Origin of the sequence: Shinella sp. G-2, assembly GCF_050172695.1 — a bacterium.
Taxonomy (GTDB): domain Bacteria; phylum Pseudomonadota; class Alphaproteobacteria; order Rhizobiales; family Rhizobiaceae; genus Shinella.
The window spans coordinates 226,298-280,871 of record NZ_JBBEYH010000003.1; the positions used below are offsets into that span (position 1 = coordinate 226,298).

60 protein-coding genes and 1 tRNA gene (2 of these 61 cut by a window edge) are annotated in these 54,574 nt (G+C 63.8%); 43 read left to right on the plus strand and 18 right to left on the minus strand.

The window, feature by feature from the left end; translation table 11 throughout:
- Window positions 1-24: the 5' end (the start) of a hypothetical protein gene (locus V8U06_RS07585; protein ID WP_427140145.1), read on the minus strand. It extends 201 nt beyond the left edge of the window; the window shows 24 of its 225 coding nt (coding positions 1-24); the start codon lies at window positions 22-24; its stop codon lies off the left edge, out of view.
- Between the two features lie 187 nt (window positions 25-211).
- Here V8U06_RS07585 and V8U06_RS07590 point away from each other — a divergent pair, with 187 nt between their 5' ends.
- Window positions 212-796, plus strand: coding sequence for a 5-formyltetrahydrofolate cyclo-ligase (locus V8U06_RS07590; RefSeq protein ID WP_427140146.1), 585 nt, complete (start codon window positions 212-214; stop codon window positions 794-796).
- 9 nt (window positions 797-805) lie between these two features.
- On the plus strand, window positions 806-1,630 hold the full coding sequence (locus V8U06_RS07595; RefSeq protein ID WP_427140147.1) for a TIGR00282 family metallophosphoesterase: 825 nt from the start codon (window positions 806-808) through the stop codon (window positions 1,628-1,630).
- 21 nt (window positions 1,631-1,651) lie between these two features.
- Here the strand turns inward: V8U06_RS07595 and V8U06_RS07600 are convergent, their stop codons facing one another.
- On the minus strand, window positions 1,652-2,188 hold the full coding sequence (locus V8U06_RS07600) for a pyridoxamine 5'-phosphate oxidase family protein (RefSeq protein WP_427140148.1): 537 nt from the start codon (window positions 2,186-2,188) through the stop codon (window positions 1,652-1,654).
- 168 nt (window positions 2,189-2,356) lie between these two features.
- Between V8U06_RS07600 and V8U06_RS07605 the strand changes: the two genes are divergently transcribed.
- From V8U06_RS07605 to V8U06_RS07615, 3 genes are all read left to right on the plus strand, one after another.
- Window positions 2,357-3,193: an MBL fold metallo-hydrolase gene (locus tag V8U06_RS07605; RefSeq protein WP_427140149.1), complete on the plus strand. Its 837-nt coding sequence runs from the start codon at window positions 2,357-2,359 to the stop codon at window positions 3,191-3,193.
- 15 nt (window positions 3,194-3,208) lie between these two features.
- Window positions 3,209-3,703 carry a hypothetical protein gene (locus V8U06_RS07610; RefSeq protein WP_427140150.1) on the plus strand — a complete coding sequence of 165 codons (495 nt, stop codon included), beginning with the start codon at window positions 3,209-3,211 and terminating at the stop codon, window positions 3,701-3,703.
- 155 nt (window positions 3,704-3,858) lie between these two features.
- A complete protein-coding gene (locus V8U06_RS07615) occupies window positions 3,859-4,605 on the plus strand; it encodes a YebC/PmpR family DNA-binding transcriptional regulator (protein ID WP_226917955.1) in 747 nt (248 codons plus the stop codon).
- Window positions 4,606-4,663: 58 nt separating this feature from the next.
- Here the strand turns inward: V8U06_RS07615 and V8U06_RS07620 are convergent, their stop codons facing one another.
- The gene (locus V8U06_RS07620; RefSeq protein ID WP_427140151.1) at window positions 4,664-5,665 is read right to left on the minus strand and encodes an LLM class flavin-dependent oxidoreductase; all 1,002 of its coding nucleotides are present in this window, start codon (window positions 5,663-5,665) and stop codon (window positions 4,664-4,666) included.
- Between the two features lie 159 nt (window positions 5,666-5,824).
- Between V8U06_RS07620 and ruvC the strand changes: the two genes are divergently transcribed.
- The 20 genes from ruvC to serA all read left to right on the plus strand — a co-directional run bounded on the left by ruvC (window position 5,825) and on the right by serA (window position 25,812).
- On the plus strand, window positions 5,825-6,337 hold the full coding sequence (ruvC, locus tag V8U06_RS07625; protein ID WP_226917957.1) for a crossover junction endodeoxyribonuclease RuvC: 513 nt from the start codon (window positions 5,825-5,827) through the stop codon (window positions 6,335-6,337).
- Between the two features lie 55 nt (window positions 6,338-6,392).
- Entirely contained in the window at window positions 6,393-6,656 is a 264-nt protein-coding gene (locus V8U06_RS07630; protein ID WP_427140152.1) for an AbrB/MazE/SpoVT family DNA-binding domain-containing protein, read from the plus strand.
- Window positions 6,637-7,053 carry a type II toxin-antitoxin system VapC family toxin gene (locus tag V8U06_RS07635; protein WP_427140153.1) on the plus strand — a complete coding sequence of 139 codons (417 nt, stop codon included), beginning with the start codon at window positions 6,637-6,639 and terminating at the stop codon, window positions 7,051-7,053. The genes V8U06_RS07630 and V8U06_RS07635 overlap by 20 nt, the downstream gene beginning before the upstream one ends.
- Before the next feature lie 12 nt (window positions 7,054-7,065).
- Complete coding sequence (ruvA, locus tag V8U06_RS07640; RefSeq protein WP_226917960.1) at window positions 7,066-7,683, plus strand: Holliday junction branch migration protein RuvA; 618 nt, start codon at window positions 7,066-7,068, stop codon at window positions 7,681-7,683.
- Window positions 7,684-7,723: 40 nt separating this feature from the next.
- A complete protein-coding gene (gene ruvB / locus V8U06_RS07645) occupies window positions 7,724-8,764 on the plus strand; it encodes a Holliday junction branch migration DNA helicase RuvB (protein ID WP_427140154.1) in 1,041 nt (346 codons plus the stop codon).
- Window positions 8,757-9,263, plus strand: coding sequence for an NUDIX hydrolase (locus V8U06_RS07650; RefSeq protein ID WP_226917962.1), 507 nt, complete (start codon window positions 8,757-8,759; stop codon window positions 9,261-9,263). The genes ruvB and V8U06_RS07650 overlap by 8 nt, the downstream gene beginning before the upstream one ends.
- Complete coding sequence (gene ybgC / locus V8U06_RS07655; RefSeq protein ID WP_427140155.1) at window positions 9,260-9,736, plus strand: tol-pal system-associated acyl-CoA thioesterase; 477 nt, start codon at window positions 9,260-9,262, stop codon at window positions 9,734-9,736. Before V8U06_RS07650 ends, ybgC begins: the two co-directional genes overlap by 4 nt.
- Before the next feature lie 306 nt (window positions 9,737-10,042).
- Complete coding sequence (gene tolQ / locus V8U06_RS07660) at window positions 10,043-10,759, plus strand: protein TolQ (protein ID WP_226917964.1); 717 nt, start codon at window positions 10,043-10,045, stop codon at window positions 10,757-10,759.
- A 33-nt stretch (window positions 10,760-10,792) separates the two neighbouring features.
- Complete coding sequence (tolR, locus tag V8U06_RS07665; protein ID WP_427140156.1) at window positions 10,793-11,245, plus strand: protein TolR; 453 nt, start codon at window positions 10,793-10,795, stop codon at window positions 11,243-11,245.
- A gap of 9 nt (window positions 11,246-11,254) precedes the next feature.
- A complete protein-coding gene (locus tag V8U06_RS07670) occupies window positions 11,255-12,367 on the plus strand; it encodes a hypothetical protein (protein WP_427140157.1) in 1,113 nt (370 codons plus the stop codon).
- 22 nt (window positions 12,368-12,389) lie between these two features.
- Window positions 12,390-13,694, plus strand: coding sequence for a Tol-Pal system beta propeller repeat protein TolB (gene tolB, locus V8U06_RS07675; protein WP_226917967.1), 1,305 nt, complete (start codon window positions 12,390-12,392; stop codon window positions 13,692-13,694).
- A gap of 239 nt (window positions 13,695-13,933) precedes the next feature.
- A complete protein-coding gene (pal, locus tag V8U06_RS07680; protein ID WP_226917968.1) occupies window positions 13,934-14,470 on the plus strand; it encodes a peptidoglycan-associated lipoprotein Pal in 537 nt (178 codons plus the stop codon).
- Window positions 14,471-14,622: 152 nt separating this feature from the next.
- On the plus strand, window positions 14,623-15,630 hold the full coding sequence (gene ybgF / locus V8U06_RS07685) for a tol-pal system protein YbgF (protein WP_427140158.1): 1,008 nt from the start codon (window positions 14,623-14,625) through the stop codon (window positions 15,628-15,630).
- A 20-nt stretch (window positions 15,631-15,650) separates the two neighbouring features.
- Window positions 15,651-16,928, plus strand: a complete 1,278-nt coding sequence (gene tilS / locus V8U06_RS07690) for a tRNA lysidine(34) synthetase TilS (protein ID WP_427140159.1) — start codon at window positions 15,651-15,653, stop codon at window positions 16,926-16,928.
- A 196-nt stretch (window positions 16,929-17,124) separates the two neighbouring features.
- The gene (gene ftsH / locus V8U06_RS07695) at window positions 17,125-19,047 is read left to right on the plus strand and encodes an ATP-dependent zinc metalloprotease FtsH (RefSeq protein ID WP_427140160.1); all 1,923 of its coding nucleotides are present in this window, start codon (window positions 17,125-17,127) and stop codon (window positions 19,045-19,047) included.
- 284 nt (window positions 19,048-19,331) lie between these two features.
- Complete coding sequence (gene glmM, locus V8U06_RS07700) at window positions 19,332-20,684, plus strand: phosphoglucosamine mutase (RefSeq protein WP_427140161.1); 1,353 nt, start codon at window positions 19,332-19,334, stop codon at window positions 20,682-20,684.
- Between the two features lie 242 nt (window positions 20,685-20,926).
- Entirely contained in the window at window positions 20,927-21,760 is an 834-nt protein-coding gene (locus tag V8U06_RS07705) for an outer membrane protein (protein ID WP_427140162.1), read from the plus strand.
- A 179-nt stretch (window positions 21,761-21,939) separates the two neighbouring features.
- On the plus strand, window positions 21,940-22,779 hold the full coding sequence (locus V8U06_RS07710) for an outer membrane protein (protein WP_427140163.1): 840 nt from the start codon (window positions 21,940-21,942) through the stop codon (window positions 22,777-22,779).
- Window positions 22,780-22,958: 179 nt separating this feature from the next.
- On the plus strand, window positions 22,959-24,140 hold the full coding sequence (locus V8U06_RS07715; protein ID WP_427140164.1) for a phosphoserine transaminase: 1,182 nt from the start codon (window positions 22,959-22,961) through the stop codon (window positions 24,138-24,140).
- A 76-nt stretch (window positions 24,141-24,216) separates the two neighbouring features.
- Window positions 24,217-25,812, plus strand: a complete 1,596-nt coding sequence (serA, locus tag V8U06_RS07720; protein WP_427140165.1) for a phosphoglycerate dehydrogenase — start codon at window positions 24,217-24,219, stop codon at window positions 25,810-25,812.
- A 60-nt stretch (window positions 25,813-25,872) separates the two neighbouring features.
- On the opposite strand, the gene V8U06_RS07725 is transcribed toward serA, so the two are convergent.
- Entirely contained in the window at window positions 25,873-26,766 is an 894-nt protein-coding gene (locus V8U06_RS07725; RefSeq protein WP_427140166.1) for a DMT family transporter, read from the minus strand.
- Between the two features lie 227 nt (window positions 26,767-26,993).
- Here V8U06_RS07725 and V8U06_RS07730 point away from each other — a divergent pair, with 227 nt between their 5' ends.
- On the plus strand, window positions 26,994-28,298 hold the full coding sequence (locus V8U06_RS07730) for an adenylosuccinate synthase (protein WP_226917978.1): 1,305 nt from the start codon (window positions 26,994-26,996) through the stop codon (window positions 28,296-28,298).
- A 69-nt stretch (window positions 28,299-28,367) separates the two neighbouring features.
- Window positions 28,368-30,596 carry a hypothetical protein gene (locus V8U06_RS07735; protein WP_427140167.1) on the plus strand — a complete coding sequence of 743 codons (2,229 nt, stop codon included), beginning with the start codon at window positions 28,368-28,370 and terminating at the stop codon, window positions 30,594-30,596.
- Window positions 30,597-30,670: 74 nt separating this feature from the next.
- Here the strand turns inward: V8U06_RS07735 and rpoH are convergent, their stop codons facing one another.
- Window positions 30,671-31,576: an RNA polymerase sigma factor RpoH gene (gene rpoH / locus V8U06_RS07740; RefSeq protein ID WP_226917980.1), complete on the minus strand. Its 906-nt coding sequence runs from the start codon at window positions 31,574-31,576 to the stop codon at window positions 30,671-30,673.
- Window positions 31,577-31,816: 240 nt separating this feature from the next.
- Window positions 31,817-32,860 carry an RluA family pseudouridine synthase gene (locus V8U06_RS07745; protein WP_226917981.1) on the minus strand — a complete coding sequence of 348 codons (1,044 nt, stop codon included), beginning with the start codon at window positions 32,858-32,860 and terminating at the stop codon, window positions 31,817-31,819.
- 35 nt (window positions 32,861-32,895) lie between these two features.
- On the opposite strand from V8U06_RS07745, the gene V8U06_RS07750 reads away from it, so the two are divergent.
- A complete protein-coding gene (locus V8U06_RS07750) occupies window positions 32,896-33,288 on the plus strand; it encodes a hypothetical protein (RefSeq protein ID WP_226917982.1) in 393 nt (130 codons plus the stop codon).
- A gap of 4 nt (window positions 33,289-33,292) precedes the next feature.
- On the plus strand, window positions 33,293-34,123 hold the full coding sequence (locus tag V8U06_RS07755; RefSeq protein WP_427140168.1) for a TrmH family RNA methyltransferase: 831 nt from the start codon (window positions 33,293-33,295) through the stop codon (window positions 34,121-34,123).
- Between the two features lie 6 nt (window positions 34,124-34,129).
- Here the strand turns inward: V8U06_RS07755 and V8U06_RS07760 are convergent, their stop codons facing one another.
- The 3 genes from V8U06_RS07760 to V8U06_RS07770 all read right to left on the minus strand — a co-directional run bounded on the left by V8U06_RS07760 (window position 34,130) and on the right by V8U06_RS07770 (window position 36,404).
- On the minus strand, window positions 34,130-34,516 hold the full coding sequence (locus V8U06_RS07760) for a hypothetical protein (protein WP_427140169.1): 387 nt from the start codon (window positions 34,514-34,516) through the stop codon (window positions 34,130-34,132).
- Window positions 34,517-34,530: 14 nt separating this feature from the next.
- The gene (locus V8U06_RS07765; RefSeq protein ID WP_427140170.1) at window positions 34,531-35,682 is read right to left on the minus strand and encodes a hypothetical protein; all 1,152 of its coding nucleotides are present in this window, start codon (window positions 35,680-35,682) and stop codon (window positions 34,531-34,533) included.
- Window positions 35,683-35,819: 137 nt separating this feature from the next.
- Entirely contained in the window at window positions 35,820-36,404 is a 585-nt protein-coding gene (locus V8U06_RS07770; protein WP_226917986.1) for a DUF1134 domain-containing protein, read from the minus strand.
- Window positions 36,405-36,621: 217 nt separating this feature from the next.
- Here V8U06_RS07770 and chpT point away from each other — a divergent pair, with 217 nt between their 5' ends.
- Together chpT and V8U06_RS07780 are read left to right on the plus strand one after the other, a co-directional pair.
- Window positions 36,622-37,275: a histidine phosphotransferase ChpT gene (gene chpT / locus V8U06_RS07775; protein ID WP_427140171.1), complete on the plus strand. Its 654-nt coding sequence runs from the start codon at window positions 36,622-36,624 to the stop codon at window positions 37,273-37,275.
- 241 nt (window positions 37,276-37,516) lie between these two features.
- Complete coding sequence (locus V8U06_RS07780) at window positions 37,517-37,879, plus strand: response regulator (RefSeq protein ID WP_203315997.1); 363 nt, start codon at window positions 37,517-37,519, stop codon at window positions 37,877-37,879.
- Window positions 37,880-38,018: 139 nt separating this feature from the next.
- On the opposite strand, the gene ctrA is transcribed toward V8U06_RS07780, so the two are convergent.
- On the minus strand, window positions 38,019-38,717 hold the full coding sequence (gene ctrA / locus V8U06_RS07785; RefSeq protein WP_203424414.1) for a response regulator transcription factor CtrA: 699 nt from the start codon (window positions 38,715-38,717) through the stop codon (window positions 38,019-38,021).
- A 528-nt stretch (window positions 38,718-39,245) separates the two neighbouring features.
- Between ctrA and V8U06_RS07790 the strand changes: the two genes are divergently transcribed.
- Window positions 39,246-39,596: a flagellar export protein FliJ gene (locus tag V8U06_RS07790; protein WP_160785324.1), complete on the plus strand. Its 351-nt coding sequence runs from the start codon at window positions 39,246-39,248 to the stop codon at window positions 39,594-39,596.
- A gap of 108 nt (window positions 39,597-39,704) precedes the next feature.
- Here V8U06_RS07790 and V8U06_RS07795 read toward each other — a convergent pair whose 3' ends face one another.
- On the minus strand, window positions 39,705-39,986 hold the full coding sequence (locus tag V8U06_RS07795) for a GNAT family N-acetyltransferase (protein ID WP_427140172.1): 282 nt from the start codon (window positions 39,984-39,986) through the stop codon (window positions 39,705-39,707).
- Between the two features lie 142 nt (window positions 39,987-40,128).
- Between V8U06_RS07795 and V8U06_RS07800 the strand changes: the two genes are divergently transcribed.
- Entirely contained in the window at window positions 40,129-40,578 is a 450-nt protein-coding gene (locus V8U06_RS07800; RefSeq protein WP_427140173.1) for a paraquat-inducible protein A, read from the plus strand.
- A 34-nt stretch (window positions 40,579-40,612) separates the two neighbouring features.
- On the opposite strand, the gene V8U06_RS07805 is transcribed toward V8U06_RS07800, so the two are convergent.
- Entirely contained in the window at window positions 40,613-40,888 is a 276-nt protein-coding gene (locus V8U06_RS07805; RefSeq protein WP_023515011.1) for a DUF1153 domain-containing protein, read from the minus strand.
- A 434-nt stretch (window positions 40,889-41,322) separates the two neighbouring features.
- Between V8U06_RS07805 and V8U06_RS07810 the strand changes: the two genes are divergently transcribed.
- The 3 genes from V8U06_RS07810 (at window position 41,323) to V8U06_RS07820 (ending at window position 43,756) form a co-directional block, all read left to right on the plus strand.
- Window positions 41,323-42,072, plus strand: coding sequence for a response regulator transcription factor (locus tag V8U06_RS07810; protein ID WP_427140174.1), 750 nt, complete (start codon window positions 41,323-41,325; stop codon window positions 42,070-42,072).
- 277 nt (window positions 42,073-42,349) lie between these two features.
- Entirely contained in the window at window positions 42,350-43,546 is a 1,197-nt protein-coding gene (mnmA, locus tag V8U06_RS07815) for a tRNA 2-thiouridine(34) synthase MnmA (RefSeq protein ID WP_226917991.1), read from the plus strand.
- A 133-nt stretch (window positions 43,547-43,679) separates the two neighbouring features.
- Window positions 43,680-43,756, plus strand: a tRNA-Met gene (locus V8U06_RS07820).
- Between the two features lie 129 nt (window positions 43,757-43,885).
- On the opposite strand, the gene xth is transcribed toward V8U06_RS07820, so the two are convergent.
- From xth to V8U06_RS07840, 4 genes are all read right to left on the minus strand, one after another.
- Window positions 43,886-44,674 carry an exodeoxyribonuclease III gene (gene xth / locus V8U06_RS07825; protein WP_427140175.1) on the minus strand — a complete coding sequence of 263 codons (789 nt, stop codon included), beginning with the start codon at window positions 44,672-44,674 and terminating at the stop codon, window positions 43,886-43,888.
- Between the two features lie 33 nt (window positions 44,675-44,707).
- Window positions 44,708-44,965, minus strand: a complete 258-nt coding sequence (locus V8U06_RS07830) for a hypothetical protein (RefSeq protein ID WP_427140176.1) — start codon at window positions 44,963-44,965, stop codon at window positions 44,708-44,710.
- Between the two features lie 214 nt (window positions 44,966-45,179).
- A complete protein-coding gene (gene arr / locus V8U06_RS07835; protein WP_427140177.1) occupies window positions 45,180-45,593 on the minus strand; it encodes an NAD(+)--rifampin ADP-ribosyltransferase in 414 nt (137 codons plus the stop codon).
- Window positions 45,594-45,957: 364 nt separating this feature from the next.
- On the minus strand, window positions 45,958-46,140 hold the full coding sequence (locus V8U06_RS07840; protein WP_427140178.1) for a helix-turn-helix domain-containing protein: 183 nt from the start codon (window positions 46,138-46,140) through the stop codon (window positions 45,958-45,960).
- Window positions 46,141-46,274: 134 nt separating this feature from the next.
- On the opposite strand from V8U06_RS07840, the gene V8U06_RS07845 reads away from it, so the two are divergent.
- Window positions 46,275-46,478: a CsbD family protein gene (locus V8U06_RS07845; RefSeq protein WP_427140179.1), complete on the plus strand. Its 204-nt coding sequence runs from the start codon at window positions 46,275-46,277 to the stop codon at window positions 46,476-46,478.
- Between the two features lie 38 nt (window positions 46,479-46,516).
- On the opposite strand, the gene V8U06_RS07850 is transcribed toward V8U06_RS07845, so the two are convergent.
- Both V8U06_RS07850 and V8U06_RS07855 read right to left on the minus strand, forming a co-directional pair.
- Window positions 46,517-46,702, minus strand: a complete 186-nt coding sequence (locus V8U06_RS07850; RefSeq protein ID WP_226917998.1) for a hypothetical protein — start codon at window positions 46,700-46,702, stop codon at window positions 46,517-46,519.
- Window positions 46,703-46,793: 91 nt separating this feature from the next.
- On the minus strand, window positions 46,794-47,648 hold the full coding sequence (locus V8U06_RS07855; protein ID WP_427140180.1) for a tetratricopeptide repeat protein: 855 nt from the start codon (window positions 47,646-47,648) through the stop codon (window positions 46,794-46,796).
- A gap of 345 nt (window positions 47,649-47,993) precedes the next feature.
- On the opposite strand from V8U06_RS07855, the gene V8U06_RS07860 reads away from it, so the two are divergent.
- From V8U06_RS07860 to V8U06_RS07885, 6 genes are all read left to right on the plus strand, one after another.
- Window positions 47,994-49,541: an ABC transporter substrate-binding protein gene (locus tag V8U06_RS07860; RefSeq protein WP_427140181.1), complete on the plus strand. Its 1,548-nt coding sequence runs from the start codon at window positions 47,994-47,996 to the stop codon at window positions 49,539-49,541.
- Window positions 49,542-49,602: 61 nt separating this feature from the next.
- Window positions 49,603-50,541, plus strand: coding sequence for an ABC transporter permease (locus tag V8U06_RS07865; protein ID WP_427140182.1), 939 nt, complete (start codon window positions 49,603-49,605; stop codon window positions 50,539-50,541).
- Window positions 50,542-50,552: 11 nt separating this feature from the next.
- Window positions 50,553-51,404 carry an ABC transporter permease gene (locus V8U06_RS07870; RefSeq protein ID WP_427140183.1) on the plus strand — a complete coding sequence of 284 codons (852 nt, stop codon included), beginning with the start codon at window positions 50,553-50,555 and terminating at the stop codon, window positions 51,402-51,404.
- Window positions 51,401-53,065, plus strand: a complete 1,665-nt coding sequence (locus tag V8U06_RS07875; protein WP_427140184.1) for a dipeptide ABC transporter ATP-binding protein — start codon at window positions 51,401-51,403, stop codon at window positions 53,063-53,065. The genes V8U06_RS07870 and V8U06_RS07875 overlap by 4 nt, the downstream gene beginning before the upstream one ends.
- Window positions 53,055-54,506, plus strand: coding sequence for an amidase (locus V8U06_RS07880; RefSeq protein WP_427140185.1), 1,452 nt, complete (start codon window positions 53,055-53,057; stop codon window positions 54,504-54,506). The genes V8U06_RS07875 and V8U06_RS07880 overlap by 11 nt, the downstream gene beginning before the upstream one ends.
- 12 nt (window positions 54,507-54,518) lie before the next feature.
- On the plus strand, window positions 54,519-54,574 hold the 5' end (the start) of the coding sequence (locus tag V8U06_RS07885; protein ID WP_427140186.1) for a MurR/RpiR family transcriptional regulator. It continues 874 nt past the right edge of the window; 56 of the gene's 930 nt are visible here — the first part of the coding sequence; the start codon lies at window positions 54,519-54,521; the stop codon falls past the right edge of the window.

Below are 54,574 nucleotides of genomic sequence, written 5' to 3' on the forward strand. Positions count from 1 at the left end.
AAGATCATTTTCCGGGGGTGTCATGCCGCCCGGCTTAAAGGCTCGGCGGGGATGCGCAAAGCGCAAGCTGTTCCAATGCTTAACGGCGCGCGGCCGTTTTTCGCCACTTTGTCCCATTGTGGAACGGTGCGCGTACTGTCGCAAAGGGAGCGGCATTTGCCTTTGGCCGCTGCTAGCTGGTAAGCCACGCGCGAACAGGCTGGAGACGTCAGTGACACCGAAGGAACAGAAGGCGGCGATCCGCAACGAGCGGCTGGCATTGCGCGACGCGATGGCGCCGGAGGCCCGCATCGAGGGCAGTCTCGCGATGGTCGAGCAGGCCGGCGACCGCATCGCCTTCGATCCCGGCGCGGTGATTTCCGGCTTCTGGCCGATCCGCTCGGAAGCGGATATCCGCCCGCTGCTGGCCCATCTGCGCACGCGCGGCGCGCGGCTCTGCCTGCCGGTGGTGCTCGATCGCGAAACCATCGTCTTCCGCGAACTGGTCGTCGGGGCACCAATCGTCAAGACCGGCTTCGGCACGACCGGCCCGGGACCAGAGGCCGCCGTGCTCGATCCGGATATCCTTCTGGTGCCGCTTTCGGCCTTCGACCGGAGCGGCCACCGTATCGGCTACGGTGCCGGCCATTACGACCGGGCGATCGATCGCCTCAAGGCGAAAGGCCGCACGCCGACACTCATCGGCATTGCCTTCGACTGCCAGGAAGTGGCATCAGTACCGGCCGAGCCGCATGACGTGCCTCTCGACGGCATTCTCACCGAAAGCGGCCTCCGCATGTTCCAACGGGTTTCATAAGGCAATCAGATGCGTTTTCTCTTTCTCGGCGACATGGTGGGCAAGACCGGACGGACAGCCGTCTGGGAGCGCCTGCCGGGCCTGATCAGCGATTTCAAGCTGGATTTCGTCGTCGTCAACGGGGAGAACGCGGCCGGCGGCTTCGGCATCACGGAAGACATCTTCCAGGAGACGATCAACGCCGGCGCCGACGTCGTGACGACCGGCAACCATGTCTGGGACCAGAAGGAGGCCGTCGGCTTCGCCGGCCGGCATGACCAGTTCCTGCGGCCTGCCAACTATCCCGCCGGCACGCCGGGGCGCGGCGCGAACCTCTTCATCGCCCGCAACGGCGCGCGCGTGCTCGTCGCCAACATCATGGGCCGCGTCTTCATGCATCCCGAGCTGGACGATCCTTTCACGGCGGGTGAAGCGATCCTGGCCTCCTGCCCGCTCGGCGAGCAGGCCGACGCCATCATCTTCGATTTCCACGCCGAGGCGACGAGCGAGAAGCAGTGCTTCGGCCATTTCGTCGACGGGCGCGCCAGCGTCGTCGTCGGCACGCACACCCATGTGCCGACCGCCGACTGCCAGATCCTCAACGGCGGCACCGCCTATATGTCGGATGCAGGCATGTGCGGCGATTACGATTCCTCGCTCGGCATGGACAAGGAAGAGCCGCTCAACCGGTTCATCTCGAAAATGCCGAAGGGCCGCTTCGAGGCGGCCTCCGGCCCCGCGACGATCTGCGGCCTGGCGGTCGAGATCTCCGACCGCACAGGCCTTGCCGAAAAGGTGGCGCCGCTCCGCCTCGGGCCGCGCCTCGCCGAGGCGGTGCCGGATTTCTGGCGCTGAGCGCCTTCGCCGAACCCTGCGTCAGATCATGTGGCGCAGGTGATCGGCCGAGCCGCTGTTGAAGACGAGATGGGCCTTCACGCCGACGTCGGGTTCTTCCTCGGGGTTGAGGTTCGCCTTGGCGATCTCCCAGCCGAATTTCAGCTTGCTGCCGGTCGAAGCCCAGATTTCCACGTCCTCGATCTCGAGGGCGAGCATGGTGAGCGTCGGGTCGTCCTTGCCGTGGTCGAACCAGGCCTCGACCACCGAACTCCAGTATTCATCGACCTTGGCGGCATCCTTGCGCACGGAAATGCGGCCGGCGACGCAGGCATGATAGTCATGGTCCTTGCCGACCACGCAGAAATGCGCCCGCGAAGCCGGTGAAATGGTTTCGACGATTTCCGCGTCCGTCTTGGTGAAGAACCAGATGGTCGCCGTCTGTCGGTCGAGCTGCGGCGCCATCGGCTGCATGTGCATATGGCTACCCTCGATGCCGAGCATGCCGGCATGGATGCGGTCGATCTCGTCGAAAAGCTGCTCCTTCGGATTTTCACGCGCTCGGGTGAGATTGGACATGGCTGTTCCTCGCAATCGTTGGGAATGGATGCCCGGGGAAACGTGAGGGGCGGGGCAAGGTTCCGGGGCCGCATGCTCAAGGGATTGTGATCGTGCCGGCCGCCGGTCCGCCTCGACCCGCCCGGCCGGCGGGCGCATAGTCGCGGCGACCGATGAACGGAGCCGCCCATGCCGCATTTCCTGCTCATGTTCCTGGCAACCGTCGCCCTTGCGGCTTTTGCCGTAGCGCGGCCGGTGTCCGCCCAGTCCGAAACGCCGGTCAGCCAATGCCAGATGATCGCCCGATCCCTGCCTTCCGTCACCTTCGCCAGCCTCGCTGCCGAAACCGCGCTTCAGGTGCAGACGACGGCCAACGAGGAGGTGCGCATCACCTATGTCGGCCATTCGACCTTCTTCCTCGAAACGCCTGGTGGCGTGAGGATCGCCACCGACTATAACGGCTGGTTCAAACCGCCGGCGCTGCCGACCGTCGTGACGATGAACAAGGCGCATTCCAGCCACTATACGCTGAACCCGGACCCTGGAATCGACCATGTTCTGCATGGCTGGGACGACGCTTCGGACAGGGGCGCGGATCACGATGTCGTGGTGGGCGATGCCTATGTCCGCAACGTGCCGACCGACATTCGTGGCTGGGGCGGCGCGATGGAACCGAATGGCAATTCCATCTTCATCTTCGAGGTCGCCGGCCTGTGCATCGGCCATCTCGGCCACCTGCATCACGAGCTGACCGAAAAGCAGTATGCCGAGATCGGTCGGCTCGATGTGGTGATGGTGCCTGTCGACGGCGGGCTCACCATGGGGGCCGAGAGCATGAGCCGCGTCGTGCAGCGCCTGCGCTCCGCGCTGATCCTGCCCATGCACCGGCGCGGGCCGCGCATCGGCCAGTTCCTGGCGATGTTCGGCGAAGGGTTCGATGTGGTGACGGACGACAGCGCGACGATGACGGTTTCCGTCCGCAGCTTGCCGAAGCGCCCGACGATTCATATTCTCTCCGGCGTTTGATGCCGGAGTCTTGTCATGCGTGCCCTCCTTGCCCTGCCGATCGTCCTCCTCTGCTCTGCTCCCGCGCTTGCCGGCGGCGCCCCGACCCCGGGCGGCCCGGCGGCGGAATCCGGCCAGCCGCGCGAAACGGCCAAACAGCCGGTCGAGGCGGCGCCGACGCGGACGCTTGGCGAGGCCGAGCATTTCGTCATGCCGTCGGGCAATATCGGCTGCACCTATATCCCGGAGGGCGGAACCGCGGTCTACCAGCCGGCGGATGGCGGCCCGGAACTTGCCTGCGACCGCATCGAGCCGAAATATCTGCGGGCCACCCTTGGCCGCGCGGGCAAGGCGGTGGTGCTGTCCAATGTCGGCGACCAGGGCTGCTGCGGCGCGGAGAAGACGCTCGACTATGGCGAGGTCTGGCGCGGCGGTCCGTTCACCTGCTACTCGGAGCGGACGGGGCTGACCTGCGAACGCGGCGACGGCCACTCCTTCCTTCTCAGCCGCGCCCGCGTCAGGGCCGACTGAGCTTTGTTCGCCGGGATGCTGGACGCGCGGCGACAATGAAATTATAAGGCGGCATTCCAAAAATCGGGGCGGCAGGCTGGTGTGTTATCGCGGCATGTGCTCCGGCACAGAGACCGGCGACCGAAGAAAAGGGCGCCAAACGAGACAGGGGTGCCATGGCTGGCCATTCACAGTTCAAGAATATCATGCACCGCAAGGGTCGGCAGGATGCCGTGCGGTCGAAAATGTTCTCCAAGCTTGCCCGTGAAATCACGGTCGCGGCGAAGACGGGCATGCCCGACCCGGCAATGAACCCGCGCCTGCGCCTGGCGATCCAGAACGCCAAGGCACAGTCCATGCCGAAGGACAATATCGAGCGTGCGATCAAGAAGGCCGCCGGCGGCGATGCGGAGAACTATGAGGAAGTCCGCTACGAGGGCTACGGCCCGGGCGGCGTCGCCGTCATCGTCGAGGCGCTGACCGACAACCGCAACCGCACCGCCTCTTCCGTCCGTTCGACCTTTTCCAAGGCCGGCGGCGCGCTCGGTGAAACCGGTTCGGTGTCCTTCTCCTTCGATCGCGTTGGCGAGATCACCTACAAGCTTTCCGTGGGCGACGCCGACAGCGTCATGGAAGCCGCCATCGAGGCTGGCGCCGAGGACGTGACGACGGACGAAGACGGCCACACCATCATCTGCGGTTTCGAGGATATCGGCGACGTTTCCAAGGCGCTGGAAGACACGCTCGGCGAAGCCGAGACGGTCAAGGCGATCTGGAAGGCGCAGAACACCGTGCCGGTCGACGAGGAAAAGGCGCAGTCGCTGATGAAGCTCATCGACACGCTGGAAGACGACGACGACGTGCAGAACGTCTACTCGAACTTCGAGGTCTCCGACGAAGTCATGGCCAAGCTTTCGGCCTGATCGACCGCACATCCATTTCAGAAAAGGCCGGACGCCGCAAGGCTCCGGCCTTTTTTCGTCATGCGGCCCTGGCAAGCGCCTGCTGTGCCTCGGCGAAGAGCCGCAGCGATTGCAGCCGTGCCTCCATGTCGTAGACCGGCATGGAGACGATCAGTTCGTCGGCCTTGGTCAATGCGAGGAAGTCGGCGATGCGGCGCTGGATCGTCTGAGGCCCGCCGACCACGGCATATTGCAGCGTGTGCTCGACCATGATGCGCTCCTGCTCGCTCCACAGGCCCTCCATGCTGTCGACCGGCGGCGGGAACGCATCCGGCGCGCCGCGGCGCAGGCGCACGAAGGATTGCTGCATGGAGGTGAAGATGTGCTGTGCCTCGGCATCCGTATCGGCCGCCGCTCCCATCACGCCCACCATGACATGGGGCCGGTCGAGATATTGCGAGGGCTCGAAGCGTTCGCGGTAGATTTCCAGCGCGCTCAGCAGCATGTCCGGCGCGAAATGCGATGCGAAGGCAAAGGGCAGGCCGAGCATGCCGGCCAGATGTGCCGAATAATGGCTGGAGCCGAGCAGCCAGACAGGCACGTTGCTGTTCGCGCCGGGGACCGCGAGAACCTTCTGGTCCGGGTTCGGCGGCCCCATGAACTGCATCAGTTCGATGACGTCCTGCGGGAAATTGTTGGCGGCGCTGTCGAGGTTGCGGCGCAGCGCCTGCGCTGTGCGCATGTCCGTGCCCGGGGCGCGGCCGAGGCCGAGGTCGACGCGGCCGGGAAAGAGCGCGGCGAGCGTGCCGAACTGTTCGGCGATGACGAGCGGCGAATGGTTCGGCAGCATGATGCCGCCGGAACCGACGCGGATCTTTTCCGTGCCCGCGGCGACATGCTGGATGACGAGGGCGGTGGCGGCGCTGGCGATGCCGCGCATGCCGTGATGCTCGGCGAGCCAGAAGCGCTTGTAGCCATGGGCTTCCGCCTCCTGCGCAAGGCGGCGGGAATTGGCGAGCGACTGGGCGACGGTGCCGCCTTCGATGACCGGGGACAGGTCGAGAATGGAAAAGGGCACCATGAGCGCGGCCTCGTGTAAGGGAATTTGATCGTGCTCCCATGTAGGTTCAGTTTCATGAAATCCAAGCGATGGCGGGCGCGATTTCGCGCGGCGGCGCTATGTTTTTGTTTTGTTCACATTTCGCTGGCAGGGTCCGGCCGACGGGACTAGGGTTTTGACATGCAGGAAACGATTCGCATCATCGGCATCGATCCGGGGCTTCGGCGCACCGGCTGGGGTATCATCGAGACGCTCGGCAATTCGCTGCGCTTCGTCGCCTCCGGCACGGTGACCTCCGATGGCGACATGGACCTCGCTTCCCGCCTCTGCCAGTTGCATGACGGTCTTGCCGAGATCGTGCACGGCTACAAGCCGGACGAGGCGGCCGTGGAGCAGACCTTCGTCAACAAGGATGCGACCGCGACGCTGAAGCTCGGTCAGGCGCGCGGCATCGCCATGCTGGTGCCGGCGCGCGCGGGCCTGCGCGTTGCCGAATATGCGCCGAATGCCGTCAAGAAGGCGGTCATCGGCGTCGGCCACGGCGAGAAGCAGCAGATCCACATGATGCTGAAGGTGCTGATGCCCAAGGCCACGTTCGTCGGCAACGACGCCGCCGACGCGCTCGCCATCGCCATCTGCCACGCCCACAATCGCCAGGGCCTTTCCGGCCGCCTCGCCAAGCTCGCAGGCTGATTTGTTCTTGACTTGTTCCTGTCGTGGCATTAGGTAATACCTCAGAGGTATTACCATGCGTTTGACGGAAAAGGGCCAGGTGACGATCCCGAAGGATATCCGCGACCGGTTGAACATCGGTCCGGGTTCCGAAGTGGATTTCGTCGCCGACGAGAAGGGCGCACGGCTGATCGTTGTTGCCGGCGGCAAGGCGGCGGAGCCCGACGATTTCGCGGCCTGGCTGAAAAGCCGGACCGGTACCTTCGACACCGGCGGCATGACGGCGGACGAATATATGGACTGGCTTCGGGGATCGCGTGATGACCTCGGTTCTGATTGATACCGATATCCTCATCGACGTCTTCGGGCCGCAAACGCCGTTCAAGGCCTGGTCCTCCGACGTCATTCTCGCGCTGAAGGCGGATGCGCAGTTCATTCTGTCGCCGATCGTCTGGTCGGAGCTGGCAGGCACGATGCCGAGCGAGGACGCGCTGGCCCAGGCGCTCGCGCGTCTCAATCCGGTTCGCGAAGCCCTGCCTTTTACCGCCACCTACCAGGCCGGGCTGGCGCACCAGCGCTATCGACGCGCCGGCGGGCAGCGCGAGCGGACCCTGCCGGACTTCCTCATCGGCGCGCACGCGGCCGTGCGCGCCCATCGCCTTCTCACGCGGGACCCGGCGCGCTATCGCCCCTATTTTCCCACGCTCGACATCATCTCTCCCGAAATCCATCCCTGACGGACCTCAACCATGATCGGCAAACTCAAAGGCACCATCGACGAGATCGGCGAAGACCACGTGGTGCTCGACGTGCACGGGGTCGGCTATGTCGCCCATTGTTCGGCGCGCACGCTTGGCAAGCTCGGCTCGGCAGGCGAGGCGGCGGTGCTGTTCATCGAGACCTATGTGCGCGAGGACCAGTTCAAGCTGTTCGGCTTCCTGACGGCGCTGGAGCGGGAATGGTTCCGGCTGCTGCAGAGCGTGCAGGGCGTCGGCTCCAAGGTCGCGCTGGCGGTGCTGTCCACGCTGACGCCGGGGGAACTGGCGAACGCCATCGCATTGCAGGACAAGACGGCGGTGTCGCGTGCGCCCGGCGTCGGGCCGAAAGTGGCGGTGCGCATCATCACGGAACTGCGCAACAAGGCGCCGGCCTTTGCCGGAGAGGCCGCAGCTTCCATCGGTCTCAAGCAGGAGATCGGCGAGGGCGTCGCCGCCGCGCCTGTCGCCGATGCCGTTTCGGCGCTCACCAATCTCGGCTATTCGCGCGACCAGGCGGCCAATGCCGTCGCGGCGGCGCTGAAGAACGGCGGGGAGGGGGCCGACAGCGCCAAGCTCATCCGCCTCGGCCTCAAGGAATTGTCGCGGTGATGCGGTTGCTTTGCGCCGTGGACAATGGGAATAGGGCTGCATGAGCGACGAGACCAGACTGCTTTCGCCGGAAAAGCGCGGCGAGGACATCGACACGGCCCTGCGCCCGCAGACGCTGGACGATTTCACCGGCCAGGCGGAGGCGCGCGCCAACCTGAAGATCTTCATCGAGGCGGCGAAGAACCGCGGCGAGGCGCTCGACCACGTGCTCTTCGTCGGCCCGCCCGGCCTCGGCAAGACGACGCTGGCGCAGATCATGGCGAAGGAGCTCGGCGTCAACTTCCGCTCGACCTCCGGCCCGGTCATCGCCAAGGCCGGCGACCTTGCGGCGCTCCTGACCAATCTCGAAGAGCGCGACGTGCTCTTCATCGACGAAATCCACCGCCTCAACCCGGCCGTCGAGGAAATCCTCTATCCGGCCATGGAGGATTTCCAGCTCGACCTCATCATCGGCGAAGGCCCGGCCGCGCGCTCGGTGAAGATCGACCTGTCGAAGTTCACCCTCGTCGCCGCCACAACGCGCCTCGGCCTGCTGACGACACCCTTGCGCGACCGCTTCGGCATTCCGGTGCGGCTCAACTTCTACACCGTCGAGGAACTGGAACTCATCGTGCGGCGCGGGGCGCGGCTGATGGGTCTCGGCATGACCGACGAGGGTGCGCGCGAGATCGCCCGCCGCGCGCGCGGCACGCCGCGTATCGCGGGCCGGCTGCTGCGCCGCGTCCGCGACTTCGCAGAAGTGGCGCGGGCGGAAGCGGTGACGCAGAAGATCGCGGACGAGGCGCTGACGCGGCTTCTGGTCGACAATATGGGCCTCGACCAGCTCGACCGGCGCTATCTGTCGATGATCGCCCATAATTTCGGTGGCGGTCCGGTCGGTATCGAGACCATTGCGGCGGGGCTTTCCGAACCGCGCGATGCCATCGAGGACATCATCGAGCCCTACATGATCCAGCAGGGCTTCATTCAGCGCACGCCGCGCGGCCGTGTTCTCACCGCCAATGCCTGGAAACATCTCGGCCTGACGCCGCCGAAGGATATCGAGGCGACGCAGTTCCGGCTGGGGCTCGAGGATGAGTGAGACCACCCGCCACATGATCCGGATCGACCGCAAGCCGCAGCTATTCAGCTTCCGGGTGGCGGGCCTGATCTTTCATGACGGGTATGTCCTGGCGCAGCGCGGCGCGAAGGACGACTACTGGGCGCTGCCCGGCGGCCGGGCGGAGATCGGCGAGGATTCGCAGGAAACGATCGTCCGCGAAATGCGCGAGGAGCTTCATCGCGATGCGCGTGTCGAGCGTCTGCTGTGGACCGTCGAGAACTTCTTCTCCTACGAAGGCTATACGGCGCATGAACTCGGCTTCTACTACCTGCTGTCGCTCGCCGATGCGTTTCCCTTCCATGAGGAGGATATCGTGCATCGGGTGGTGGACGGCGTGGAGGTGGAGTTCCGCTGGTTGAAGGCGACGCCGACCGCGCTCATGGCGCATCGGCTGAAACCGCAGTTCATCGCCGACCGTATCGAGCGACTGCCGGCGACGGGCGAACACCTTATCGTCAAGGAAGGGATAGCAGCGTGACCGGAACGACCCATCCGCTTGCCGGCGAACTCACCGAGGCGGGCCACCGGCTCGTGCAGCGGGTCTATTACGAGGACACGGATTTTTCCGGCGTCGTCTATCACGCCCGCTACCTGCATTTCCTGGAGCGCGGGCGGACCGATTACCTGCGGCTGCTCGGCGTGGAGCAGGGCAGCCTGATCCTGGAGGAAGACCGGGAAGGCCTCGTTTTCGTCGTGCACCGCATGGAGATCGACTTCAAGGCGCCGGCGCGGATGGACGATATCCTGACCATCCTGACCTCCACCGAAAAGGCGGGCGGGGCGAAGATGATCCTCAACCAGGAAATCCGCCGCGGCGACCAGCTTCTGATCGCAGCGCGCGTCATCATCGCCGTCATCAATGCCGCGGGTCGCCCCCGCCGGCTGCCGGAAGCCCTTGCGGCGCGCTTTCTTGCCAAGACGCAGGAAGTTCTCGCTGTCGCCGGCCGGTAACACTCCCTTAACCATAATGATGTCTTACTCGGTTGGTGAGGATTTTGTGCACTGCACGTCATCCTTTAACCAAAATTGCCGTGAAGAAGGCAGGTTGTAAGCGTTTGACCGGCATGGCGGCCGGCGGCATCAACCGGACATTCTTGACGGGCTGCGAAGTGGTTGGGAGCAAATCCCTGGCTGCAACGCGCGGTTTGTGAATGCCGATGCGATATCCACCTCCCAGGAGACCGCAGAGGCGTGAATGTGACCCGGTTCGAGCCGCGAGGGCCCGTGCCGGGTGTTTGGATTCGGGGACATAGGTCTATGGAACAAGTGGGTTTGGAAGCGGCTGGTAGCGTGACCCTGTGGGGTCTCTTCATCCAGGCCGGATTCATCGTGAAGCTGGTCATGCTCGGCCTTCTCGCAGCGTCCGTGTGGACCTGGGCCATCGTCGTCGACAAGGCGGTGAGCTATGGCCGTGCGCGCCGGCAGCTGGACAGCTTCGAGCAGGTCTTCTGGTCCGGCCAGTCCCTGGAAGAGCTCTACCGTACGCTCTCCGATCGCCAGACCACCGGTATGAGCGCCATCTTCGTGGCGGCGATGCGGGAATGGAAGAAGAGCTTCGAGCGCGGTGCGCGCTCGCCGATCGGTCTGCAGATGCGTATCGACCGGGCGATGGACGTGACGCTGTCGCGCGAATCGGAAACGCTGGAAGCCCGGCTCGGCTCGCTCGCGACCATCGGTTCGGCGGCGCCCTTCGTGGGCCTCTTCGGTACGGTTGTCGGTATCATGACCTCCTTCCAGGCCATCGCCGGCTCCAAGCAGACAAGCCTTGCGGTCGTCGCGCCGGGTATCGCCGAAGCGCTTCTCGCCACCGCCATCGGCCTTGTCGCCGCAATTCCGGCGGTTATCGCCTACAACAAGTTCTCCGCCGATGCCGGCAAGCTGACGGCGCGCATGGAAGGTTTCGCGGACGAGTTCTCGGCCATCCTTTCGCGCCAGATCGATGAAAAGCTGCAGCCGCGCGCCGCGGCGCAGTAATTCGGCACCAGGATTTAGGACGGAGACGACGCCATGGGCATGTCGGTCGGAGCGAAGAATTCAGGCGGTGGCCGCCGCCGTCGCGGGGGCGGCAAGAAGGCCCCGATGAGCGAAATCAACGTGACGCCGATGGTCGACGTCATGCTCGTGCTGCTCATCATCTTCATGGTCGCGGCGCCGCTGATGACCGTCGGCGTGCCGCTCGACCTGCCGAAGACGCAGGCCAAGGCCCTCAATGCCGATACCCAGCCGATCACCGTTTCGGTCAAGGCCGACGGCCAGGTCTTCCTGCAGGAAACCGCGATCCCGATGGAGGAAGTCGCCGCCAAGCTGCAGGCCGTGGCGACCACCGGCTATACCGAACGCATCTTCGTGCGCGGCGACGGAAATGCGCCCTATGGCGTGATCGCCGACGTCATGTCGCGCATCCAGGCCGGCGGCTTCACGAATATCGGCCTCGTCACCGAGCAGAAACCGGATAATTGATCGCACGCCATGAAGGGCAGCCTCGCCACATCCGCCGTCATCCACGCCGTGGTTCTCACCTGGGCGCTGGTTTCGCTCGGCAGTCCCGAGAGCTTCGATGTTGCGAATGTCGAGGCGCTGCCGGTCGACATCGTGTCGATCGAGGAACTGACGCAGATCCAGCAGGGCGACAAGAAAGCCGAAATGAAGGAAAAGGCGGCGCCGATTCCGACCAAGAAGCAGACGCCGGTCGAGAATGCGGAAAACGCCGGCGAAAACGATGTCGACCTGAAGAACCTGCCGACGCCGGAGGAAAAGCCGCGCGACATCGAGACGGCCGCCTCGCCGGAAAAGGCCGAGAAGGTCGTCCAGACGCCTGACACCAAGCCGGTCGAAGACGTGAAGAAGGAAGAGCCTGCCAGCGAACCGTCGACGGAGGTCGCCGCCGTCGCGGAGGCCAAGCAGGAGGTCAAGCCGGATCCGAAGCCTGAGGCTACGCCCTCCGAGGAAAAGCCCGCCGAAGACCCCGAAGCCGAAGCGTTGCCGGACAAGGTGCCGCTTCCCGAGATGAAGCCGAAGCTCGAGACGAAGAAGACCGAGACTGCGGAGAAGCCGGCCGAGAAGAAGGTGGAGACGGCGAAGGCCGAAACCGCCAAGACCCCGGATCGCAAGAAGGACCAGAAGAAGAAGCAGGAAAAGGCAAGCTCGCTGAACGACAGCGACTTCAATGCCGACGAGATTTCCGCACTTCTCAACAAGGAGAAGGCGGCCGGCGGCGGCGCCAAGCGCTCGCAGGAAGAGGCTGCGCTCGGCGGCAAGAAGACGACGAGCGGCACCAAGCTTTCGCTGAGCGAGATGGACGCGCTGCGCGGCCAGATCCAGAACAACTGGTCGATCATTCCCGGCCTTGCGGATGCCGCCGACGTGCGCATCCAGGTCAAGATGCAGCTCGACCAGAACGGCGACATCATCGGCGAACCGGAAGTGACCGCGACGGGCGGCACGGAATCCGCACGCCGCGCGCTGGCCGGCGGCGCACGCCGCGCCATCATGAAATCGCGGCCCTTCAAGGGGCTGCCGCCTGAGAAATATGACGCCTGGAGCGAAGTCGTCGTGAACTTCGACCCCAGCCAAATGATGTAAGAACTAGGGAAGGCCTAGACAGATGTTCAGACGCAATCTCCTCCGACTCCTGGTCGTGCTGACCGGCCTTGCGGCCTCTCTGCCGCAGGCCTGGGCGCTTGTGGAAATCAACATCAACAAGGGTAATGTCGAGCCGCTGCCGATCGCGGTGACGGACTTCGTTGCCAGTGGCGATCTCGGCCAGCGCATCACCGACGTGATCGCGGCGGACCTGAAGCGCTCCGGCCTCTTCGCGCCGGTCGGCAAGCAGGCCTTCATCGAGAAGATCTCCAATCCCGACCAGCCGCCGCGCTTCGAGGACTGGAAGGTCATCAACGCGCAGGCTCTCGTCACGGGCCGTGTGACGCAGGAAAGCGATGGCCGCCTTCGCGCCGAATTCCGCCTGTGGGACACCTTCGCCGGCCAGCAGCTGACCGGCCAGCAGTTCTACACGCAGCCGGAAAACTGGCGTCGCGTGGCGCATATCATTGCCGACGCGATCTACGAGCGCCTGACCGGTGAAAAGGGCTACTTCGACACCCGCATCGTCTATGTCGCCGAAAGCGGCCCGAAGACGGCCCGCAAGCGCCAGCTCGCCATCATGGACCAGGACGGTTTCAACGCCCGCGCGCTGACCAACTCCAACGAACTCGTCCTGACGCCGCGCTTCTCGCCGAACCGCCAGGAAATCACCTACATGTCCTTCGAGGGCAACCAGCCGCGCGTCTACCTTCTCCAGCTGGAGACCGGACAGCGCGAAGTGGTCGGCAACTTCCCGGGCATGACCTTCTCGCCGCGCTTCTCGCCGGATGGCCAGAAGGTCATCATGAGCCTGCAGCAGGAAGGCAATTCCAACATCTACACGATGGACCTGCGCTCGCGCACCACGACGCGCCTCACCTCGACCGCGGCGATCGACACCTCGCCCTCCTATTCGCCCGACGGCACGCAGATCGTGTTCGAGAGCGACCGGGGCGGCAAGCCGCAGCTCTACGTAATGGGCGCCGACGGCTCCGGCCAGCGCCGCATTTCCTTCGGCGACGGCTCCTACTCCACGCCGGTCTGGTCTCCGCGCGGCGACCTCATCGCCTTTACCAAGATGTCTGGCGGCAAGTTCTCGATCGGCGTGATGAAGACGGACGGTTCGGGCGAGCGCATCCTGACCACGGGCTTCCACAATGAAGGCCCGACCTGGGCGCCGAACGGCCGCGTGCTGATGTTCTTCCGCCAGAGCGCAGGCGCCGGCGGACCGCAGATCTATTCGATCGATCTTTCCGGCTACAACGAGCAACCGATCCAGACGAAGGGCTTCGCATCCGACCCGGCCTGGTCGCCGCTTCTGGAATAGCGACACGCATAAGGCGGGCCTGCCGTGTTCTTGCCGCAAAGTCCTGTAAATCAGGGCCGAAGGCGAGACGCGGCAGGCCCGTCTCCGTTTTTACGAGGGGCCGGGGACGGTCTTACAAGCAATCGTTAACCATAATCGTTGAACAGGGATTAACCGACCGCGGTTACAGTCTGGCAACCCTGATTGAAAACCGCGCTTCAACGAACTTGACGCAAGAACTGATGCAAGGAGACCGGCTCATGAGCCGCATTCATACCCCGGCCGCTGGCCGCATGCAGACCATCGCCCGCAACCCGGCTATGATCGCCCTGTTCATGTCGCTGGCCCTCGCAGGCTGCGCTTCCAAGAAGAACCTGCCGAACAGTGCCGGCGACCTCGGCCTCAACGGTGGCGCCGGTGCCGCAACGCCCGGTTCGCAGCAGGACTTCACGGTGAACGTCGGCGACCGTATCTTCTTCGACACCGACTCTTCGTCGGTTCGCGCAGATGCTGCCGCGACGCTCGACCGCCAGGCCCAGTGGCTGCAGCAGTATTCGAACTACGCCATCACGGTCGAAGGCCATGCCGACGAACGCGGCACGCGTGAATACAACCTCGCGCTCGGCGCACGCCGCGCTGCTTCGACCCGTCAGTACCTGGTTTCGCGCGGTATCCCGGCGAACCGCATCAAGACGATCTCCTACGGCAAGGAAAAGCCGGTCGCCGTCTGCGACGACATTTCCTGCTGGTCGCAGAACCGTCGCGCCGTCACCGTTCTCGGCGGCGCTGGCATGTAATTCCTTCTCCGGAAGGACGATGCGAAAGGCGGCCGCAGGGCCGCCTTTCTTTTTTCAACACACTTTGGCCGAACTCCGTTGCTTTTTGAGAGCATTTGGAAAACTCTTCGGCGGCGCTTCGGCGCTCACTAGGACCAACAGGACGAAGATAGATGAAGAAACTTGTCGCGGCAGGCGTTCTCAGTCTCGCAGCGGTGGCACTAACGGTCGGGCCGATCAGCGCATCGCCGCTCTCGACGCTGGCGAACGGCTTCCTTCCCGCCAAGAATGCAACGGCCGAGAAGGGCAATGTGGTTCTCGCGCAGGCCATGGACCCCCGGGTCGGGCAGCTTGAAGAGCAGATCCGTACCCTCAATGGCCGTATCGAGGAAATGAGCTACCAGCTCCTGCAGATGCAGGAACAGCTCCGCAAGACCCAGGAAGACAACGAGTATCGCTTCCAGGAGATCGAAGGCGGCAAGGGCGGTGGCAGCGGCAAGAGCGGCGCGCTCGAAAAGCCGGTCAACGGCGGCACGGCCGATCAGCAGATCGCAACGAACAACGGAGTTCCGGCGGGTGATACCGCCGGAACCGACACGCTCGGCACGCCGGGCGATGGCGGCGGCGCGCAGCCACAGGAACTCGGCTCGATCAAGTTCGACGAGAACGGCAACCCGATCGGTGCCGACGCCAATCCCGATCTCAACAACCAGAGCGCCGCGCTCGGCAATGACAATGCGCTGCCCGGCGTCGATGGCGGCCTGCCCCAGGCCTCGCAGTCGTCCACGGCTTCGCTCGACAATCCGGACGATCTCTACCAGGCGGCCTATGGCCATGTGCTTTCGGGCGATTACCAGGTGGCCGAGCGCGAGTTCCGCGACTATCTCGACATCTTCCCGAACAGCGACAAGGCGGCGGACGCCAATTTCTGGCTCGGCGAAGCACAATATTCGCAGGGTAATTTCAACGACGCGGCCAAGACGTTCCTCAATGCGCACCAGACTTTCGCCAAGTCCAAGAAGGCGCCGGAAATGCTGCTGAAGCTCGGCATGTCGCTCGCCGCCCTCGACAACCGCGAAACCGCCTGCGCCACGCTGCGCGAGGTGAACAAGCGTTATCCGAACGCTTCCAAGACCGTGAAGGCCAAGGTGTCTTCCGAACAGAGCCGCCTGTCCTGCTGATTGCGGACGAAGCGAAGGCCGTGGCCCGCGCTGACGACCCCGTCACGGACGCAGCCGGCCGTTTGCTCGACAGTTTCAGACGCCCCGTCACGCTTCTCGTCGCCATTTCCGGCGGCAGCGATTCGACCGGGCTTCTCGTGGCGCTCGCCATGCTCTGCGCCACCGGGCGCTATCCGAACATCAAACTCTGCTCCTGCACGGTCGATCATGACCTGCGCCCCGGCTCTGCCGACGAGGCGTCGGCGGTCGCGAAATTATGCGCCCGCCATGGCGTCCCGCATGTCAGGCGCCGCTGGGAGGGCGCGAAGCCCGCGACCGGCCTTCAGGCCGCCGCCCGCGCCAGACGGTACGACCTTCTCGTGGACGCGGCGAGGGAAACGGGCGCGGACGCGATCCTTTCTGCCCACACCCGGGACGACCAGACCGAGACGGTCGCCATGCGTGCCGCGCGGGCAGGGAAAGGTATCGGGCTCTCCGGAATGGCGGATGCCGTTCTGCTGAACCGCGCCGTCTGGCTCCTCCGGCCGTTCCTTGATGTCGACCGCGCCTCGATCCGCGCTTTCCTCACCCTCAACGGGGAAGGCTGGATCGATGATCCGAGCAACCGCAACCCGCGTTTCGAGCGGGTGCGCGTGCGGGACCGCGGCACTGCGGGATCGTCTCCGTCGGTGGAGAACCGGCTCACGTTCTCGCAACGTGCGGCAGACTTTCTGACCGGCACCGTCGTAACCATGGATGGGACCTGCTTCTCTTTGCCGCTTCCCGCCATCGATACGGCCTTGTCCGAGCCCGCCGCCTGGCGCGGTCTCCTGTTGCTGACGGCCGTCATCGGGGGGCGGGTGCACGTCCTCGAGGCCCGGTCCGCCACGCGCCTTCGCGCCTTTCTAGCCAGCGGCACACTGTCGCGGCTGACAGCCGGTCGGGTGGTGTTCGACCGCCGGCGCGACGCGCTCCATCTCTATCGCGAGTGTCGTGGCATCGTCCCGCTGGTCTTGCCCGCCGGGGAGGCAAGAACATGGGACGGGCGCTACCATGTGACCAGCAAGGCCGGGCAGGCCTTCGTGATTTCCGCTCGGGGGGACGCTGGGGAAGGGCTCCAGGGACCGGTAATGCGGGCGCGCCGTGCCGCGCCCTGCCTGAATTTCGAGGATGGCGCCGCCGTGACGGCGCAGGATGCGACGATCGCGCCGGCAATCGCGCCCTATGCCGATTTCCTGCCGCGTTTCGACCTGCCGTTGGCGCAGGCACTGGCCGATATCGTCGGTGCGGCGCAGTTTGTGTCTCCGCCGAACGAATGAAGGCGCGCGCAAAAGCGTTGTGGTAGGATGAGACAGATGCCGATGGGAAATCCCGTGTTGACCTTCCCGTAGGAGATTGGTCGAGAAATGCCCGCCTGCCATGCGCTTTGCCTTGGCAAGGCCGCAAGGCGACCCTATGTTAGGCGACAAAGAAACGGCCGGGAGCCCCTGGCCGGGAAAGTGCCCGGAACGTTCGATGAATCCCAATTTTCGAAACTTCGCCCTCTGGGCGATTATCGCCCTTCTGCTGATCGCGCTGTTCAGCATGTTCCAGACGAGCCCGGCCCAGACCGGCTCGCGGGAAATTCCCTATTCGCAGTTCCTGAAAGAGGTGGACTCGAGCCGGGTGAAGGAAGTCGTCATTACCGGCGACAAGATCGTCGGCAGCTATGTCGAGAACGGTGCGACCTTCCAGACCTATTCGCCGAATGGCGACAACACGCTCGTCCAGCGCCTTGAGGCGAAGAACGTCGTGGTCAGCGCGCGCCCGGAAACGGATGGTTCCTCCGGCTTCCTCAGCTATATCGGCACGCTTCTGCCCATGCTGCTGATCCTCGGCGTCTGGCTGTTCTTCATGCGTCAGATGCAGGGTGGCTCGCGCGGCGCGATGGGCTTCGGCAAGTCCAAGGCCAAGCTCCTGACCGAAGCGCATGGCCGCGTCACCTTCGCGGACGTCGCCGGCGTGGACGAGGCCAAGCAGGATCTCGAGGAAATCGTCGAATTCCTGCGCGACCCGCAGAAGTTCCAGCGCCTCGGCGGTCGCATTCCGCGCGGCGTGCTGCTCGTCGGCCCGCCCGGCACCGGCAAGACGCTGCTGGCACGCTCCGTCGCCGGCGAAGCGAACGTGCCCTTCTTCACGATTTCCGGCTCGGACTTCGTGGAAATGTTCGTCGGCGTCGGCGCGAGCCGTGTCCGCGACATGTTCGAACAGGCCAAGAAAAACGCGCCCTGCATCATCTTCATCGACGAAATCGACGCCGTCGGCCGTCATCGCGGAGCCGGTCTCGGCGGCGGCAATGACGAGCGCGAGCAGACGCTGAACCAGCTTCTCGTCGAGATGGACGGTTTCGAGGCGAACGAGGGCATCATCCTGATCGCCGCGACCAACCGCCCGGACGTTCTCGACCCCGCGCTGCTGCGTCCCGGCCGCTTCGACCGCCAGGTCGTCGTGCCGAACCCTGATATCGTCGGCCGCGAGCGCATCCTCAAGGTGCACGTGCGCAACGTGCCGCTGGCTCCGAATGTCGACCTCAAGGTTCTTGCCCGTGGTACGCCCGGCTTCTCCGGCGCCGATCTCATGAACCTCGTCAACGAGGCTGCCCTGATGGCGGCGCGTCGCAACAAGCGTCTCGTCACCATGCAGGAGTTCGAGGACGCCAAGGACAAGATCATGATGGGCGCCGAGCGCCGTTCCTCGGCCATGACCGAGGCGGAAAAGAAGCTCACCGCCTATCACGAAGCCGGTCACGCCATCGTCGCGCTCAAGGTGCCCGCCGCCGATCCGCTGCACAAGGCGACGATCATCCCGCGCGGCCGCGCGCTCGGCATGGTCATGCAGCTTCCCGAGGGCGACCGCTACTCGATGAGCTACAAGTGGATGGTCTCGCGCCTTGCCATCATGATGGGTGGCCGCGTTGCCGAAGAGATCACCTTCGGCAAGGACAACATCACCTCGGGCGCATCGTCGGACATCGAGCAGGCGACCAAGCTCGCCCGGGCGATGGTCACGCAATGGGGCTTCTCCGACCAGCTCGGTCAGGTCGCCTATGGCGAGAACCAGCAGGAGGTCTTCCTCGGTCACTCCGTCGCGCAGCAGAAGAACGTTTCCGAAGCGACCGCGCAGAAGATCGACAACGAAATCCGCCGCCTGATCGACGAGGCCTATTCCGAGGCAAAGCGCATCCTCACCGAGCAGAACCACGAATTCGTGGCGCTGGCGGAAGGTCTGCTCGAATACGAAACCCTGACCGGCGACGAGATCAAGGCGCTCATCCGCGGCGAAAAGCCGGCGCGCGATCTCGGCGACGACACGCCGCCGCACCGCGGTTCGGCCGTTCCGAAGGCCGGCCACAAGAAGGGCGGCGAAGCGGAGGGCGGCATGGAGCCGCAGCCGCAGTAACGGGCAGGTCCAGACATGTCAAAACGGCCGGGAAGTTCTTTCCGGCCGTTTTCCTTTGGTAACGGTCTGTAACGAATTCTGATTCCACGCCGGATGTTCTTTGCCGGCTTTTGTGGCAAAGAGGCGCAGAGGCCGCGTGTCTTAAGGTTAAAGTTACGTTGATGGCGTAGCGTATTTCCCCATTCCGTGCCGCGATGTATGGCACTAGGAACGCGGCACATCGAACGCGTATTGCGCTGGGCGCGGCAGAGGATGCCGCCAGGCCCGCGAATTCAGGAGCGAACATGAAACGTCGTTATTTCGGCACGGATGGTATCCGGGGGCAATCCAACACCTTTCCGATGACACCGGACCTTGCCATGCGGGTCGGCATTGCCGTGGGCACGATCTTCCGCCGTGGCGCGCACCGCCACCGGGTGGTGATCGGCAAGGACACGCGTCTGTCCGGCTACATGCTGGAAAACGCCATGGTGGCGGGCTTCACCGCCGCCGGCATCGATGCCTTCGTCCTCGGCCCGATCCCGACGCCTGCCGTCGCCATGCTGACACGCTCGCTGCGTGCCGATATCGGCGTGATGATCTCCGCCTCGCACAACCCATTCTACGACAACGGCATCAAGCTCTTCGGCCCCGATGGCTACAAGCTTTCGGACGAGCTGGAAATGGAAATCGAGGACCTGCTCGAAAAGGACATGATGGCGCAGCTTGCCAAGTCCGCCGAGATCGGCCGGGCCAAGCGCATCGACGGCGTGCACGACCGCTACATCGAGCATGCCAAGCGCACGCTGCCGCGCGACGTCACGCTGCAGGGCCTGCGCATCGCAATCGACTGCGCCAATGGCGCGGCCTATCGTGTGGCGCCTGCCGCGCTCTGGGAGCTGGGCGCCGATGTCGTGACGATCGGTAACGAACCCGACGGTCTCAACATCAATCTCGAATGCGGCTCCACGCATCCCTCGACGCTGCAGCGCAAGGTGCACGAGGTGCGCGCCGATATCGGCATCGCGCTCGATGGCGATGCGGACCGCGTGCAGATCATCGACGAGAACGGCAAGATCATCGACGGCGACCAGCTGATGGCTGTCATTGCCGAAAGCTGGGCGGCCGACGGCATGCTGCGTGGCAACGGCATCGTCGCCACCGTCATGTCCAATCTCGGTCTCGAACGCTTCCTGACCGGCAAGGGCCTCGGCCTCCAGCGGACCAAGGTCGGCGACCGCTATGTCGTCGAACACATGCGCCAGCACGACTACAATGTCGGCGGCGAACAGTCAGGCCATATCGTGCTTTCCGATTTCGGCACGACCGGCGACGGCCTCGTCGCCGCGCTCCAGATCCTTGCCTGCGTCAAGCGCAGCGGCAAGACGGTGAGCGAGGTCTGCAACCGTTTCGAGCCCGTGCCGCAGGTGCTGAAGAACGTGCGCGTGAAGGCCGGCCAGCCGCTGGAAGATGCCACGGTGCGCCAGGCGATCGCCGATGCGGAAAACGAACTTGCCAAGACCGGCCGCCTGCTTATCCGCCCCTCCGGCACGGAGCCGCTGATCCGCGTGATGGCGGAGGGCGACGATCGCGCCCAGGTCGAGCGCATCGTCGATGAACTTGTCGGCGTGATCGGCTCGGTGCGCAACGCGGCCTGAGCGAAAGCATCCTCTCTTCTGAAAGGCCGGGGCATTCGCCCCGGCCTTTTCTTTTGGCCGAAAGTCAAAAACGACGCCTTTATTTGAAAATTTACCCAATTCGTGAACGGCCATTAACAGATACGGTAAATTTTCGTAGTTAATCGGCCCTTAACCTTTCCTCGCCATTATCCATGCCTGATCGAGGGACTTGGGGACCGGCGTGCCGGACATGCCAAGCACAAGCCTATTGGAGTCAGGCCATGAGGAAAGTTTTGAGTGGCGTCGTTGCCGTCCTGCTGACAGGCACGTCGGGTTACGCGGCCGATCTGTATCAGCCGCAGGTCATCGAAGCCCCGGTGCAGGAGGCCATCATCGAGACGAGCGGCTGGTACCTGCGCGGTGACGCGGGCTGGTCCTACAACAAGATGCGCGGCGCGCACTTCTTCCAGGGCTCGAACGCGACGCTTCGCGATTTCGATTCGTCCAGCCTGAAGAGCGGCTTCACCATCGGCGGCGGTGTCGGTTACCAGATCAACGACCATTTCCGTGCCGACGTAACGCTCGACTACATGTTCAAGTCGAAGTTCAACGGCTCGACGACGGGCGGCTGCGGCGTGGCCGTCGCCTGCACCTCGCGCGACGTCGCGTCCCTGAATGCCCTCAGCCTGCTGGCCAACGCCTATGTCGACATCGGCAAATACGGCATCGTGACGCCCTATGTCGGCGCCGGTATCGGTGGCACCTATGTCAATTGGGGCAACCTCGACAACACGTCGTGCGAAACGGGCAACCCCGCCAATTGCGACCCGACGATCACGCACCGCGGCAGGAAGAGCTGGCGCTTTACCTACGCGCTCATGGCCGGCGCTTCGGTCGACGTGACCTGCAACCTGAAGGCCGACCTCGGCTACCGTTTCCGCCACGTCACCAAGGGCGAGATGTTCGGCTACAACCTGAACGGCGGCCCGGGCTACGACAAGGGCTTCTACAGCCACGAAGCGCGCGCGGGTCTGCGCTACTCCTTTGGCGGCTGCGAAACGGCGACCTACATTCCGCCGGCAGAAATCCCGATCGAACAGCCGGTCTACAAGTAAGACCCGTCTGCACCGCATCTTCCAGGGCCGCCCTCCGGGGCGGCCTTTTGCGTTCGGCGCGGCCCTTAACCGTTTCTTCATTCCTTAAGAAATATGGTTAACCAACGGTGTAGGGCGGCGATTTGCGCCCGCACCGGCCACGCAACGCCGGGCCATTCGGGCCGCAGGGGATCGAGACCATGTTCCGCCGTATCGCACCGTTTGGCATTGCCGTTCTCGCCGGCCTCCTTGCAACCGCCGCCGGCGCCAGCGACATCGACATCATCAATGCGCCGGAAATCGACATTTCCCAGAGCGCGGTGGCGCAGGGCTGGTACATCCGCGGCGACCTCGGCTATTCCGGCTGGACGAAGGGCGGCAAGCCTGACTACACGGTCTATGCGCCGGGCGGCGTCATCGCTTCGCAGGAGAGCTTCGACAGCGCGCGTTTCTCCGACGATCTCTCCTACGGCGTCGGGGTCGGCTACCAGTTCAATGACATGATCCGTGCGGACCTGACGACGGATTTCTTCAGCGGCGACCTTCGTGGGGATTCCAACATCGCCGCGCCCTGCAGCGGCGCGGATCCGGCGGGCACGAGCTGCGGCTTCAACCACGACGCCGACTACAGCGCGATCAACGTCATGGCCAACGGTTATGTCGATATCGGCACCTTCGCCGGCTTCACGCCCTATATCGGCGCGGGTGTCGGCGCGACCCGCGTGAGCTGGGGCGATCTCAATTCGCAGCCCTTCTGCGTGGCCGGCGGGGCGGCGTGCTCGGGAACGACCTATGCCGGAGAATCGCTTGCCGGCTACGATAGCTGGCGCTTTACCTATGCCCTGATGGCCGGCGCCACCGTCGACATCACGGAGCGGCTTAAACTCGATGTCGGTTACCGCTATTCCGATACGGCGGGCGGACGGATGTTCCAGTACGGCGCGACGGAGCAGGGCTATGGCGCCGCCGGTGCCAAGGGCCGCGACGAGGGCTTCAAGAAACACGAAATCCGTGTCGGTTTCCGTATTCCGACCTGGTGAACCCGCATTCCGTAAATGAGCGGAACGGCGCGTCGGGCAACCGGCGCGCCGTTTCCGTTGCGCCGGATTATTTTTCGATAGCGACATATTCCCCTTGACTTGAGAACGCCTCTTCCATATTCACGGCGGCGGGACACTCCTCCCCAACGAGGAGCTATCTATCTGGAAGGATAGCGATCATGACGAAAACCGTCACACCGCCGGACGTGCGTCCGAACAATACCCATTTCTCTTCTGGCCCGTGCTCGAAGCGCCCCAACTGGTCGCTCGAAGCGCTTTCCGATGCTCCGCTCGGTCGTTCGCACCGCGCCAAGATCGGCAAGACCAAGCTCAAGCAGGCCATCGATCTCACCCGTGATGTTCTGGAAGTGCCGGCGGATTACCGCATCGGCATCGTACCGGCCTCCGATACCGGCGCCGTCGAAATGGCGCTGTGGTCGCTGCTCGGCCCGCGCGGCGTCGACATGGTCGCCTGGGAAAGCTTCGGTTCGGGCTGGGTTTCGGATGTCGTGAAGGAGCTGAAGCTCCCCGACACGCGCAAGATCACGGCCGATTACGGCCTTCTCCCGGACCTTTCCACGATCGATTTCGACCGTGATGTGGTCTTCACCTGGAACGGCACGACGTCCGGCGTGCGCGTCGCCAATGCCGACTTCATCCCGGCCGACCGCAAGGGTCTCACGATTTGCGACGCGACCTCGGCCGCCTTCGCGCAGAACCTCGATTTCTCCAAGCTCGATGTCGTCACCTTCTCCTGGCAGAAGGTTCTCGGCGGTGAGGGCGCGCACGGCGTCATCATCCTGTCGCCGCGCGCCGTCGAGCGCCTCGAAAGCTACACGCCGGCCTGGCCGATGCCGAAGATCTTCCGCATGACCAAGGGCGGCAAGCTGATCGAAGGTATCTTCCAGGGCGAGACGATCAACACGCCCTCCATGCTCTGCGTCGAAGACTATATCGACGCCCTGCTCTGGGCGCAGCAGGTCGGCGGCCTCAAGGGCCTGATGGCCCGCGCGGATGCCAATGCCAAGGTCATCTTCGATTTCGTCGAGACGAACGACTGGATCGCCAATCTCGCCAGGGACCCGGCGACGCGTTCCAACACCTCGGTCTGCCTGACGATTGCCGACAAGGACGTGCTGGCGCTCGACGCGGACGCACAGGCCGCCTTTGCCAAGGGCCTCGTCTCGCTGCTCGACAAGCAGGGTGTCGCCTATGACATCGGCGCCTATCGCGATGCTCCGTCGGGCCTGCGCATCTGGGCCGGCGCGACCATCGACACGGCCGACCTCGAGGCGCTGATGCCGTGGCTGACCTGGGCCTTCGAAACCCAGAAGGCGACGCTTTCCAAGGCTGCGGCCTGATTTCGCGACCGGCTTCGTCCATCGGGCGAAGCCACCCTTTATCTCATCTCCCTAGACCGATTTAAGGAGGCCTCTCGTGGCACCTCGCGTACTCGTATCCGACGAACTCTCGGAAACCGCCGTCCAGATCTTCCGCGATCGCGGCGTCGAAGTCGATTTCCAGCCGAAGCTCGGCAAGGACAAGGAAAAGCTCGCCGAAATCATCGGCAACTATGACGGTCTCGCCATCCGCTCGGCCACCAAGGCGACGGAAAAGCTGATCGCCGCCGCGACCAACCTCAAGGTCATCGGCCGCGCCGGCATCGGCGTCGACAATGTCGACATCCCGGCCGCCTCGCGCCGCGGCATCATCGTCATGAACACGCCCTTCGGCAACTCGATCACCACGGCCGAGCATGCCATCGCGCTGATGTTCGCCGTTGCCCGCCAGCTTCCGGCGGCCGACAGCTCGACCCAGGCCGGCAAATGGGAAAAGTCGAAGTTCATGGGCGTCGAGATCACCGGCAAGCTGCTCGGCGTCATCGGCGCCGGCAATATCGGCGGCATCGTCTGCAAGAAGGCCATCGGCCTCGGCATGCATGTCATCGCCTACGATCCGTTCCTGTCGGCCGAACGCGCCCAGGAAATGGGCGTCGAGAAGGTGGAGCTGGACGACCTGCTCGCCCGTGCCGATTTCATCACGCTGCATGTTCCGATGACGGACAAGACGCGCGGCATCCTGAACAAGGAGGCGCTGGCCAAGACCAAGAAGGGCGTGCGCATCGTCAACTGCGCCCGTGGCGGTCTGGTCGACGAGGCCGCGCTTGCCGAAGCCATCAAGTCCGGCCATGTCGCCGGCGCCGGTTTCGACGTGTTCGAGGTCGAACCCGCGACGGAGAGCCCGCTCTTCGGCCTGGAGAATGTCGTCTGCACGCCGCATCTCGGCGCATCGACCACGGAAGCGCAGGAAAACGTTGCGCTGCAGGTCGCCGAGCAGATGTCGGACTATCTCGTTAAGGGTGCCGTCTCCAACGCCATCAACATGCCGTCGATCACGGCCGAGGAAGCGCCGATCCTGAAGCCCTTCATCCGTCTTGCTGACGTGCTCGGCGCCTTCGTCGGCCAGGTCACGGAAAGCGCGATCAAGGAAATCGAGATCCTCTACGACGGCGCAACCGCGACGATGAACACCAAGGCGCTGACCAGCGCGGTGCTCGCCGGCCTCATCCGCCCGCAGGTCGCCGACGTCAACATGGTTTCGGCTCCGGTGATGATCAAGGAAAAGGGCGTCATCCTTTCCGAGGTCAAGCGTGACAAGTCGGGCGTCTTCGACGGTTACATCCGCCTGACGGTGAAAACGGAAAATCAGACCCGCTCGATCGCCGGCACGGTGTTCTCGGATGGCAAGCCGCGCTTCATCCAGATCAAGGGCATCAACCTCGATGCCGACGTGGGCAACCACATGGTCTACATCACCAACACCGACGTTCCCGGCATGATCGGCTTCATCGGCACGACGCTCGGTGCGGCCGGCGTGAACATCGCCAACTTCCAGCTCGGTCGCGACAAGCAGGGCGGCGACGCCATCGCGCTGCTCTATGTCGATGCCGCCGTTTCGGAAGACGTGATGAACAAGCTGCGCGCCAATACGGCGATCCGCCAGGTCAAGCCGCTCGTCTTCAACGTCGACTGAGCATCCTTCTCCCAAGACGGAATGGAAAACCCGCCGGAGCGATCCGGCGGGTTTTTCGTTTCAGGCCTTCCTGTCCTTCGGCCGTCCCCATTCGGCAATGGCAATGCCGCCGAGGACGAGGAGGAGGGCAGCGATATGGAAGAGGTGCAGCGTCTCGCCGATCAGGAGAACGGAGAGCAGCGTGCCGAAGACAGGGATGGCGTTGATGAAGAGCCCGGCGCGGTTGGCGCCGATCATCTCGACGCCGCGCACGTAAAGGACCTGCGAAAGCAGCGATGGGAAAATGCCGGCATAGAGCACGATGATCCAGCCTGTCGTATCCGGCAGGATGGCGGCCTCGCGCGACAGTTCCCAGAAGAAGAGCGGAACGGCGCTGAGAAGTGCGCCGAAGGCGGGGGCGGCGATGAAGCTCTGCCAGTGCAGGGTCGGCTTCCAGCGCAGCGAGACCGTATAGGCGGCATAGACGATGCAGGCGATCAGCATCAGCGCATCGCCGAAATTGAACTGAAGCTCCGCCAGTGCCGAGAATTCGCCATGAGCGGCGGTTACCAGAACGCCGACGAGGGTGACCGTGAAGCCGAGAACCTGCGCGAAGGACGCCTGGATGCGGAACAGCACGAAGTTGAAGACGAAGATCAGCATGGGAATGCCGGCCTGCTCGATGACGGCGTTGATGGCGCTGGTATAGCCGAGCGCGGTATAGAGCAGGGCATTGAACGCCGTGAAGCCAAAGGCGCCGTAGAGTAGAAGCTGGAGCCAGTGCTTGCGGATGACCGGCCAGTCGCGCTTCACCTGCGGCGTCATGAGGGCGAGAATGATGAGAAGCGCGACGACCCAACGGAAGGTCGTCAGCACCATGGGGCTGACATGGCCGACGGCGAGCTTGCCTGCGACCGAGTTTCCGCCCCAGAAAAGGGATGTGACCGTCAGGTAGAAATAGGCTCTGCTGTTCAAGGCGGCTTTGTCCGGATGAGGGAAGGGTATGCGCAGGGTGCGCCGGCGGGTGCCACAGATAAGGTGAAAAACCGCGGAATGTCATGCAAAAAGCGGATGGCGGCCGTCATAACAGGGTCGCATTCCCTATGACAACACAGTATAGATGCGCGGGTTTGAACTCAGGCGCACGCGCACGTGTGCGTAAACGGTAACGCGTTTCGCGCGCGAAAACGGGAAAAGATGAAATGACGAACGTCGTGGTGATCGGATCGCAATGGGGTGACGAAGGCAAGGGCAAGATTGTCGACTGGCTTTCCGAACGCGCCGATATCGTGGTGCGCTTCCAGGGCGGCCACAATGCCGGTCATACGCTCGTCATCGACGGCACCAGCTACAAGCTGTCGCTGCTGCCTTCCGGCGTCGTACGTCCCGGCAAGATGGCTGTCATCGGCAATGGCGTCGTGGTCGATCCGCATGCGCTGATCGCCGAAATCGACAAGCTGGCAAAGCAGGGCGTTACGATCTCGCCGGAAAACCTGCGCATCGCCGACAATGCCACGCTCATCCTGTCCCTGCACCGCGAACTCGACGGCATTCGCGAGGACGCCGCCTCGGCGTCGAATTCCGGCGTCAAGATCGGCACGACCCGCCGCGGCATTGGCCCGGCCTATGAGGACAAGGTCGGCCGCCGCGCGATCCGCATCATGGACCTTGCCGATCTCGAAAGCCTCTCGGGCAAGGTCGAGCGCCTGCTGACGCACCACAACGCGCTGCGTCGTGGTCTCGGTGAGGCGGAAGTCACGCATGAGGCGATCATGCAGGAACTGACCTCGGTCGCCGACCGCGTGCTGCCGTACCGCGAAACGATCTGGCTGATGCTCGACAAGGAGCGCCGCCGCGGCGCGCGCATCCTGTTCGAGGGCGCACAGGGCTCGCTGCTCGACATCGACCATGGCACCTATCCCTTCGTGACGTCGTCCAACACGGTCGCCGGCCAGGCTGCTGCCGGTTCCGGCATGGGCCCGGGTTCGCTCGGCTACATCCTCGGCATCACCAAGGCCTATACGACCCGCGTCGGCGAAGGCCCGTTCCCGACGGAACTCACCGACGAGATCGGCCAGTTCCTCGGTGAGAAGGGCCATGAATTCGGCACGGTGACGGGCCGCAAGCGCCGTTGCGGCTGGTTCGACGCTGCGCTGGTGCGCCAGTCGGTCGCCACCAACGGCATCACGGGCATCGCGCTGACCAAGCTCGACGTCCTCGACGGCCTCGACGAGCTGAAGATCTGCGTCGGCTACACGCTGGACGGCCAGGAGATCGACCACCTGCCGGCAAGCCAGGGCCAGCAGGCCCGCGTCGAGCCGATCTACATCACGCTGGAAGGCTGGAAGGAATCGACGGTCGGCGCACGCAGCTGGGCGGATCTGCCGGCCCAGGCGATCAAATATGTCCGTCAGGTCGAGGAACTGATCGGTGCGCCGGTCGCGCTGCTTTCCACCAGCCCGGAGCGCGACGACACCATACTTGTGACGGACCCGTTTGAGGACTAATCTCAAGCTCAACACCAGTTCCGTGTCCTATTCCAATGGGATAGCGCACGGACACGACGGAAAGTTCTGATGGCGGATTTTGTAGCAGTCATTCGGAGGGCCGTGGACGGCCTCTCGGACAACAATGCCGAGATGCGGCAGAAGGTTTACGAGAAGGCCCGCGGCGCCGTCCGCCGGCAGCTCGAATCCATGAATCCGCGCCCTTCCGATGACCTTGTGAAGCGCCAGCTCGACAAGCTCGAGGCGGCGATCATCGACGTCGAGGCTGATCATGCCGAGGCGCTGCCTGCCGACGAACCCGCACCGGAGCCCGTCGAAGAGGTGGTTCTGGTGGAGCCGGCGGCGGCGGAACCCGACGCCGTCGCGGAGCCGGAACCGCAGCTGGCCGAAGTCGAACCGGAACCTGAGCCCGAACCGGTAAGTGAGCCGGAACCGGAGCTGCACGATGAGCCTGTCGTGGAGCATCGTGCCGAAGAGGTGACGGTCGAAGAGGCTGCCAGCGACGAGCCCGAGGCTGACGAGCCGGTGGCGGAGACCGTCGCCGAGCAGGAGCCGGAACCGGTTGTCGAGGACGAACCCGTTCATCACGAAGCCGCTCATCGCGAGCCTGTTGCCGTCGAGGCGCATGTCGAGCCGTCCTGGCAGGTGGAAGCCGAGCCGGCGGATGACTACGTGCCCTCCTGGCAGGAGCCGGAGCAGGACGTCGCCCCGGAAGCGGGCGGCGAGACCTTCGAAGCTGCAGAGCCCGAGCCGCAGGTCTATGCGGTTCACGACGAACACCTGCCCGACGCAGAGCCTGTCGCCGAAGCCCGCATGCCCGCGGCAGAGGCCGAGTGGGAGTGGAACGAGGCGGCTGCCGCCACCATCTCCACCGGCACGGAGCGCCAGTCGGCCGCCGCAGCGGTCGATCCGCTTGCCTGGGAATGGCCCGACGAAAAGTCCGCGCAGCCGGAGGCAACGCCCCGGCAGCCCGCCCAGAAGAGCGATTGGGACGATCTCGACGACCTGATCGGCTTCACGCCCAAGACCGAGCCGGTTGCTTCGGCAACGGCGACGGCCGCCACGACCGGATTTGCCACGGCGACGTCCGCGGCCGCGGCCGAGACGGCGCGCGCGCCGCAGCGCTCGTTCCGGGCGGAGCCGCGCAAGTCGCGCCTCAATCTCGGCGCGCTCGCCGCCACGGTGGCGCTGCTTGCGCTCGTGGGGGGCGCTGGCGCCGGCTACTGGCTCAACCGCGAGACCGTGAACGGCTGGTTCAACGAGAAGATCGCCTCCTTTACCGGTCCGTCGACGGAGAAGCCTGCGGAAACACCGCAAACGACCGATACTGCCGAGGGTGGTCGCAGCCTGCCGTCGAACACCACGCCGTCCAACACGGCCGAGACGAGCGATGCGGGAACCGACAAGCCCGCCACGACCGAGGTCGCCTCCGCGACGCAGAACAGCAGCGGCAAGTTCACGCAGCGCCTCCTGACGGACGGTTCGGAAGTGGACAACGGCCCGGCTCCGGCGCTCGATGGCGGCACCGGCGAAGAAGGCAAGTCCGTCGCGGCGCAGTCCACGGAAACGGCTGGTGTCGCGACTGAAAACGGCGCGGCGACGACCGAAGGCGCGACCGGCGGCCAGACGACCCCGGCCACCGGAACCGACGGCACGGCGCAGACGCCGGCCGGCACGGGCGATGCCACCGCGACCGGCACGCAGACCCCGGCCGCGACCGGCGAACAGGCTGCCGCCATCGGTATCACGCAGAAGATGTTCCTTTACGAGGAGCGCCTTGGCCAAACGGCGCCGACGGCGATCGAAGGTACGGTTGCCTGGTCGAGCGCCGAGGAATCGCCGGGCGGCGATGCCAAGCCGGAACCGGTCGTGCGCGCGCAGGTCAATGTGCCCTCCAAGGGTCTGACCGCGCTGATCACCTTCCGCCGCAACATCGACAAGTCCTTGCCGGCAAGCCATATCGTCGAGCTGGTCTTCTCGCTGCCGGAAAGCTTCGAAGGCGGCGGAATCGAGAGCGTGCAGCGCGTGGCGATGAAGCGCACCGAGCAGGACCGCGGCGACGCGCTGATCGCGGTGCCGGCCAAGATCACCGACGACTTCCACATGATCGCGCTCAACGACTTCCCCGAGGCGATCGCCAAGAACACCGAACTGATGCGGACGCGCAGCTGGATCGATATTCCGATCACCTATCGCAACGGCCGCCGCGCATTGCTGACGCTCGACAAGGGCACGGCCGGCGCGGAAGCCTTCGACAAGGCGCTGAAGGCCTGGGCGACGACCGGCAACAGCCAGTAACGGGCCTCACGGCACAAAGAAAAAAGGCCCGGCAGCGATGCCGGGCCTTCTTCGTTTCGGATATGTCGCGCGGGTTATGCGTCTTCGATGACGCGCACGGCGCGGGCCTGTTCGGCGGCGTATTTCTGGACCGCTTCCTGCACCTTCTCGAAGGCGCGGACCTCGATCTGGCGAACGCGCTCACGGCTGATGTCGAACTCGGAAGAGAGTTCTTCCAGCGTGACCGGATCTTCGGCGAGGCGGCGGGCCTCGAAGATGCGGCGTTCGCGCTCGTTGAGCACGCCCATGGCGCGAGCCAGCATGGCACGACGCGTGTCCAGCTCGTCCTGCTCGATCAGCGTCTGTTCCTGGCTGTCGTGGTCATCGACAAGCCAGTCCTGCCACTGGCCGCTGTCGCCTTCGGACGCCTTGATCGGCGCATTGAGCGAAGCGTCGCCGGAAAGGCGGCGGTTCATCGAGACGACTTCGTCCTCGGAGACCTTGAGCTTGGTGGCGATCTCCTTGACCTGGTCGGGGCGCAGATCACCGTCCTCGATGGCCTGGATCTTGCCCTTCATGCGGCGCAGGTTGAAGAACAGGCGCTTCTGGTTGGCGGTCGTGCCCATCTTCACCAGCGACCAGGACCGCAGGATATATTCCTGGATCGAGGCCTTGATCCACCACATGGCATAGGTCGCAAGGCGGAAACCGCGCTCCGGGTCGAACTTCTTGACAGCCTGCATCAGGCCGACATTGCCCTCGGAGACGACTTCGCCGATCGGCAGGCCGTAGCCGCGATAGCCCATGGCAATCTTCGCCACGAGGCGCAGATGGCTCGTGACGAGCTGATGGGCGGCGGTGCGGTCGCCGTGCTCCTGGTAACGCTTGGCGAGCATGTATTCCTGCTGCGGCTCAAGCATTGGAAATTTGCGGATTTCGTCGAGATAGCGGTTGAGACCACCTTCTCCAGCCGTGATCGACGGCAGCGTATTGCGGGCCATTCAGCACCCCTTTCTGAGTAGGCTTCCATTCCGGCAAGCCTTGGTACGGAGCCTGATCCTGTGAAACCGGATCCCCGTTAGCGACCATGCTCCCCGTGGGTCATGGCGACCCCACTGATCCTACAGATAGGTATGGCGAAACAATGATTCAAGGCGCCGCTGGCTTCACGGCTGCGTGAAGGCGGGGTGAGAAGAGAGGTTTTGCGACACGGGACTAAGATGGGGCGGAACGCCGGAAAATCAAGGGTCCGAGGGTTCGTCCATGGTTCTGAGCGCCGCGATCAGCCGCTCGAGATCGGCCGGCGGCGGCGCCTCGAAATGCATCGTCTCGCCGGTCGAGGGATGCTCGAACTGCAGCAGGAAGGCATGCAGCGCCTGCCGGCGGAAACCGTTCACCACCTTCTTCGCCTCGTCGGGCAGGCGGTTCGCCTTGGTCTTGAAGGCCGCGCCATATTCGGGGTCGCCGATCAGGGGATGGCCGATATGGGCCATGTGCACGCGGATCTGGTGCGTGCGACCGGTCTCCAGATGGCATTCGACCAGCGAGGCGAGGCTCGTGCCGTCCTCGGTCTCGCCGTAGCGCTCGACCACTTCGTAGTGGGTGATCGCCTCGCGGGCGTCATCCGCGTCCTCGCGCTTGACCGCGCGCTTGGTGCGGTCGGCGCCGCGGCCGAGCGGGGCGTCGATCGTGCCCTTGATCTGGCGCGGGCGGCCCCAGACGATGGCCTGATAGGCGCGTTCCAGCGGGCCGGTGCGGCCGTGGTCGGCGAACTGGTCGGAGAGATGGCGGTGGGCAAGGTCGTTCTTGGCCACGACCATGACGCCGCTCGTTTCCTTGTCGAGCCGGTGCACGATGCCGGGCCGGCGGACGCCGCCGATGCCGGAGAGGCTGTCGCCGCAATGATAGATGAGGGCATTGACGAGCGTGCCCGTCCAGTTGCCGACGGCAGGGTGCACGACGAGGCCGGCGGGCTTGACCAGCACGATGACGTCGTCGTCTTCGTAGAGCACGTCGAGCGGAATGTTCTCGCCCTTCGGCTCGGGGTCGCGCGGGGCGGGCATGGTGAATTCGATGACGTCGCCGGGATGCACCTTGCGCTTCGGCTCGGTCATGACCGTGCCGTTGACGATGGCCGCGCCTTCCTCGATCAGCGCCTTGATACGGCTGCGCGAGTAGTCGCCGGCGAGCGTGGCGGCGAGCCAGGCGTCGATGCGTCCTTCGGCGTCTTCCGGCGCCGTCAGGACTTTTCTTGTGGCCTCGGCTTCTTTAAAGGGGTCGGTCATCGTTCAATTCTACTCATTGCCGGAAGGGCGCTGCCATGTCCAACATCGAAACCGACGATCAGGAAGACAAGCCGCTCGACCCCGTGATGGAAAATGTCCGTCGCAAGATGATGCGCCTGCAACTCGTGTCGGGCGGCATCATGCTTTTGATGTTCATGGCGGTGCTCGCGGCCATTGTCTATAAGATCAACACGCGCGATGGCAAGCCGGAAGCTGCCGTTTCCGCGGGCGGCGCGCTCACCGTGCCGAGCGATGCGCCGGTCAGGGCGACCGCCGCGCTGCCGGATGGCTTCGCCGTGTCGGCCGTATCGCAGGCGGGCGGCCAGATCCTGTTCTATGGCGTGATGGCCGACGGCGCGCGCAAGGCCTTCCTCTTCGACATCGCGGCCGGCCGTACCGTCGCCGAGATCGATGTGACGGGCAAGTGACCCCATGGCGGGGGAACCGATCCGCATCGACGATCCCGCCGATCCGCGCATTGCCGGCTTCGTCTCGATCCGCGAGCGCGACCTGACGGGCCGCGACGGCCTGTTCATTGCCGAGGGCACGGTGGTGCTGCGCATGCTCGGCCAGGAGGCGGCGCGCGAGAACGGGTTTGCCGCGGAGGCGATCCTGCTTCTCGAAAACCGTCTCGCCGGCATTGCCGAGGTGCTGGACGCCTTTCCGGCAACGGTGCCGGTCTATGTCGCTTCGCAGGCGATCTTCGACGCGATCGCCGGTTTCAACATGCATCGCGGCGTGCTGGCACTCGGCCGCAAGCCGGTGGCGCATGTCGGGGCAGGGCTGCTTGCTCGCCTGCCGGAAACCAGCCTTGTTCTCGTCGGCTGCGGCCTTTCCAACCACGACAATGTCGGCTCGATCTTTCGCAACGCCGCCGCCTTCGGCGTCGACGGCGTGTTCCTCGACGAAACCTCCTGCGACCCGCTCTACCGGAAGGCCATCCGCGTCTCGGTCGGCTCCGTGCTGAGCGTGCCGTTCTCCCGCGGCCTTGCTGCCGAAGCGCTGCTGCGCGAACTGGCCGAGGCGGGATTCGAGATCTGGGGGCTTTCGCCGCGTGGCGGAGTGCCGGTCGCGGCCATTCCGATGGCGCGACGCGTCGCGCTCGTGCTCGGCACGGAGGGGGACGGGTTGCCGGATACCATTCTGTCGGCCTTCCGCACGGCGCGGATTCCGCAGCAGCCCGGCCTCGACAGTCTCAACGTGGCGACGGCGAGCGGCATCGCCCTCTACGAGATCGCGCTCGGCATGGGCCGCATCGCCTGACGCTCATCAGCAGCGCACGCCGTCCCACACTTCGTTCGGCGTTCCGGTCTGGTCCTGCCATGTGCCGGTAAAGCCGCTGTAGTCGGGCTTGAAGGTGATGGAGAGCTTGCCGCTGCCGTATTTGTCCTGCCAGTCGAGCGTGTGCGCGAGGCCTGTCACGGGCGCGGCTTCGGCCAGGGTTCCCGGCGTCATGCCGCCGTAATCGGCAAAGCGATAGGCGCCGGACAGCCGGCCGTCGCTTTCGACCGTGATGTCGGTCTCGACCTGGACAAGCGCGCCGCTGCTCCACAGGCGGCCGCAATATTGGCCGGCAAGGGTTGCTTCCTGTTTGGGAGAGGGTGCGTTCGCGCCGCTGAGGCCGAGCACCAGGGCGAGGATCGCTGCCTTCATCATGCGCTCCGTTCCGGTCAGGCCTCGTCGCGGCGAATTTGCTGGCGCACCCGCTGGGCGAGGCTGCGCTCTTCGCCCTCGAGCGCGGGATCTATCGCGGCGATAAGTTCGTGTACGGGTGAGGCCGCGCCTTCCCGGGCGGCGGTCAGCACGATCATCTTGCTCGCGAGGTCGGCCATTTCTTCCCGTAGAGCGGCGTCGTTGCTACCCGCCTTGGCGGCCAGCAGCCGCTCCGTCAGCGCCGTGCCCTGGTTGTGCACATCCTCTTCCAGCGCGGCGATATCGATGGGCGGCGTGGGCTGGGTCTTTTCCGTGCGACGGGCCGGGAGCCGGCTTGCCGCAATCGTGTGGGCAAGCCCCGTGGTGCGCACCGCCTTTGCCGCTTCCTTGTTCTCCGCCGTCAACGTCTTCACCTTTTCGCGCAGCCGGCCGATTTCCGCCAGGCGCCGTTCAATTGCATTGTCCTTGTCCGCGCTGGTGGAAAGCTCCCGCGTCAGCTTCGCCTCGAGCTGGCGCACGCGGCCCTCCTCGCGCGACAGGCGCATTTCCAGCGCCTTGGCCTTGTCGCTGGTGGTCTTCAGGTCCTCGCGCAGCTTGTCGCGCTCATCCTTCAGGCCGCCGATGCGGCTTTTCAGGTTCTCGGCCGTCGTTTCATGGGTGGCGAGGTCGATCTTCATGGTGTCGATGTCGGCGCGCAGATGGCCGATGCTGCCGTTCAGCCTGTCGATTTCGGCTGCTCTGGCGCGAACCTCGCGGTCGGCGGTCGCCAGCGCCGTCTTCAACTGCTCGCCCTTCATCTCCTCGCGCCGCAACGCGGAGCGCATGTCGCCGGCTTCGATGTTCATGTCGGCGATCTGGGCGTGCAGTTCGGCATTCTCCGTGCCGATGGCCGTGGCCTCGGCGAGCAGTTTCTCGTTCTTCACCATTTCCAGCGTGTGTTTTTCCCGCTCGCGCCGCACGTTCTGCGAAAGGCGGGCGTTTTCGGCGGCATAGGCCGCGCGCGCCATGTCCTTCTGCGCTCGTACTTCCTGTGGGCTCAGCGGCATCGTGGCCCGCATGCGGGCTTCCGTGAACTTGACGATGCGCTTCTGGACCGCCGGCGCGACGAGAAGGCCGGTCAGCGTGGCGGCGAGGAAGCCGAGCGCGAAGAGAAGGGCATACTCGATCACGGGTCAACTCGTTCCAAACATGGCCCCAAACGGGTCTCGAACGAGCGCACTATAGCGGCTCGTTCGAACTTGCCCAGAGGGAAATAAACTCTCGGTTAACCTGACGGGCGAGCCGCCCGGTTCATTCACCGGGATGCTCAGAAGGGATTCCAGGTCGGCTGGCGTGTCATCTTGAGGTAGCCGGCATTGATGCCGAGGCGGGCGCCGACGCCGGTGCGGATCGGCACGAGCACGATGTCCCTGTTGACATTCACCTGCATACCGAGGCCGGCAATGACATAGGCCGAGCCGGAGACGCCGCCGAAACGGTCGAAGAGCGCGTTGACGTCGGGCAGGTTGTAGACGAGCATCATGGTGCGGCTGCCCTGGCCGCCCCAGTCGAGGCCGAGCGAGGGGCCTTGCCAGAAGACCGAGTGCTGGCCGGCATTCTTGGTGTTGAGCGTGCCTTCGCCATAGGTCAGACCCGCGACGAAGGCGCCGGAGCCCTCCTGGCCGAGAATATAGCCGTTCGGCAGGCCGTGGGATTCAAAGGCGCGTTCGACCAGCTTGGCAAGACCGCCGGAGGTTTCGCCGAAGAAATTGTGACCGGCGTCGACGATCTCCTGCATGGAGTACTGGCCGCTGTTCTGCTGAGCCTTTGCGGGCAAAGCCAGGATGAAAAGGGCGGCGAACAGCGCCGCCGCGATCCTGAATGCCGCCGTGACCGGATGTGAAATAGCCATGTCCGTTCGCTTCCTCGTATTCGGCCCCGTTCCTTGCAGCAATTTGCCCCGATGATCTTAACAATCGGTTTACCAAATGTGGTGTCATTATGGCTGTCTTCAAATCGAGCACGCCTCGCGCAATTCCGGCGTGCTATGCGTCGCGCGGAATGTCCCCGCGTGTGCCCTTCACCAAGGCATCCCGCGATGAACCAATGCGTGGATCTGGGAGAAATACATGGCGAAAAATCCGAACCTGACGCTGACCGGTCCCGATCTGGCAGCGCTTCTGTGCAGCCGCGTCTGCCATGACGTCATCTCGCCCGTCGGGGCGATCAACAATGGCCTGGAACTGCTTGACGAGGGCGGTGCCGATGCAGAGGCGATGGACCTCATCCGCACGAGCGCGCTCAACGCTTCCGTCCGGCTGAAATTCGCGCGGCTTGCCTTCGGCGCCTCCGGTTCGGTCGGCGCGTCGATCGATACGGGCGAGGCCGAAAAGGCCGCACGCGATTTCGCCGCCGCCGAAAAGAAGACGGAGATCACTTGGACGGGACCACGCGCCATCGTCGCGAAGAACCGGGTCAAGCTCCTGCTCAACCTTTTCCTCATCGCCTATGGCGCCATTCCGCGCGGCGGTTCGATCGAGGTGACGCTGGACAATCCGGAATTCGATGCGGTCTTCAAGCTGGCCGTAAAGGGCCGCATGCTGCGCGTGCCGCCGAAGTTCACGGAGATCCTTACCGGCACGCCAGAAGAGGCGGTCGACGCCCATTCCATTCAGCCCTACTACACGGTCCTGCTCGCCGAAGAGGCGGGTATGGTGCTCGACGTGGCAGCGAGCCCGGAAGAGATCGTCTTCTCGGCCCGTATGGCCGCGGCAGAGGAATAAGTCTCGACGGCCCTGCAACGGGAAGGGCCTGCTTCAGGATTGCTCTGAAACGTCAGGCGAACGGCATGCGTTCGCCTGACGTCGTTTTGGAGGAGAGGCGACGGCCGTCTTCCCCGTGCAGTGCTTCGGGCGCAAACCTTGGCGCGTTAACCATCCACGCTAACCCTTTGTTTGCCAGACATCGGTAGAGTCGCCCTCTGTATCGTTCCCGCTCTGCGAGCGGGAGACCTAGGAGCAGCGCATGCAACGGTTGATGATCGCCGACGGTTCCGATGTCGTCCGGAAGGTCGGCAAGCGTATTCTTTCCGGTTTCGACTTTCTCGTCCTGGAAGCGTCGAGTTCGCTCGAAGCGCTCGTGCGCTGCGAGGCGGAGCTGCCCAATATCCTCATCGTCGATTCCACCATGGACGGCGCGCTCGAGCTGATCGGCAATATCCGCAACCTGCCGCAGGGCAAGTCGGTGCGCATCTACTATTGCGTGGTCGAGGCGGACCTGAAGAAGATGATGATGGGCAAGCGTGCCGGCGCGGACGACTTCCTGCTGAAGCCGTTCGACCGCAAGATCCTGACCCAGGTCTTCGGCAATCTCTCGATCGCCGCCTGATCCGTTTTCCTTCTTCTCTTACGACCATTCCATGCGGCCGCTCGCAGGAGCCGGCCGCATTTTCGTTTGGGCATCTGCCGGGCAAAAGAAAACCCGCCGGCAAGCGGCGGGTCGGATGTCTCGAGCGGGGAGGGGCGTATCAGGCGCTTTCGAGATAGTCGCCATCGGGCTCGCGCAGCACGTAGCCGCGGCCCCAGACCGTCTCGATGTAGTTCGCGCCGCCGGCGGCATTTGCCAGCTTCTTGCGCAGCTTGCAGATGAAGACGTCGATGATCTTCAGTTCCGGCTCGTCCATGCCGCCATAGAGGTGGTTCAGGAACATTTCCTTGGTGAGCGTGGTGCCCTTGCGCAGCGAGAGCAGCTCGAGCATCTGGTATTCCTTGCCCGTCAGGTGCACGCGCTGGCCGCCGACTTCGACGGTCTTGGCGTCGAGGTTGACGATGAGCTCGCCCGTGGCGATGACCGACTGGGCATGGCCCTTGGAGCGGCGCACGATGGCGTGGATGCGGGCGACGAGCTCGTCCTTGTGGAACGGCTTCGTCATGTAGTCGTCGGCGCCGAAGCCGAGGCCGCGCACCTTGTCCTCGATGCCGGCCATGCCGGAGAGGATGAGGATCGGCGTCTTGACCTTGGACAGGCGCAGCGTGCGAAGAACCTCGTAACCCGACATGTCGGGGAGGTTGAGATCGAGCAGAATGATGTCGTAATCGTACAACTTGCCCAGATCGACACCTTCCTCGCCGAGGTCGGTGGTATACACATTAAAGCTTTCGGACTTCAGCATCAGCTCGATGCTCTGCGCTGTCGCGCTATCGTCCTCAATGAGTAGAACCCGCATATCTGTCCCCTTTTCCGCCGCTCAAGGTGCCTGGCCCCCTACGCGATACGGATCCAGTCGTTGCCTGATTTGGAGGCTGCCACGAAATGGTTAACAAATCCTGATTCACTTTGGCAAGGTGTATCGATCTGTTAATTATTTTGGGCAGACTCCTGATTTCATGAGTGAATCGGAAATGTGTCTCTTAAGCTTTATTATTAAGAAACATTGCTAACCGACTCTTTCGACTCATCAATGCGACCACCTCGTTTTTTGTGAACCGCATTTACTGAGCCTTAAATCATCGCACCTATGATTAACGATGCCCGTAAACGAAAGGTTACCAGCGGTAGGGTTTCATTAATTCTCGCTAGGTTTTTTTTAACGCCCGGTCGTGTTTTTCCGGGTTTCGGGTGGAAATGCCGTTCCGGCACGCGGTGAAACGTCGCGTTTCGGAACTGATTTGGAATGCCGGGGAAGCGTTCGCCATCGTGTTCGGCGGCCGTTTGCCTTTATGCCGGGGTCTCGCTATCCACGGGAGTATTGCGTATGAAGTCGCGTGAGAGCCTAGTTCGCCTGAAGGAATTTCAGGTGAAAGACAAAAGACGGCAGCTGGCCCAGCTTCAGCTGATGATGTCCGAATTCGAACGGATGTCGAAGGAGCTGGAGAGTCAGATCGCCATCGAGGAGAAGAAGTCGGGGATCACCGATCCCAGTCACTTCGCCTATCCCACCTTCGCAAAGGCGGCGCGGCAGCGCTCCGACAACCTGCAGGTCTCCATCCGGGAACTGAAGGTGCAGCAGGATGCGGCCGAGCTGGCGCTGGAAGAGGCGGAGGCGGAATTCGCCAAGGCGTCTGCGCTGGAAGAGCGCGACAACGCCGTGCGGATGCGCGCCTGATCCAGTCCGGTTTTGAAGAACCCTCGCGAGCGGCCGGAAGACCGCTCACGAGGGCTCTTCGCGTTGCGTTCATGCTGGCATGGCCGGTATCGGCCGGATGGTCGATGCCTAGAGATTGACCACGTCGAGCCATTCCTTGTGGCGCATCGCCTGTGCCCGGAAGAAGGGGCAGAGCGGCATGATCTTCCAGCCGCCCTTGCGGGCCTCTTCGACGACATGGGCCGCCAGGGCCTGGCCGACACCCTTGCCGCGCAAGGCGTCCGGAACGCCGGTATGGTCGACGATGATGAGGTGCGGGGAGGCGCGGGAATAGGTCATCTCCGCGTCGTGTCCTTCGACGATGGCATGGTAGCGGCCCTTCGAGCCGGTATCTTCGTGCAGGATGTCCATGGTGCTGCTCCTTGCTGCCCTTGCGTTGGAGCCATCCTTTCCTGTCCGGTCGCGTCCCGCAAGCCGTGCGTCTGTGAACGGTCCGTGCTGTATTGGAATGCGGCAGATGGTATGGGATGGCATCGAAACGCTGCCGTGACCCATGATCCTTGTCGTTCCCGCCCTTCTCGTCCTTTCCGCGTTGTGCCTCGCCTTCGGCCTGGTGCTGCCGCTCGTGCGCTTTGAAAAGCTCTATTTCTTTAACGAGACGCCGTCGCTGATCGACATCGTCGTTTCGCTCTGGGGGCAGGGGAGTGCTGGGCTGGCCGCGCTGGTCGGCCTCTTTTCCATTGTCTTTCCCGTCGTAAAACTTTTCGGCATCGCGCTGGAGGCAACGGCGCCGGCCGCACCGGAGGGCAAGGCAAGCGTTCTCGCCCGGCTGCTGCCGGTGCTCGGAAAATGGTCGATGATGGATGTGATGCTGGTGGCGCTGGTCATCGTCGCGGCAAAGACCAGCGGCATGGCCTCGGCCTTCACGCAGCCGGGCCTGTGGTTCTATGCCGCCTCCGCGATCATGACGGGGCTTCTACAAATGAAGTTGCGGCCGCATTGAGCGGCCGCACGGTCTTGATCGAAAAGGGGGTAGGCTAGTGGCGGTACTGCTGGATGCGCGTGGTGCGCAGACCGGCCAGGCCGTGATCGTTGATGGAGGACTGCCAGGAGAGGAATTCTTCGACCGTCAGCGTATAGCGTTCGCAGGCTTCTTCGAGACTCAGGAGACCACCGCGGACGGCGGCGACGACTTCTGCCTTCCGGCGAATCACCCAGCGCCGCGTGTTGGCCGGCGGCAGATCGGCGATCGTCAGGGGGCTGCCATCGGGGCCGATGACGTATTTAACGCGGGGTCGTATCAGATCGGTCATTGGACTCTCTACATAAACTCAAGACCATATGGCGGAACTGTAGCCCGCCACATTTAAGATTTGCCTAAGCGGGTAGTAACAATTTTCTAATCTTTTGAGCGGCTTCGCCGAAGCGGTCAGCATGCGCCAAGTCCCTGCCTTCCCTTACGTTTGGCGGCCCTGGTGCGCGTTGCGGATGCATGGGAGCCATGCAAATATTTCATTTCCAATTTATTCAAATACTGCTAATACGCGCCAAAATTTGGAGGCGGCATCGGGTCGATGCCACCGGAAGCCTCCAGGCTGCATCCATAAGAATTTCTTCCGCAAGCTGTTCCCGACAGGGATATGGCTGCCGTGGCGTTTTTTGCGCCGCCAGACGGGATGTGCCTGAAATTTTCCGGACCGAGAATGCACACGAGCCCGGCTTTGCCGCCGGCGGTTGGAAACGGAAGATGAAAGATCCAGACAACATGCTCTTGCAGCAGGGTTGGTCGCCCGAATTCCTGTCTTCGGCCAATATCGATACCGTGCAGACAGAATATGAAGTGCTGCACCTCATGCGCCAGTGCGCCACCCATTTCCGCTTCACTCATTTCCTGGTGTCGCGCTTTCCGGCAAACGACCAGCAACGGTTTGCCGAACGCCTCGTCGTCAGCAACTGGCCGGCCGATCTGGTGCGCAAATACGATGCGATGAACCTTTTCCACGTCAGCCGGCTGGCGATCGACACCGGCATGACGAAGCTGCCGGTTCAGGGCGACAGCGCGCTTCTGGCGCCGGCCGATTTTGAAAGCACCCAGGCCGGCGAGGCCATTGCCCTTGCGGAAAGCTATGGGCTTTCCACGTCCACGGCGCTTCTCTTGCATTCGACGACCGCCGATCCCTATCTGATGGTCTTTTCCGGCACGCGCCCGCCACTGGCGCGGCCCGAACTGACGGAGCTGCATTTTTCCGCGCTTCAACTGTTCGAGTGCCTCGAAAAGACTTTCGTGGCCGTCACGGCCGGGCGGGAGAAGCTTTCGAGCCGCGAGGTGGAATGCCTGCGCTGGGCGGCGGCCGGCAAGAGCAGCGACGAGATCGCCATCATTCTCGGCATCTCGGTCTATACGGTGAGCAGCTACTTCAAGAGCGCGACCCGCAAGCTGCAGGCGGTCAACCGCATGCAGGCGATCGCCATCGCGCTGCGCCTGCGCCTCATCTGATTTTGCGCTTGCGTGCGGGCGTCCTTCCCGTGGACCGGAAGGACGTTTCCCGTATGGCGAAAAGACGAGGTTTCCGGCCTTCCCTTGCTCTCGGGGCGGCAAGTTTCTATATGTCGCCCGAAGGACGTTCCGCCGGTGGCGGAGCGTTGCAGTGGCCGGTTTCGGCCAGAGAGCGGTTCCGGCAAAACTGCGCAGCGGTTTTGCATCCGGAACAGCGAAGAACCAATATGTCAAAGGTGTCCTGCGCCAGCATTCGCAGCACCGGAATGGACCTCGCGTGAACAGTCTCGATTTCGATCGCAAGCCGGAAGATACGCGTGTCGTCGTCGCCATGTCGGGCGGCGTCGACAGTTCCGTCGTGGCCGGTATCCTGAAGCGCGAGGGCTATGACGTTCTCGGCATCACGTTGCAGCTTTACGATCATGGCGCCGCCGTGCATCGGGCTGGCTCCTGCTGCGCCGGCCAGGATATCGACGATGCGCGCCGGGTCTGCGAAACGCTCGGCATTCCGCACTATGTGCTCGACTATGAAAAGCGCTTCCGCGAGACGGTCATCAATCCCTTCGCCGAAAGCTATGTCGCGGGCGAGACGCCGATCCCCTGCGTTGCCTGCAACCAGACCGTCAAGTTCGCCGATCTGCTCGCGACGGCCAAGGAACTCGGCGCCGACGCGCTGGCGACCGGCCACTATATCCGCTCGCGTCCGAACCCGACGCCGGATGCGCCGCACCGCCGTGCGCTCTATCGCCCCGTCGATGCCGAGCGCGACCAGAGCTATTTCCTCTTTGCGACCACGCAGGAGCAGATCGATTATCTGCGCTTCCCGCTCGGCCATCTCTCCAAGGCCGAAACACGCGCGCTTGCCGAGGAGATGGGTCTCGTCGTCGCCAAGAAGGCCGACAGCCAGGACATCTGTTTCGTGCCGCAGGGCAAGTATTCCGATATCGTCAACAAGCTGAAGCCGAATGCGGCGCTGGCCGGCGAGATCGTGCATATCGATGGCCGGGTGCTCGGCCGCCACGAAGGCATCCTGCACTATACGATCGGCCAGCGCCGCGGCATCGGCATCGCCACGGGCGAACCGCTCTACGTCGTTTATCTCGATGCCCGCTCGCGCCGCGTCATCGTCGGCCCCAAGGAAGCGCTGGAGACCAGGCGGCTCTACCTGCGCGACATCAACTGGCTGGGGGATGGCGACCTGGAAACCGTCGCTGCCGCCGGTTTCGACTGCTATGCCAAGGTCCGCTCCACCCGTCCGCCGCGCCCCGCGCGCCTCAAGGCCAACGAGAACGGCATCTATGTGGAGCTTTCGGAAGGCGAGCCGGGCGTCGCGCCCGGTCAGGCCTGTGCCCTCTATTCCGGCGAAGGCGAGGATGCCCGTATCTATGGCGGTGGCTTCATCCAGCGGTCGGAACGGGAAGCGGCAGCCGAGGACGCGCTGAAGCGCATTCTTTCCACACCCGTCGCGGCCTGAAAAGCCGCGCCGGCCAAAGCCTTTGCGGACAAAGCGATTTTTCTTGGAACGTCGCTTGACACCCGCGGGAACAGCGCCTTATAAGCCGCGCACCGGACGGAAACGGACATCGTTCTTGATCGTCCCTTCGGGCGGCGGAGTAGCTCAGTAGGTTAGAGCAGAGGAATCATAATCCTTGTGTCGGGGGTTCGAATCCCTCCTCCGCTACCATTTTTTTCCGATAATTCTGAATCCACCAGGCCGATTCGACAGCCGCTGATGTTGATTGTCTTCGGCTGGCCGAAGAGGAAAGCCGTGCGAGACGCGCGGCAAACGCTGATTGATGGCGCCGCCTCCAGATTAGACCGTGCCGGCCGGCGGTTCGATTTCGATCATGACGGGGGCGTGATCGCTGGTGTGTTCCCAGCTTCGCGGCCGGCGGCGCACACTCGCCGATCTCAGCCATGGCGCGGCGGTCGGGCTGAGAAGAACGTGGTCGATGCGCAGGCCCGCATCGCGCTCGAATGAATTCCGCCAGTATTTCCAGAATGTGTAAATACGCTCATCCGGATGAAGATTGCGGATCGCATCCATCCAGCCCTGCGCGAGGAGATCGGCATAGGCCGTGCGAACCTCCGGACGAAAAAGCGCATCGTCTTGCCAACGCTCCGGCGCATAGACGTCAAGATCGGTCGGCATGACATTGTAGTCGCCGACCAGCAGCGCGGGAATTTGGAGATCGATCAGTTCGGCGGCATAGGCATGAAGGCGCTGAAGCCACCGCAGTTTGTCGTTGAATTTCGGGCCGGGCGCGGGGTTGCCGTTCGGCACATAGAGGCAGCCGATCAGAAATCCGTTGATGGCGGCTTCGATGTAACGGCTGTGCGTGTCGTCCGGATCGCCCGGCAGACCGCGACGTGTGAGGACGGGCACCATGTCTTTGGCCAGGATCGCAACGCCATTCCAGCTTTTCTGGCCGTGCCAGACGGCCCCGTAACCGGCATCCTCCAGTTCCCTGCGCGGGAAGCGGTCGTTCGGCGATTTCAGCTCCTGCAGACAGACGATGTCGGGCGAATCCTCTTCAAGCCATCGCAGGAGCACCGCAAGCCGGCCATTCACGCCGTTGACGTTGTAGGTCGCGATCTTCATGCATCTCTCAATCCGCGGATCTTCCGCCGCCTTTCAGAACGGCGCCAGGGAAAATCCGGTGGGCGGGCGGGCCGCGGCCGGATCCTCTGCCGGGTCCGGATCTTCCTGGTAGGCATGCGCTTGGCGTTCGGCAACGCGCTTGATCGCCGCAAAGGCTGCCTCCGGTGGCCAGCCGGCCGTGATCACGCGGTCGACAAGCTCACGCATTGCGGCGTCGATCGCGTGCTCGCATTCCAGGGCGACATCCGGTTCGGCAGTCGGTCGTTGCGGCGGGGCAATTCTGACATTCATGATGTTTCTCCTGCGCTGGCTCCCAAAAAGACGCCCCGCATTTGAGCGAGGCAGGAGCCAAGAATGTTGCGAAGAAATGCCGGAAGCGGCGGATTCGTTCCGCGCATCGAGGGTAAGCAGGAGGCGCATACGAACTTGGTCGCGCGATACGATGCCGTGGTGGCGACGTTCGGTTTGGCGGTCGGGCTATTTTTGCCATCCTGCTCGAACGATCTCAGTCGATGATTTCGGCGCCCCCTGCGCTGAGTTGAGCGAGACGATCCTTCATTTCCTGCAACCGTTCCAGGGAGTGCCCCTGCCATTGTGTGACCTCGGCAATCACGCGCAGGGGATCGCGTGAGCGGTAGGACAGCGTGGGATTGCCCGGGAACTTCTTGTCTGTGAGATTGGGATCGTCCTCGACGGGTCCGGTCGGTTCGACGACATAGATTCGTTCCCTTCCAATACCATCAGCCAGTTCTGCACCCCAAACCGCCGCATCAAGCGTGCCTGTGAAATAGACCCACGAGAGTGTCCTGGCGTCCGTGAAGTTCGATCGGTAGCCGACGACGATCATATCTCCGGGTTCCAGATCTGCCTTGGTTCCATGGAAAAACGATTGAGCAAACATGGTCGCAGTCGCAGACATAATCCCTCCTTTCTTGTGAAGCGCTTCCGTTCATGGCGCGGAGGCTCGCTTTCGGTAAGGCGTAGGTCGCATGGATAGGCAGCGCCTGCCGCTCAGGCTGGGAACGCGTTTTCAACTTCATGAGAGACATAGCGCGGCTCTTGCCGAGCCGGTCGCTGCTTGCCCAGCTGTCATGTGCGGCAGATCGGGCGAGCCAAAGTCTTTCAAGGACTTGCGGCCGTAGACCGGTTGAGCATCAGGCCGCCAGCCAGGTAGTGAGAGAAGTGCGTTCCGTGGGCCGATCCCTGGACATCACGGGGCGGTAGGGCGGTGGAGGCGAGGGGCGTTCTGCTGCATGAATTGCAGGGACGCGCCCTCGTTTCTGTCAGGCGATCTTCACGCCTGCTGCTGTCAACAGCCTGGTCATCTTTACGTCATCGACCAGCGCGCCGCTTTCGAGCTTCGTGATTTCAAGCTCGGTGAGCCCGGAAATCAGGGAGAGCTGTTCGATGGAATAGCCCTTGGATTTGCGCAGTTCAGCAATGGGGTTCGTCACGTTTATAGTCATGATGGTCTCCTATTGTTGCATCGCAATATAGGGGTGTTGCAGCGCATTCCAAGAGTGGGTGGCAACGGTTCTGCAGAAACAAAACCGCATCTTGCGCATTTCTGATGCATCAACATCCTCAAAAGGAGACCAAGATGGACTGGAACCGCGTCGAAGGTAACTGGAAGCAGGTGAAGGGCAAGATCAAGGAGCAGTGGGGCAAGCTCACGGACGACGATCTTGATGTCATCGCCGGCAAGCGCGATCAGCTCGAAGGCAAGATCCAGGAGCGGTATGGCTACGCGAAGGATCAGACGAAGAAGGATATCGACGACTGGTACGGCCGTCAGACCTGGTGAAATCGAGAAAGGCCCGTCCTGTCGACGGGCCTTTCCCTTTAGCGCTGCTTTTCGCCGGCGCTCTTGCCGTCAGAAGACCTTGCGCGTTCCTCGAAACGGTCGGCGCCCTTCGAAAGCGCGGACCCTTTTTCAGCCTCGACTTTACGCTCGTCAGCCCGCGCGGCCTTGTGCAGGCCCCTGGCGCCTTCCTTGCCTTTTTCCGATGGTGCGTTTTCGATTCCCATGGCTGCCTCCCTGGCGTTTCGGTGAGAACGGAGGGATGCGGGCGTTGTTCCGGTCTTTACATGCGATCGGCCGAAATCCTGCCGGATACCGTCAAGGGAAAAGCCCCTTCAACTCCGCCCCTGTTCTCCCGCGGTGGAGCATGTCCAGAGCCTGCTGGCGTTCAGTGTCGTCAAGCTTTGGTAGAATGAATTTCACCAACTCGTCGCCATAGCGATCGCCATTGCTGCTGCTTAGCATGGCCCAATAGGCTGCTTCCGTTTTATTGACCGCCACCCCAGCACCGATATCGAAGGCTTCGGCGACCCTTGCTTGAGCGCGCGCGTTCCGTTGCATTGCCGCCAGAAGAAACCAGCCAAAAGCACGCTCAGGATTCTTTTCGACCCCGGCCCCCTCGTGAAATGCGGTTCCAATGCGCAATTGTGCGATGACATCACCAGCATGGCCCGCCACCAGTATCTCCGGTGTGATGCGATAACTGCGAATGCGCTCGAACAGTTTTTCCCTGTCTTCGGCGGGGCGATGTTTCAGCATTCGCCGCACCTGCTCGTGTTGATCGTCCGTCAGTTTTTGAGAAACGCTGCGGTAGACCGCTCGCGCCAAGATATTCCCAGCGGATTGGCCGTAGTGCGACCAATAGGCGGCTTCCACCAGGTCCATATCGACCACGCCCCCCGTCTCGAAGGCAACCGCCACCATGGTGATGCCGCCAACATCGCCTTGCAGGGCGGCGGACAGCCAGAAACGAACCGCCTTTTCTGGATCCCGCTCGACTCCCAGCCCCTCATGATAGGCGGTCCCCAATATGGATTGCGCGCGAGCATCGCCGGCTTCGGCGGCTCGGGCGCGCTCCGGTGTATACCAGAAATTTTTCTCGTTCCCCGCTTCGAGCAACGCCCTGCGGGTTCGTGTCGGCTTTCGGCGCTTCGTGAAGAAATTCCAGATCATCCCGTATCGCTTCTCAATGATTGACGTGCGCGGCCGTGCCGTTTCTGCCGGCTCTGAAAATGCAACGCCTGATCGCAGGAGTCGATAGGTCCCAAACCGGCATATGTCTTCCTGCCCCTGCCGCGCCTTGTCTCGCCTTGTCCCGTTTACCGAGGCGCGGCAGCGCCGTCTCCTCAATCCAAGAGCCGGCGTGCTTTGTTTGTTCGTCAAAGCCTTGCGTCGTTGTACGCATGCGGTTCACGCTCCGATGTTGAATATATAACATCAGTGTTGACATGTGTGTGTAATCTAACATAGCCTTCATGCTGTGTCTGGCGGCACGTCGGATCTCGGGAGGAGAGAGAAATGAATTTTTGGAACAGGTCCCCTGTGCGCGTCACGGGCTCGATTTTGCGGAACGTAACCATTCTGGCGGCCGGGCTGGCGGTCTTCGAGCCGGCCTTGGCGGCGGATGTCATTCGTGTCGTTTCGCCCTATCAGACGACGACGCTGGATCCGATGCGTTCCGCGGCAGCGGGCAATATCGAAACCTATGGCCAGCTCTATTCGCGCCTGCTGCGGCGCAATTCCGAGACCGGCGCGCTGGAGCCGGGGCTGGCGGAGACGTGGGAAATTTCCGAGGACGGCAAGACCTATACGTTCCATCTGCGCGATGCCCAGTTCTCGGACGGTTCGCCGATCACGGCTGCCGACGTGGCCTTCAGCCTCGATCGCATCCGGAGCGACAAGAAGTCGGCCTATCCCGCGCCGCTGGGCGCTGTGGAGGGCGTGACCGCGTCGGACGCGAAAACCGTGGTTGTCACGCTCAAGTCGGCCTTCGCGCCGTTCCTCGGCAATGCCGAGATCTGGAACATGGGCATCGTTTCCAAGGCCGACGTGGAGAAGCGCGGCGAGGAGGGCGCCTTTTCCACCGTTCCGGTCACATCCGGTCCCTATGAGGTCAAGCAGTGGAAGCCGAACGAGAAACTCGTTCTCGAACCCAATCCGCACTACTGGCGCAAGGGCTATCCGAAATCGGACGCGACGGTCGAACTGATCGAGATCGCCTCACCCGAAACCCGTATCGCCATGTTGAAGGCCGGGGAGATCGACGTGGTGCGCGCGGTGCCGTGGGCGCAGATCGACGAGCTGAAGACGGCTGAGGCGATCGACATGCGGCTCGAGCCCTCGACCACCATCTACATGACCCTCCTCAACCACAAACGCGAGCCCTTCTCCAATCTGAAGGCGCGGCAGGCGGCGGGCATGGCGATCGACAACAAGGCCATGGCCGCGGCCATCACGCGCGGTTATGCCGAACCGGCGAACACCACATTGCCGGGCAGCGTCGATTTCCATGACAAGGATTATCCGGGCATTGCGCACGATCCCGCCAAGGCGAAGGAACTGCTGGCCGAATCCGGCATGGCAGGGCGCGAGGTGAAGATTCTCGCAACCGCCGATGCGCCGTCGCAACAGACGGCGCTGCTGATCCAGGCCCAGTGGCAGGCGATCGGCCTGAAGCCGGTGATCGTCAATGTCGACGGTGGCGCCTGGTGGGATGCTACCGGCAAGGGCGATTACGATGCTGCCGCCAACTGGTGGTACAACGAGACCCCCGACCCTGACCTTGCCGTGCGCTGGGCCGTATGCGGCTCCTGCGGCTCGAACTCCTACAACACCTTCTATGCGAACCCCAAGGTGGACGAGCTCGTGGAGCAAGGCACCAAGGAGGTCGACGAGGCAAAGCGCGCGGACATCTACAAGGAGATCCAGAAGATCACCACCGAAGAGGTCGCGCAGATCCCGCTCTATTATGCGCCGAACGCAGTTGCCTATTCCAAGCGTCTGCAGGGTCTCAAGCTGACGCCCTCGCTGCAATGGACGCTGGAAGAAACCTCCATCGGCCAGTGAGCCGCCTCAAGCGCGCCCCGCGAGAGGGGCGCGCCCTTGACGCTCGAAGCGGAGAACCGGATTGCCCCATCTGCAACTCATTGCGCGGCGCCTGCTGCAATTGATCGGCGTGCTCGCCGGTATCAGCCTCGTGACGTTCCTTCTGGTGCACATGGCCCCGGGCGATCCCGCGCGCCTGCTTGCCGGCGAGAGGGCGAGCGCTGAAACCATCGCGGCGATCCGCTCGCAATACGGGCTCGACCTGCCGCTATGGCGGCAGTTCATCACCTATCTCGCCAATCTTCTTTCGGGCGATATCGGCCTGTCGCTGCGTTTCCAGCGGCCGGTCATCCAGCTCATCGAACAGTTCATGTGGCCGACGCTGTTCCTGACCGGCTATGTACTGTGCCTTGCCGTCCCGCCGACGGTCGCGCTCGCCATTCTCGGCGCGCGGCGCCCGGGCGGCATCGCCGACCAGATCATCCGCCTCGTCGGCATTGCCGGCCTCACCATCCCGGTGTTCTGGCTGGGCATCATGATGTCGCGCTTCTTCGGCGTCAGCCTCGGCTGGTTCCCCGTATCGGGCTATGGCACCGGCTTCACCGGCCATCTCCATCATCTGTTCCTGCCCGCCGTCTCGACGGCCATCTGGCTGGTGCCGGTTCTCACGCAGAGCCTGCGTGCCGCCCTCATCGAAAAGACGACGGCCGATTTCGTCACGGCCGCACGGGCGCAAGGCGCAACGGAACGGCAGATCTTCTGGCAGACCATGCTGCCGAATGCCGTGCTGCCGACACTCAACCTGCTCGGCGTCATGGTGGCCTTCATGATCGGCGGCGCCGTCATCGTCGAGACCGTCTATGCGGTGCCGGGCCTCGGTACGCTGATGGTCAACGCGCTGCTCGGCCGCGACTATTACGTCGTGCAGGGACTGACGCTGGTCTTCGCGGTCTCGACAGTCCTGATCACACTGGTGGTCGACCTTCTCACCGCCTTCATCGATCCGCGCGTCCGGCTCTGAGGAGATCGCACATGGCCGACAGTCCTGCCTTGGCGCAAAGCACGCCATCCCTTCGCAAGATCACGCCCACCATGCTGGTTGCGCTCGCCATCCTCGGCGGATGGCTGGTGCTGGCGCTCGCCGCGCCCGTGGTCGCGCCGTACGATCCCGATGCCATCGACATCATGAACATGCTGTCGCCGCCGAGTGCCATCCATTGGTTCGGCACCGACCAGGTCGGCCGCGACGTCTTCTCCCGCGTCCTTTTCGCAAGCCGCGTCGACCTCCTGCTGTGCGTGGCAGGGGTGCTTCCACCCCTCCTGATTGGCACCACCATCGGGCTGCTCAGCGGCTATTTCGGCGGTGTCGTCGACAATGTGTTCATGCGCATCTACGACCTGACCGTCGCCTTCCCGTTCTTCGTGCTGGTGCTGGCCATCGTCGGCGTGCTCGGGCCGGGGCTTCTCAACTTCATTCTGGCGCTGACGCTCGTCGGCTGGGTCAGCTATGCGCGGCTGGTGCGGGCGCAGGTGCTGACCATCCGGGAAAGCGAATATATCCAGGCGGCCAAATGCCTCGGCTATCCGCCCGTCGCCATCCTCGGCCATCACGTGCTGCCGAACGCCATCGGCCCGGTCATTGCCTATGCGGTCAGCGATGCGGTGCTCGTCATGCTGGCGGGCGCAAGTTTCGGCTTCCTCGGCATGGGCGCGCAGCCGCCGCTGGCCGAATGGGGCGTCATGATTGCCGACGGACAGGCCTTCGTGCAGCAGGCCTGGTGGATCTGCCTGTTCCCCGGTCTCGCCGCGATTTCCCTCGGCCTCGGCTTTGCGTTGCTCGGGGATGGTTTGGGACAGATACAGCGTCGGGGAGTGACGGCATGAGTGAGGTGAAAGCCGGCAAGCCGCCGCTGCTCGAGGTCAAGGATCTTTCCGTCCGCTTCGGTGCCTTCGCGGCGGTGAAGAACGTTTCCTTCACGCTCCAGCCCGGGGAAATTCTCGGCATCGTCGGTGAAAGCGGCTCGGGCAAGTCCGTGACCTGTCGCGCGGTGATGCGGCTTCTGACGGCCGCCGCGAACGCCGAGGGTACGGTGACGCTCGACGGACGGGATCTGCTGGCGCTCGGCGAGGACGAACTGTGCGCCATTCGCGGCCGGGACATCGGCATGATCTTCCAGAACCCGGCGTCGCATCTCGATCCGCTGCGCCGCATCGGCCAGCAGGTCGCGGCCCCGATGATCCGGCACCTCGGCCTCGGCAAGCGCGAGGGCTGGGAGCGCGCGGTCAGGCTGCTGGACGATGTCGGCATTCGCGAGCCGGAAAAACGCGCGCGGTCCTATCCGCACGAATTTTCGGGCGGCATGAAGCAGCGTGCGATGATCGCCGCCGCCATCGGCTGCCAGCCGAAGCTGCTGATCGCCGACGAGCCGACGACCGCACTCGATGTCACCGTACAGGCCCGCATCCTGCAATTGCTCAAGGAACTCAACCGCAAGACCGGGCTGGCGATGATCCTCATCTCGCACGATCTCGGCGTGGTCGCGGATATCTGCTCGCGCGTGGTGGTGATGCGGGGCGGGGAAGTGGTGGAGCAGGGGCCGATCGACGAGGTCATCAACCGGCCGCGCCACCCCTATACGAAGCTGCTGATCGACTCCCAGCCGGGCCGCAAGACCTATGGCACGGATGGCGGTCGGGACGAGGGTGCGCCGCTGCTCAGCGTCGAGAAGCTCTCGGTGACGTTCGCTGCCGGCCAGGGACTGCTCGGCGGTCTTGGGGGCAACACGTCCTTCCGCGCGCTCGACGGTGTCGATCTGACGATCAATGCCGGTGAGACGGTGGGCATCGTCGGTGAAAGCGGCTCCGGCAAGAGCACACTTGCCCGCTCGATCATTCGGTTGAACACGCCGAGCGGCGGGGCGATCCGGCTCGACGGGCAGGATGTCGGCGCGCTCGCCGGCGATGCGCTGACGGCGTTCCGCCGCCGCGTGCAGATGGTGTTCCAGAACCCGTACGATTCCCTCAATCCGCGCCTGACGATCGCGGAGACCATCGCCGAGCCGATCTGGCGGCATGGCCTAGCGGACCGGAAGACCGCGCAGAAGGAGGCCGATGCCTTGCTGGAGATGGTCGAGCTGCCGATCAGCCTGCGCGACCGCAAGCCGCGCCAGCTTTCCGGCGGGCAATGCCAGCGTGTCGGCCTTGCGCGGGCGCTGGCGCTGAAGCCGCAGGTGCTCATCGCGGATGAAATCACCTCGGCGCTCGATGTCACCACCCAGGCGCAGATTCTGGAATTGCTGGTGCGGCTTCAGCGCGAGCGGGCGCTGACGCTGCTCTACATCTCGCACGACCTTTCCGTGGTCAGCAGCCTCTGCCAGCGCGTCTATGTCTTCAAGGCCGGGCGCGTCGTCGAAGAGGGCGTGGCGAAACAGGTTCTGACCACGCCGCAGGATCCCTATACGCAGGCGCTGGTCGGCTCGCTCGCCCGGTTGCCGACGGAGCGGACAGTTTCCCTTTCACAACCGGTATCGACCCATGCGACTTGACGAATACGCCGCCCATGACGGAACCAGCCTCGCGCGTCTTCTGGCGAAGGGGGACATCACACCGCGGGCGCTCGGCCGTTGCCTTGAAGAGGCGGTCGCGGCTGTGAATCCCGCGTTGAATGCCGTCGTCGAACTTTATCCGGACGCGCTGGAGAGCCTGCCGGAGACCGCGACCGCCACGCCCTTCGGCGGCATTCCCACGCTGACCAAGGATTTTCCCATCGAGGCGGGGCGGCCCGCCGAGTTCGGCAGCCGTCTGGCGCAGGGTTTCCGCGCCGGTCACGACGCCGTTTACTGGACGCGCCTGCGGGCTGGCGGTCTGGTCAATGCCGGACGCACGACCAGTTCTGAATTCGGCGTGCCGGCCGCGACGGAATCGCCGCTCTATGGCGCCACACGCAATCCATGGAACCCGGAGCGCGGCGTTGCCGGCTCCAGCGGCGGGGCGGCGGCGGCCGTTGCTGCGGGCATCGTGCCCTTCGCGCAGGGCAGCGACGGCGGCGGATCGATCCGCAACCCGGCCGCATTCTGCGGCCTGATCGGCCTCAAACCTTCCCGCGGGCGGGTTACCGGCGCGCCGAATGCGAATGCCCCGCTTCTCGGGCTGGCGACGGCCTTCATGCTGACCCGCTCCGTCCGCGATACGGCTGCGCTGCTCGACCTGTGCCACGGTCCCGATGCCGGCGACGGCTATGAAATTTCGGCACCGGCAGGCACCTATCTCGATGCGATGCAGCGCACGCCACGGAGTTTGCGGATCGCGCTCTGCACCACGTCCTGGTCCGGCGTCCCGCTGGATCCGGAAGTCGCGGCCGCGACAAGGGCTGCTGCGGAGCGGTTCGCTTCCCTCGGTCATCATGTCGAGGACGCGTCGCCGGACTTCGATTACCCCGCCTTCCTTCATGCGCAGAAGGTCATCTGGGCGGCTGATGCCGCCGCGCACATGCCGGCCATGGCGCGACACAGGGACCGCTCGCTGGAAGATACCCTCGGCGCGAGCGTCTATGCCGTCTATCGCTGGGGGCTCGGGATCAGCGGCGCACAGCTCATCGATGCGCTTGCCGTTTATGACCGGGTGACCCGGCAGGTCGGGCGCTTCCTTGCCGGGTACGATCTCCTGCTGACGCCCACCAGCGCCATGCTGCCGGAGCCGATCGGCACCTTCGATCCCAACCGCGCCGGCATCGACGTGCACGGGGTGTTCGACGATCTCGCGCCGAAGGAGACGTTCACAGCCCTCTTCAATGCGACAGGACACCCGGCGATATCCCTGCCGCTCGGCTGCAGCCGGGACGGCCTGCCCATTGGCATCCAGCTCGTGGCCCGCTTCGGGCGGGAAGACCTGCTGCTTGCGGCCGCGCGGCAAATCGAGGAAGAGGTAGAGAGCGCTCCCGGCATCTGGGGACAGGGGCGTCCGGCCATCCACGCCGGCAATTTCTAGGAGTCTGTCACGGTGGCGAAAGCACGAAGCGGCAAGGATGCCAAGGGATCGAACGGCAGCGAGGAGAA

What these genes read in the sequence shown, in the direction of transcription:
- V8U06_RS07630 (WP_427140152.1), top strand. Translation starts at nt 6,393, where the DNA reads ATGCGTTTGACGGAAAAGGGCCAGGTGACGATCCCGAAGGATATCCGC.
- ctrA (WP_203424414.1), bottom strand. Translation starts at nt 38,717, where the DNA reads ATGCGGGTTCTACTCATTGAGGACGATAGCGCGACAGCGCAGAGCATC.
- arr (WP_427140177.1), bottom strand. Translation starts at nt 45,593, where the DNA reads ATGTCTGCGACTGCGACCATGTTTGCTCAATCGTTTTTCCATGGAACC.
- chpT (WP_427140171.1), top strand. Translation starts at nt 36,622, where the DNA reads ATGGCGAAAAATCCGAACCTGACGCTGACCGGTCCCGATCTGGCAGCG.
- V8U06_RS07730 (WP_226917978.1), top strand. Translation starts at nt 26,994, where the DNA reads ATGACGAACGTCGTGGTGATCGGATCGCAATGGGGTGACGAAGGCAAG.
- V8U06_RS07610 (WP_427140150.1), top strand. Translation starts at nt 3,209, where the DNA reads ATGCGTGCCCTCCTTGCCCTGCCGATCGTCCTCCTCTGCTCTGCTCCC.
- V8U06_RS07750 (WP_226917982.1), top strand. Translation starts at nt 32,896, where the DNA reads ATGTCCAACATCGAAACCGACGATCAGGAAGACAAGCCGCTCGACCCC.
- V8U06_RS07870 (WP_427140183.1), top strand. Translation starts at nt 50,553, where the DNA reads ATGGCCGACAGTCCTGCCTTGGCGCAAAGCACGCCATCCCTTCGCAAG.
- V8U06_RS07635 (WP_427140153.1), top strand. Translation starts at nt 6,637, where the DNA reads ATGACCTCGGTTCTGATTGATACCGATATCCTCATCGACGTCTTCGGG.
- V8U06_RS07790 (WP_160785324.1), top strand. Translation starts at nt 39,246, where the DNA reads ATGAAGTCGCGTGAGAGCCTAGTTCGCCTGAAGGAATTTCAGGTGAAA.
- ybgF (WP_427140158.1), top strand. Translation starts at nt 14,623, where the DNA reads ATGAAGAAACTTGTCGCGGCAGGCGTTCTCAGTCTCGCAGCGGTGGCA.
- V8U06_RS07850 (WP_226917998.1), bottom strand. Translation starts at nt 46,702, where the DNA reads ATGGGAATCGAAAACGCACCATCGGAAAAAGGCAAGGAAGGCGCCAGG.
- ftsH (WP_427140160.1), top strand. Translation starts at nt 17,125, where the DNA reads ATGAATCCCAATTTTCGAAACTTCGCCCTCTGGGCGATTATCGCCCTT.
- V8U06_RS07595 (WP_427140147.1), top strand. Translation starts at nt 806, where the DNA reads ATGCGTTTTCTCTTTCTCGGCGACATGGTGGGCAAGACCGGACGGACA.
- glmM (WP_427140161.1), top strand. Translation starts at nt 19,332, where the DNA reads ATGAAACGTCGTTATTTCGGCACGGATGGTATCCGGGGGCAATCCAAC.
- tolR (WP_427140156.1), top strand. Translation starts at nt 10,793, where the DNA reads ATGGGCATGTCGGTCGGAGCGAAGAATTCAGGCGGTGGCCGCCGCCGT.
- V8U06_RS07600 (WP_427140148.1), bottom strand. Translation starts at nt 2,188, where the DNA reads ATGTCCAATCTCACCCGAGCGCGTGAAAATCCGAAGGAGCAGCTTTTC.
- rpoH (WP_226917980.1), bottom strand. Translation starts at nt 31,576, where the DNA reads ATGGCCCGCAATACGCTGCCGTCGATCACGGCTGGAGAAGGTGGTCTC.
- V8U06_RS07755 (WP_427140168.1), top strand. Translation starts at nt 33,293, where the DNA reads ATGGCGGGGGAACCGATCCGCATCGACGATCCCGCCGATCCGCGCATT.
- V8U06_RS07810 (WP_427140174.1), top strand. Translation starts at nt 41,323, where the DNA reads ATGAAAGATCCAGACAACATGCTCTTGCAGCAGGGTTGGTCGCCCGAA.
- V8U06_RS07875 (WP_427140184.1), top strand. Translation starts at nt 51,401, where the DNA reads ATGAGTGAGGTGAAAGCCGGCAAGCCGCCGCTGCTCGAGGTCAAGGAT.
- V8U06_RS07780 (WP_203315997.1), top strand. Translation starts at nt 37,517, where the DNA reads ATGCAACGGTTGATGATCGCCGACGGTTCCGATGTCGTCCGGAAGGTC.
- V8U06_RS07670 (WP_427140157.1), top strand. Translation starts at nt 11,255, where the DNA reads ATGAAGGGCAGCCTCGCCACATCCGCCGTCATCCACGCCGTGGTTCTC.
- V8U06_RS07840 (WP_427140178.1), bottom strand. Translation starts at nt 46,140, where the DNA reads ATGACTATAAACGTGACGAACCCCATTGCTGAACTGCGCAAATCCAAG.
- V8U06_RS07795 (WP_427140172.1), bottom strand. Translation starts at nt 39,986, where the DNA reads ATGGACATCCTGCACGAAGATACCGGCTCGAAGGGCCGCTACCATGCC.
- V8U06_RS07715 (WP_427140164.1), top strand. Translation starts at nt 22,959, where the DNA reads ATGACGAAAACCGTCACACCGCCGGACGTGCGTCCGAACAATACCCAT.
- V8U06_RS07830 (WP_427140176.1), bottom strand. Translation starts at nt 44,965, where the DNA reads ATGAATGTCAGAATTGCCCCGCCGCAACGACCGACTGCCGAACCGGAT.
- V8U06_RS07650 (WP_226917962.1), top strand. Translation starts at nt 8,757, where the DNA reads ATGAGTGAGACCACCCGCCACATGATCCGGATCGACCGCAAGCCGCAG.
- V8U06_RS07770 (WP_226917986.1), bottom strand. Translation starts at nt 36,404, where the DNA reads ATGGCTATTTCACATCCGGTCACGGCGGCATTCAGGATCGCGGCGGCG.
- ruvC (WP_226917957.1), top strand. Translation starts at nt 5,825, where the DNA reads ATGCAGGAAACGATTCGCATCATCGGCATCGATCCGGGGCTTCGGCGC.
- V8U06_RS07845 (WP_427140179.1), top strand. Translation starts at nt 46,275, where the DNA reads ATGGACTGGAACCGCGTCGAAGGTAACTGGAAGCAGGTGAAGGGCAAG.
- ruvA (WP_226917960.1), top strand. Translation starts at nt 7,066, where the DNA reads ATGATCGGCAAACTCAAAGGCACCATCGACGAGATCGGCGAAGACCAC.
- V8U06_RS07855 (WP_427140180.1), bottom strand. Translation starts at nt 47,648, where the DNA reads ATGATCTGGAATTTCTTCACGAAGCGCCGAAAGCCGACACGAACCCGC.
- V8U06_RS07805 (WP_023515011.1), bottom strand. Translation starts at nt 40,888, where the DNA reads ATGACCGATCTGATACGACCCCGCGTTAAATACGTCATCGGCCCCGAT.
- V8U06_RS07615 (WP_226917955.1), top strand. Translation starts at nt 3,859, where the DNA reads ATGGCTGGCCATTCACAGTTCAAGAATATCATGCACCGCAAGGGTCGG.
- V8U06_RS07800 (WP_427140173.1), top strand. Translation starts at nt 40,129, where the DNA reads ATGATCCTTGTCGTTCCCGCCCTTCTCGTCCTTTCCGCGTTGTGCCTC.
- V8U06_RS07860 (WP_427140181.1), top strand. Translation starts at nt 47,994, where the DNA reads ATGAATTTTTGGAACAGGTCCCCTGTGCGCGTCACGGGCTCGATTTTG.
- ruvB (WP_427140154.1), top strand. Translation starts at nt 7,724, where the DNA reads ATGAGCGACGAGACCAGACTGCTTTCGCCGGAAAAGCGCGGCGAGGAC.
- tolQ (WP_226917964.1), top strand. Translation starts at nt 10,043, where the DNA reads ATGGAACAAGTGGGTTTGGAAGCGGCTGGTAGCGTGACCCTGTGGGGT.
- V8U06_RS07735 (WP_427140167.1), top strand. Translation starts at nt 28,368, where the DNA reads ATGGCGGATTTTGTAGCAGTCATTCGGAGGGCCGTGGACGGCCTCTCG.
- V8U06_RS07620 (WP_427140151.1), bottom strand. Translation starts at nt 5,665, where the DNA reads ATGGTGCCCTTTTCCATTCTCGACCTGTCCCCGGTCATCGAAGGCGGC.
- V8U06_RS07705 (WP_427140162.1), top strand. Translation starts at nt 20,927, where the DNA reads ATGAGGAAAGTTTTGAGTGGCGTCGTTGCCGTCCTGCTGACAGGCACG.
- V8U06_RS07745 (WP_226917981.1), bottom strand. Translation starts at nt 32,860, where the DNA reads ATGACCGACCCCTTTAAAGAAGCCGAGGCCACAAGAAAAGTCCTGACG.
- pal (WP_226917968.1), top strand. Translation starts at nt 13,934, where the DNA reads ATGAGCCGCATTCATACCCCGGCCGCTGGCCGCATGCAGACCATCGCC.
- V8U06_RS07760 (WP_427140169.1), bottom strand. Translation starts at nt 34,516, where the DNA reads ATGATGAAGGCAGCGATCCTCGCCCTGGTGCTCGGCCTCAGCGGCGCG.
- V8U06_RS07880 (WP_427140185.1), top strand. Translation starts at nt 53,055, where the DNA reads ATGCGACTTGACGAATACGCCGCCCATGACGGAACCAGCCTCGCGCGT.
- V8U06_RS07605 (WP_427140149.1), top strand. Translation starts at nt 2,357, where the DNA reads ATGCCGCATTTCCTGCTCATGTTCCTGGCAACCGTCGCCCTTGCGGCT.
- tolB (WP_226917967.1), top strand. Translation starts at nt 12,390, where the DNA reads ATGTTCAGACGCAATCTCCTCCGACTCCTGGTCGTGCTGACCGGCCTT.
- xth (WP_427140175.1), bottom strand. Translation starts at nt 44,674, where the DNA reads ATGAAGATCGCGACCTACAACGTCAACGGCGTGAATGGCCGGCTTGCG.
- V8U06_RS07710 (WP_427140163.1), top strand. Translation starts at nt 21,940, where the DNA reads ATGTTCCGCCGTATCGCACCGTTTGGCATTGCCGTTCTCGCCGGCCTC.